At 64.9% G+C, this 41,622-nt stretch carries 32 protein-coding genes and 1 pseudogene (1 of these 33 running past the window's edge); 20 read left to right on the forward strand and 13 right to left on the reverse strand.

Annotated features, from left to right (window positions below; translation table 11 throughout):
• From AC1DJB_RS17335 to AC1DJB_RS17370, 8 genes are all read right to left on the reverse strand, one after another.
• Window positions 1-704 carry the 5' portion of an inositol monophosphatase family protein gene (locus AC1DJB_RS17335; protein WP_307052598.1) on the reverse strand. It extends 124 nt beyond the left edge of the window, so only the first 704 of its 828 coding nucleotides appear in the window; its start codon is at window positions 702-704; the stop codon falls past the left edge of the window.
• Window positions 701-2,977: an NAD-dependent DNA ligase LigA gene (gene ligA, locus AC1DJB_RS17340; protein ID WP_441433487.1), complete on the reverse strand. Its 2,277-nt coding sequence runs from the start codon at window positions 2,975-2,977 to the stop codon at window positions 701-703. Before ligA ends, AC1DJB_RS17335 begins: the two co-directional genes overlap by 4 nt.
• A gap of 52 nt (window positions 2,978-3,029) precedes the next feature.
• Window positions 3,030-3,653: a hypothetical protein gene (locus AC1DJB_RS17345; protein WP_441433488.1), complete on the reverse strand. Its 624-nt coding sequence runs from the start codon at window positions 3,651-3,653 to the stop codon at window positions 3,030-3,032.
• A 107-nt stretch (window positions 3,654-3,760) separates the two neighbouring features.
• Complete coding sequence (locus AC1DJB_RS17350; protein ID WP_441433489.1) at window positions 3,761-4,555, reverse strand: PP2C family protein-serine/threonine phosphatase; 795 nt, start codon at window positions 4,553-4,555, stop codon at window positions 3,761-3,763.
• On the reverse strand, window positions 4,555-5,718 hold the full coding sequence (locus AC1DJB_RS17355; RefSeq protein WP_059387890.1) for an adenylate/guanylate cyclase domain-containing protein: 1,164 nt from the start codon (window positions 5,716-5,718) through the stop codon (window positions 4,555-4,557). The genes AC1DJB_RS17350 and AC1DJB_RS17355 overlap by 1 nt, the downstream gene beginning before the upstream one ends.
• Window positions 5,708-6,343: a PH domain-containing protein gene (locus AC1DJB_RS17360; RefSeq protein ID WP_441433490.1), complete on the reverse strand. Its 636-nt coding sequence runs from the start codon at window positions 6,341-6,343 to the stop codon at window positions 5,708-5,710. The genes AC1DJB_RS17355 and AC1DJB_RS17360 overlap by 11 nt, the downstream gene beginning before the upstream one ends.
• Window positions 6,336-7,244, reverse strand: coding sequence for a biotin--[acetyl-CoA-carboxylase] ligase (locus tag AC1DJB_RS17365; protein ID WP_059387892.1), 909 nt, complete (start codon window positions 7,242-7,244; stop codon window positions 6,336-6,338). Before AC1DJB_RS17365 ends, AC1DJB_RS17360 begins: the two co-directional genes overlap by 8 nt.
• Before the next feature lie 47 nt (window positions 7,245-7,291).
• On the reverse strand, window positions 7,292-8,191 hold the full coding sequence (locus AC1DJB_RS17370; protein ID WP_284989781.1) for an SDR family oxidoreductase: 900 nt from the start codon (window positions 8,189-8,191) through the stop codon (window positions 7,292-7,294).
• Between the two features lie 211 nt (window positions 8,192-8,402).
• Between AC1DJB_RS17370 and AC1DJB_RS17375 the strand changes: the two genes are divergently transcribed.
• The 9 genes from AC1DJB_RS17375 to AC1DJB_RS17415 all read left to right on the forward strand — a co-directional run bounded on the left by AC1DJB_RS17375 (window position 8,403) and on the right by AC1DJB_RS17415 (window position 20,446).
• Window positions 8,403-9,986 (forward strand): acyl-CoA carboxylase subunit beta, encoded by a 1,584-nt coding sequence (locus AC1DJB_RS17375; protein WP_307052603.1) that lies wholly within the window; start codon window positions 8,403-8,405, stop codon window positions 9,984-9,986.
• Complete coding sequence (locus AC1DJB_RS17380; protein WP_059387894.1) at window positions 9,983-10,234, forward strand: acyl-CoA carboxylase subunit epsilon; 252 nt, start codon at window positions 9,983-9,985, stop codon at window positions 10,232-10,234. The genes AC1DJB_RS17375 and AC1DJB_RS17380 overlap by 4 nt, the downstream gene beginning before the upstream one ends.
• A 255-nt stretch (window positions 10,235-10,489) precedes the next feature.
• Window positions 10,490-12,175 carry a DUF885 domain-containing protein gene (locus AC1DJB_RS17385; protein ID WP_441433492.1) on the forward strand — a complete coding sequence of 562 codons (1,686 nt, stop codon included), beginning with the start codon at window positions 10,490-10,492 and terminating at the stop codon, window positions 12,173-12,175.
• A 230-nt stretch (window positions 12,176-12,405) separates the two neighbouring features.
• Window positions 12,406-13,818: a dicarboxylate/amino acid:cation symporter gene (locus AC1DJB_RS17390; protein ID WP_441433493.1), complete on the forward strand. Its 1,413-nt coding sequence runs from the start codon at window positions 12,406-12,408 to the stop codon at window positions 13,816-13,818.
• Between the two features lie 99 nt (window positions 13,819-13,917).
• Window positions 13,918-14,370: a YbjQ family protein gene (locus tag AC1DJB_RS17395; protein WP_441433494.1), complete on the forward strand. Its 453-nt coding sequence runs from the start codon at window positions 13,918-13,920 to the stop codon at window positions 14,368-14,370.
• 37 nt (window positions 14,371-14,407) lie between these two features.
• The gene (locus tag AC1DJB_RS17400) at window positions 14,408-15,094 is read left to right on the forward strand and encodes a TetR/AcrR family transcriptional regulator (protein WP_476910598.1); all 687 of its coding nucleotides are present in this window, start codon (window positions 14,408-14,410) and stop codon (window positions 15,092-15,094) included.
• 26 nt (window positions 15,095-15,120) lie between these two features.
• Window positions 15,121-17,643, forward strand: a complete 2,523-nt coding sequence (locus AC1DJB_RS17405) for an MMPL family transporter (protein WP_441437992.1) — start codon at window positions 15,121-15,123, stop codon at window positions 17,641-17,643.
• A gap of 170 nt (window positions 17,644-17,813) precedes the next feature.
• Window positions 17,814-18,488: a Maf family protein gene (locus AC1DJB_RS17410; RefSeq protein WP_059387898.1), complete on the forward strand. Its 675-nt coding sequence runs from the start codon at window positions 17,814-17,816 to the stop codon at window positions 18,486-18,488.
• A 149-nt stretch (window positions 18,489-18,637) separates the two neighbouring features.
• Window positions 18,638-20,446 (forward strand): acetyl/propionyl/methylcrotonyl-CoA carboxylase subunit alpha, encoded by a 1,809-nt coding sequence (locus AC1DJB_RS17415; protein WP_284989788.1) that lies wholly within the window; start codon window positions 18,638-18,640, stop codon window positions 20,444-20,446.
• Between the two features lie 131 nt (window positions 20,447-20,577).
• Here the strand turns inward: AC1DJB_RS17415 and AC1DJB_RS17420 are convergent, their stop codons facing one another.
• Complete coding sequence (locus AC1DJB_RS17420) at window positions 20,578-21,987, reverse strand: MFS transporter (protein ID WP_441433497.1); 1,410 nt, start codon at window positions 21,985-21,987, stop codon at window positions 20,578-20,580.
• A gap of 290 nt (window positions 21,988-22,277) precedes the next feature.
• On the opposite strand from AC1DJB_RS17420, the gene AC1DJB_RS17425 reads away from it, so the two are divergent.
• From AC1DJB_RS17425 to AC1DJB_RS17435, 3 genes are read left to right on the forward strand one after another with little or no spacing between them, the layout of a single operon-like run.
• A complete protein-coding gene (locus AC1DJB_RS17425; protein WP_370872196.1) occupies window positions 22,278-23,684 on the forward strand; it encodes an MFS transporter in 1,407 nt (468 codons plus the stop codon).
• 1 nt (window position 23,685) lies between these two features.
• Window positions 23,686-25,914: a molybdopterin oxidoreductase family protein gene (locus tag AC1DJB_RS17430; protein ID WP_441433498.1), complete on the forward strand. Its 2,229-nt coding sequence runs from the start codon at window positions 23,686-23,688 to the stop codon at window positions 25,912-25,914.
• Window positions 25,911-27,473: an FAD-dependent oxidoreductase gene (locus AC1DJB_RS17435; RefSeq protein WP_332601487.1), complete on the forward strand. Its 1,563-nt coding sequence runs from the start codon at window positions 25,911-25,913 to the stop codon at window positions 27,471-27,473. Before AC1DJB_RS17430 ends, AC1DJB_RS17435 begins: the two co-directional genes overlap by 4 nt.
• On the opposite strand, the pseudogene AC1DJB_RS17440 reads toward AC1DJB_RS17435, so the two are convergent.
• A pseudogene (locus AC1DJB_RS17440) lies at window positions 27,439-27,756 on the reverse strand (tyrosine-protein phosphatase); the annotation flags it as partial. The gene AC1DJB_RS17435 and the pseudogene AC1DJB_RS17440 overlap by 35 nt on opposite strands.
• A gap of 194 nt (window positions 27,757-27,950) precedes the next feature.
• Window positions 27,951-29,774, reverse strand: a complete 1,824-nt coding sequence (locus tag AC1DJB_RS17445) for an HNH endonuclease signature motif containing protein (RefSeq protein WP_441433499.1) — start codon at window positions 29,772-29,774, stop codon at window positions 27,951-27,953.
• Between the two features lie 58 nt (window positions 29,775-29,832).
• Here AC1DJB_RS17445 and AC1DJB_RS17450 point away from each other — a divergent pair, with 58 nt between their 5' ends.
• Complete coding sequence (locus AC1DJB_RS17450) at window positions 29,833-30,081, forward strand: type II toxin-antitoxin system RelE family toxin (RefSeq protein ID WP_370872622.1); 249 nt, start codon at window positions 29,833-29,835, stop codon at window positions 30,079-30,081.
• 100 nt (window positions 30,082-30,181) lie between these two features.
• On the opposite strand, the gene AC1DJB_RS17455 is transcribed toward AC1DJB_RS17450, so the two are convergent.
• Complete coding sequence (locus AC1DJB_RS17455) at window positions 30,182-31,597, reverse strand: NAD(P)H-quinone dehydrogenase (RefSeq protein ID WP_059387905.1); 1,416 nt, start codon at window positions 31,595-31,597, stop codon at window positions 30,182-30,184.
• A 145-nt stretch (window positions 31,598-31,742) separates the two neighbouring features.
• Between AC1DJB_RS17455 and AC1DJB_RS17460 the strand changes: the two genes are divergently transcribed.
• From AC1DJB_RS17460 to AC1DJB_RS17485, 6 genes are all read left to right on the forward strand, one after another.
• The gene (locus AC1DJB_RS17460; RefSeq protein WP_306961275.1) at window positions 31,743-32,543 is read left to right on the forward strand and encodes a purine-nucleoside phosphorylase; all 801 of its coding nucleotides are present in this window, start codon (window positions 31,743-31,745) and stop codon (window positions 32,541-32,543) included.
• 105 nt (window positions 32,544-32,648) lie between these two features.
• On the forward strand, window positions 32,649-33,251 hold the full coding sequence (locus tag AC1DJB_RS17465; protein WP_441433500.1) for a hypothetical protein: 603 nt from the start codon (window positions 32,649-32,651) through the stop codon (window positions 33,249-33,251).
• A gap of 117 nt (window positions 33,252-33,368) precedes the next feature.
• Window positions 33,369-34,103, forward strand: a complete 735-nt coding sequence (locus AC1DJB_RS17470; protein WP_441433501.1) for a YcnI family copper-binding membrane protein — start codon at window positions 33,369-33,371, stop codon at window positions 34,101-34,103.
• A gap of 505 nt (window positions 34,104-34,608) precedes the next feature.
• On the forward strand, window positions 34,609-36,213 hold the full coding sequence (locus tag AC1DJB_RS17475; protein ID WP_441433502.1) for a glycoside hydrolase family 68 protein: 1,605 nt from the start codon (window positions 34,609-34,611) through the stop codon (window positions 36,211-36,213).
• 105 nt (window positions 36,214-36,318) lie between these two features.
• Window positions 36,319-37,986: a glycoside hydrolase family 32 protein gene (locus tag AC1DJB_RS17480; protein WP_441433503.1), complete on the forward strand. Its 1,668-nt coding sequence runs from the start codon at window positions 36,319-36,321 to the stop codon at window positions 37,984-37,986.
• A 153-nt stretch (window positions 37,987-38,139) separates the two neighbouring features.
• Window positions 38,140-39,888: a phospho-sugar mutase gene (locus tag AC1DJB_RS17485; protein WP_441433504.1), complete on the forward strand. Its 1,749-nt coding sequence runs from the start codon at window positions 38,140-38,142 to the stop codon at window positions 39,886-39,888.
• A 51-nt stretch (window positions 39,889-39,939) separates the two neighbouring features.
• Here AC1DJB_RS17485 and nirD read toward each other — a convergent pair whose 3' ends face one another.
• A complete protein-coding gene (gene nirD, locus AC1DJB_RS17490; RefSeq protein ID WP_284989798.1) occupies window positions 39,940-40,311 on the reverse strand; it encodes a nitrite reductase small subunit NirD in 372 nt (123 codons plus the stop codon).
• Window positions 40,312-40,590: 279 nt separating this feature from the next.
• Here nirD and AC1DJB_RS17495 point away from each other — a divergent pair.
• Window positions 40,591-41,622, forward strand: a 1,032-nt coding sequence (locus AC1DJB_RS17495) for an NAD(P)/FAD-dependent oxidoreductase (RefSeq protein ID WP_441433505.1), incomplete at its 3' end; no start/stop codon positions are given.

Here is a 41,622-nt window from a genome sequence, read left to right on the forward strand (position 1 = left end):
GCCTCCTCAGCGATCAACGCACCAGCCGCGTAGTCGTGTTCGTTGAGCCCGCGTTCTCCGAAGGCGTCGTGCGTTCCATCCGCCACGAGGCAGAGATCCAATGCGGCGGAGCCGAGCCGCCGGAGATCGGCGAAGCCTTCCATGAGGTTCCCGAGACCGGCGAACTGCTCAGCCCTCGTGGCGGGATCGTAGCTGAACCCGGAGGCCACAATCAGTCCCGTCCGGCCCAGGAGCGGTCCGCTCAGCTGGGTGCGCTGCCCGTTCTCTTCAAGCCAGGCCCCATGGCCGCGTGCCGCCGAGTAGATGCGTCCCAGCGCGGGGGCGTTGACGACGCCGGCCAGCCAGACGCCGTCGGCATCCGCAACGGCCACGGACGTGGCGTAGTAGACGATGTTCCGGATGAAGTTGGTGGTGCCGTCCAAAGGATCGATGGACCATCGGTAGCCGCTGGGCTGCTCCGGCCGGGTGGTGCCATGTTCCTCGCCCGTGATGGTGTCGTGCGGGCGTGCTGCCGTAATTGCGTCCCGCACAGCGTTCTCCGCCGCGACGTCGAAGGCCGTCACCCAGTCGCCGGCGTCGCCCTTGTTCACGACGCCGAGGTTCCGCGCCGAGCCGGGGCCGGCTGGCCGGGCGGCGAGCACCTCCGCTCCTGCCGCCGCCGCCACGCGGGCAACAGCGAGAAGCTCCAAGACATCGGCCGTCATTCGGCAGCGTCCACTTCCGCCGCCGCAGCGCCCGCCAGGGCAACGGCTGCGTCTTCATCATCCGGAGCCGTGCCGCCGGCGGGTTCCAGGACGCCGTCGAGCAATGCCTTGAAGCCGTCCTCGTCCAGTACCCGGATGCCGAGTTGCTCAGCCTTGTCCAGCTTGGAGCCTGCGTTCTCGCCGGCCACGACGTAACTGGTGTTCTTGGAAACCGAGCCCGCCGCTTTGCCGCCCCTGATGATGATGGCTTCCTTGGCTTCGTCCCGGCTTAGGGTGGGCAAGGAGCCTGTCACCACGATGGTGAGGCCTTCCAGGTTCCGCTGGATGCCGGCGTCGCGCTCGTCAACCATGCGCACCCCGGCAGCTGCCCAGCTATCCACGATTTCCTGGTGCCAGTCAACGGCGAACCATTCCTTGAGTGCCGCGGCGATGGTCGGTCCCACCCCGTCAACGTTGGCCAGTTCCTCCTCGGAGGCGGCCCGGATGGCGTCCATGCTCCCGAGGGCCGTGGCCAGGGCACGGGACGCAGTGGGGCCGACGTGCCGGATGGAAAGGGCAACCAGGACGCGCCAGAGAGGTTGCGTCTTGGCTTTCTCAAGTTCCTTGAACAGTTTCTCGGTGGTGGCGGTGGGTTTGGAAGGGGTCTTGGCGGTGGCCTTGGAATAGAAGTAGGGCACCAATTCGAACGTTCCCGTGCCCACGCCTTTGGAGCGCTTCTCGCGGTGGATGCGGACGTCGGCGAGGTCCTCCGGCGTGAGGCTGAACAAGGCCGCCTCGCTGCGCAGGGGCGGAGTTTCCGGTTCCGCAGGCTGGGTGAGTGCGATGGCTGCCTCCCACCCGAGAGCCTCGATGTCGAAGGCTCCCCTGCTCGCGACGTGGAAGACACGCTCGCGCAGCTGGGAGGGGCACGACTTCGCGTTGGGGCAGCGGATATCGACGTCGCCCTCCTTCGCCGGAGCAAGGGGCGTGTGACAGGAGGGGCATTCCGTGGGCATCACGAACTCGCGCACAGGAGGATCCTGCTGATCGCGCAGCGCCAATACCGGCCCGACGATCTCAGGAATGACGTCTCCGGCCTTCCGGAGAATCACGATGTCGCCGATCATGACGCCCTTGGCCTTGACCACGTCCTGGTTGTGCAGGGTGGCCATCTCCACAGTGGATCCGGCCACTTTGACCGGTTCCATTACCCCGTAGGGAGTGACGCGGCCGGTGCGGCCGACGTTGACTTGGATGTCCAGCAGCTTGGTGTGGACTTCCTCCGGCGGGTATTTGTAGGCAACGGCCCATCGCGGCACGCGCGAGGTGTAACCGAGGGCACGCTGCGTGGCGAAGTCGTCGATTTTGACCACGATGCCGTCGATCTCGTGCAGGAGGTCGTGCCGGTGTTCGCCGAAGTGCTTGATGAAGTCGAGGACCTCCTCGAAGGAGTCCAGGACCTTCAGGTAGGGGCTGACCGGCAAGCCCCATTCCTCCAGCAGCTTGTACGTTTCCGACTGGCTCGTGGAGTCGAGGCCTTCGCGTGCCCCGATGCCGTGGACGAACATCCGCAACGGACGCTTGGCGGTTTCCGCGGGGTCTTTCTGGCGCAGGGAGCCGGCCGCGGCGTTGCGGGGGTTGGCCAACGGCGCCTTGCCGGACTCGATCAGCGCTTCGTTGAATTCGGCGAATGCCTTGGACGGAATGAAGACTTCGCCCCGGATTTCCACCTCGGACGGATATCCGCTGCCGCTGAGCTGGCGCGGGATCTCCTTGATGGTGAGCACGTTGTGGGTGATGTCCTCGCCCGTGGTGCCGTCTCCGCGCGTGGCGGCACGGACCAGCTTGCCGTCGCGGTACAGCAGGTTCACTGCCAGGCCGTCGATCTTCAGCTCCGTCAGCCACGCAATGCGGGAAGCCGCCGTGCCCAGCTTTTCGACCGAAGCCTCGGCCTTGCGGACCCACGCTTCCAACTCGTCGAGCGAGAAGACGTCCTCCAGGCTGTACATCCTCTGGAGGTGCTCGACGGCGGCGAAAGCAGCCGACACCTCGCCGCCTACTTCCTGTGTGGGCGAATCGTTGGACACGAGCTCGGGATGCAGGGCCTCGAGCTCCTCGAGGCGGCGGTACAGGGAGTCGAACTCGGCATCCGAAACCGTCGGCGCATCTTCCTGGTAGTACGCGTAGCGGTACTTGCGGACGAGGTCTGCGAGGTTTTCGTACTCTTCCCGTACGGCTTCCGTTGGAACTGCGGTTTCGCTCTCTGCTGTGCTCACGTACCTATCTTGCCGCAAAGCCGCGACAAAATACGGCCCCCGGACGGGAAGCAGGAATCACAAGCGGGTATCAGTGCGTAAAGCGGTGGCGGCTCCACAAGGCGAAGGCAATGCCTCCGGCCGCCACCAAAAGCACGCCGCCCATGATCGCGATCACGGCGAACATGTCCGAGCCCGGTCCTTTGGTGCCGCTCACCGAGGCAGCTTGCGTGGCCTTGAGCCCGTCCTGGATGGGGGTATTCCAATTGGACGATGCCGACGGCGAGGCGCTCGCCGTCGGGCTGTTCGACGGGGTCGCCGGGCTGGAGGCGACAGAAGCCTCCGACGGCGCCACGCTGGGTTCCGGTTCCACGGTCACCTGAGTCATGGGGGCCGGTTCGGGCGCGGCGGGCGCGGGCGCCACCGGGGCTGGTGCCGGGGCCACCGGCACGACGACGGGTGGCTTGGAGGGCGCCGGGTCCACGATTATCGGCTGGGTTGGCGTGGGCTCGGTTGGTGCCGGGTCCGGGGCCGGGGTCGGGGCAGTGGTCGATTGGCTATTCTGAGGAGCCAGAGTGGTCTCGGCATGGGCCGAAAGCAACGGGAAGGCGCACATCACCACGGCCATGGCAATGCCCGCGAAGGCAACGGAGAACGGGCGTCGCACGGCGGCACGGGTCGCGCCGCCAGAGCGCGCTGAGGAGCGTTGGGTCATGTTTACCTCTGCAGGACGGCACGGGCCGCCCGGAGTTGGGGTGGTATTGACCGGAATCTTCCTACATAGTCCGGGCATGTCGCAAATCCCGTTCCCTGCAAAGGCCATCAGGAAGAGCCGGTGCCGGTCCTTGCGGCGTCGTTCAACTCGATCCTGGCATCAACCACAATCGCGGTCACATTGTCCCGCCCGCCACTCAGCAACGCCTCGTGGATGAGGGCATCCACCGCGTCCTGGGGCTTCTCAACCGTGCTCAAGATCCGGAACATGTGCTCGTCGCCCAGCTCCCCGGTGAGTCCGTCCGAGCAGATCAGCATCCGATCCCCGTCCTGGATGGGCAGCAACCAGAAGTCCGCTTCGTTTTCGCCCCCTGTGCCGAGGGCGCGGGTCACCACATTGCGGCGCGGATGCACCGTGGCTTCTTCCCGCGTGATGCTTCCGGCCTCCACGAGTTCCTGGACTTCCGAATGGTCCACGCTGATCTGCCTGAATTCGCCCCCGTTCACCCGATACGTCCGTGAATCGCCGATGTTCATGACCAGCCAATACGGGACGCCCATATGCTCGGCGACGACGACGCCGGTGAGCGTTGTTCCAGCGCGGCCACCCGTGGCATTCCGGATCTGGGAGTCGGCAGCCAGGATGCACCTTTGCAGGGCAACGGCAGTTGCCGAGCGGACTCCCGGCGCCAATTGCGGCATGCTGCCGAGGGTACGCACGCACAACGCGCTGGCAATCTCGCCTGCCTCATGCCCGCCCATGCCGTCAGCCACCGCGAAGACCGGATCCTTTGCGATGAGCGAGTCTTCGTTGAGTTCCCGGCTGAGTCCACGGTCCGTCCCGAAGCCATAGCTCAACGTGAATCCCGGCTCAGGGGCGGTTGCTGCGGACGGTGAATTCATCAGTCGAGGACCAGTCCCTTGCCAAGTCCGCGGGCAAGCCGGACGGGAAGGATTTCCCCGAAACCACGAACGTTTTCGGCCGTCTGCGGAACCAGGATGAAACGTTCGTCCTGGCCCAGCGCTGCCGCCGTCATCTCGTCCACGAGGACCGTGCCAGGTTCAGCCAAGGCCGTGAGGCGGGCCGCCAGGTTGACGGTGGGGCCGTAAATATCGCCGAGACGGGAAAGGATCCGTCCCCAGACCATGGCCACGCGGGCTTCCGGGAGGATTTCGTCTTCGGTGAAGGCCTGGGCAAGCGCCAAGGAGATCTCGGCACCAGCGGCCGGCGTCTCGGCGATGTAGAGGACTTCGTCGCCGACGGTCTTGACCAGGCGCCCCCCGCCGATGGAGATGATCTCCGCGCACTTGTTCTCGAAGCGCTGGACCAACTGGGCCAGGGTTTTCTCGTTCATGCGGCGTGACAGGCTCGTGTAGGAGACGAGGTCGGCAAAACCTACGGCGCGCGCCAAAGGCAAAGGAGCGTCGTCTTCATCTCCTTCGCGGCCTGCTTCGCTCGCCTGCAAACCTGCCTCTGCACGGACGGCCAGGCGCTGCACACCGGCGTTCATCTGGCGTCGCCATGAGTACAGCAGGATCTCTTCCATGGCGTCCACAAGGTTGGGCAGTTCATTGACCAGCTGCTTGCGGGCAACGGCATCGGGGATGCCTTGCTGCACCACCATGTCTTCAATCAGCGCCTCGACTTGCCACACCACCATACGGTCGGTCATCTGACCGATGGCGCGCGTCACGGAGATGGCAGCTTCCTCGGTGAGCTTTCCGGCGCGGACCAGGTCGAGGATGGTGGAAAGCGCCGCGAGGTCGCGCTCGGTGAACGCTACATCCTGGTCACCGAAATTCGGGAATCCCAGCGCCCGCCACAGCTTGCGGGCTGACAACAGCGAGACGCCTGCTCCGGCCGCGACTTCGCGCCGCCGGAGTTTGCGTTCGCCGCCCAAGAGCCGCGTTTCCAGCGCTTTAATGGCAAGCCGTTCTGCTGACAATGCGCCGGTGGGCGGGGACACCACGGGGAGGACCCCCGTAGGTGCTTGGTCCACGGAAGGTTCGGGCACGGCGTCGGGCTCGTGGTCCATGTACTCAGGCTCCTGCTCGTCAACGCTCATCTCTTCCACCTTCTCTCACATCCCAGGGCAACGCGGCACCAGAGTAGTCAACTGGTCCAACAAAACCGTCAAAGTCGCCATGCTCCGGTACGGCGCCCGGGCCGAACCCGAGATTTGTCGGAAGCTCGGCCATGGCATCCAGGATGAAACTTCGAAACTTGCCGACCTCCGGAACATCCGCGAGAACGGCCTCGCCGGGGTGCCCGGTATCCAAGGATATATTCCCGGAGCGCAATATCCGTTGGAGCAGCGATTGTTTGATCCCCACGCTGCGCACCGCGGCCAGCGGGACCTGCCAGTCTCCCCGGCGAAGCATTCCGAAACGGGCAACTATCCGGCCGCTTGTCAGGATGTACCGTACGCCGCGCCAGCGGATGAATCGCGGAAGGCTGTAGCCAAGCAGCACGATCGCCACGATGGCCAGGCATGCGGCCACCAACCACTGGGTCCAATCACTCGTGATGACCGGAAGCAACTTACCGGGTCCGCCCTTGACTATCCATGCACAGGCGAAGGCCGCCGCGGCGGGGACCAAGATGAACGCCAGGACGGGACCGAAAAGCGCCCTGGGCTGCTGCCGCGTAATCACGATGACTTGCTCCCCGCGCAGGAGCTCTTTACGCATAACCGCTTTCGGTAGCCCTCAGATGGACGACGTCGCCGGCGGTCACAACGTGCTCGCGGCCACCATGGTCCACCACCAAAAGGGAACCATATTCATCCAGCCTGGACGCATGCCCCACCAATTCGTGGTCGCCGGGCAAATGCGCCTTCACTTCGCGTCCCAAGGTGACCATGACAGCTTCCACCCGTTTGTGCAGGGAAGATCCGCCGGCCAATCCCGCCGTGGGGTCGCCGTCGGCATTGCAGAAACTGCGGTAGAGCGCCGCGAAGCGTGACAGGTAGTTCCGCAGAAGCACGGTGCGGTCCGTGGTCGTGGCACCCTCGAGCACAAGGGACGTCGCTGTCGGGACAGGCAACTCATCTTCGCTGAGCGTCACGTTGAGGCCGGTGCCCAGGATCACGGCCGGAACGGATCCATCCCCCATCGGTCCCATCTGGGCCAGGATCCCGGCGATCTTCTTGCCTCGGACCAGGACATCGTTGGGCCACTTGATCTCGGCGGGCAGGCCGGCGGTTTCGAGGAGGGTCTCGCGCAAGGCCAGCGCGCCCAGGAGGGACAGCCAGGAATAGCTCTGGGTGGGAACGGGGAGGCCTTGGGAATTCACGGGACGCAGGACGATCGAAACGGAAATCGCCGAACGTTCGGGAGACTCCCAGTGACGGTCGAGCCGGCCCCGGGCCGCCGTCTGGTGCTCGGCGGTAAGGACCGCGAGGTCTGCCCATTCCTTAGGCTCAATGGTCACGGCGCGCAGCAGATCGGCGTTCGTGGAGCCTGTGGTCTCCACGATCTTCAATTGCGAAATACCGGCGGCCGCGAGGAAGTCGGGGTGAAGCAGGGCATCGCGGTCCAGGCCCAAGCGCGGGGCACGTGGTTCGCTGCTGGCAGGCTGTTCGACGTCCATAGACAGAATCCTATCCAGCCAGGCCGGTCCGGGAAGAAGTTGTCCGCTTAGAGGAAGATATCCGGTACCAGCTTCTCCTCCGGGGCACCCAGACTGTAGGGCCTGAAGTCGGATACTCCGGTAGCCCTCAACACCTGTTCGTCCGTATAGAAGTTGCCTGTATTGCTTGCTGAAGCGCCTGAGTCTGCGGACAGGTTCGCCCCGGTCAGGACAGCGTGGGCCGCATCGGCCATGATTTCCGGGCCCCTGGCCGCTTGGACGATCTGTGCCCCGCCGGGCATATTCCGAATGGCGGCAGTGTCGATCAGCGTGCAGGGCCACAGCGAGTTGACCGACACGCCGTCGTTCTTGAGTTCTTCGGCCAGGCCCAGCGTGGTGAGGCTCATACCGTACTTGGCCATGGTGTAGGCCAGATGCATGCCTGCCCACTTCGGGTCAAGGTTCAGCGGCGGCGAGAGCGTCAGGATGTGGGCGTTGTTCGATGTCCGCAGGGCCGGAAGCGCGAGCTTGGACAGCAGGAAGGTGCCTCGGACGTTGATGTCCTGCATGAGGTCATAGCGTTTCATGTCAATTGCGTCAGTGCGGGAGAGGTCTATCGCCGAGGCGTTGTTGACCACGACGTCGATTCCGCCAAAGTGTTCGACGGCGGCGGCAACCGCCGCGGCAACGTCGCCGTCGTTGCGGACATCACCCACCAGCGGCAGCGCTTGGCCGCCCGCCGCTTCCAGTTGTTCGGCGGCCGTGAAGACCGTTCCTTCAAGCTTGGGGTGTGGCTCCCCGGTCTTGGCCATGATGACGATGTTGGCGCCGTCACGTGCCGCGCGGGTAGCGATTGCCAGGCCGATGCCGCGGCTGCCGCCGGACATCAGAATGGTGCGGCCCTTCAGTGATCCACGTGCCTGGTAGGGAAGGGCAGGGCTTGCAGAAGCATCGTTGCTTGAGGTCATGAGGACACTGTAGCCCAACTATGTTACTGGCGAGTAACATCACTCGATGCTCGACTTGAAGTCGGAAAATTGTAGGGTTTCTACAGCGGTCTGTGGCTTTTGCGTCATTAGACTAGCCAACAGGGCCCGCACTTTGTACGGATGCTACTTAAGAGCGCATGCCTAACAAAGCAGTGCCAGCGTAAATCAGCTACAGAGCCGGAGACATTTGATGAGCCACGATCTGACAACGACAGCGGGAAAGATTGCCGACTTCCGCGACCGCCAGGCCCGTGCAGAACAACCGTCCGGCCCCGAAGCCATCGAAAAGCAACATGCCCGCGGCAAGAACACCGCCCGCGAACGCATCGACATGCTCCTCGATGAAGACTCCTTCGTAGAGTTCGACGCTTTGGCCGTCCACCGCTCCACCGCGTTCGGCATGGAGAAGAAGAAGCCCCTCGGCGACGGCGTCGTCTCGGGCTACGGCACCGTCGACGGCCGCCTCGTAGCCATCTACAGCCAGGAATTCAGCGTCTACGGTGGCTCCCTGAGCCAAGTCAACGGCGAGAAGATCGTCAAGGTCCAGGAATTCGCCCTCCGCAACGGTTGCCCGATGGTGGGCATCAACGACGGCGGCGGCGCGCGTATCCAGGAAGGCGTCGCCTCGCTGGCGATGTTCGCTGACATCTTCCGCAACAACGTCCATTCTTCCGGCGTCGTCCCGCAGATTTCCCTCATCATGGGCCCGTGCGCCGGCGGGGCGGCCTACTCCCCCGCCCTCACCGACTACATCGTGATGGTGGACAAGACCTCCCACATGTTCATCACCGGCCCCGACGTCATCAAGACCGTCACCGGCGAAGACGTGGACATGGAAACCCTTGGCGGCGCACGCCAGCACAACGCCACCACCGGTACTGCAACATACCTCGCCAATGACGAAGCCGACGCGATCGAGTTCGTCCGCGAACTCCTGGACTTCCTGCCGTCCAACAACCTGTCCGAGGCGCCCGTCCTGGAGCACGAGCAGGAACTGGAGCTCGACGACGACGACCTCGCCCTCGACACGCTCATCCCGGACTCGGCCAACCAGCCGTACGACATGCGCAAGGTCATCGAGCAGATCGTGGATGACGCCCATTTCCTCGAAATGCAGTCGCTCTACGCCCCCAACGTGATCATCGGCTACGGCCGGGTTGAAGGCCACACGGTCGGGATCGTGGCCAACCAGCCCATGCAGTTCGCGGGCACGCTGGACATCTCGGCTTCGGAAAAGGCCGCCCGCTTTGTCCGCCACTGCGACGCCTTCAACGTCCCCATCATCACCTTGGTGGACGTCCCCGGCTTCCTGCCCGGCAAGGACCAGGAATTCCAAGGCATCATCCGCCGCGGAGCCAAGCTGCTTTACGCCTACGCCGAAGCCACCGTGCCCAAGCTGACGGTCATCACGCGCAAGGCCTACGGCGGAGCGTACATCGTCATGGGTTCCAAGAAGCTCGGCGCGGACCTCAACCTGGCCTGGCCCACGGCGCAAATCGGCGTCATGGGCGCCCAAGGTGCCGTCAACATCCTGTACCGCCGCGATCTTGCCGCGGTCGCCGAGGCCGGTGGCGACGTCGAAGCCAAGCGCGCCGAGATCATCCGCCAGTACGAGGAAGAACTCCTCAACCCCTACCAGGCGGCCGAGCTCGGCTACGTCGACGCCGTCATCGCGCCGTCGGAGACCCGCCTGCAGATCATCAAGGGCCTCCGCGCCCTCCGCGACAAGCGGGCCAGCCTGCCCACCAAGAAGCACGGAAACATCCCCCTGTGAGCGTCGAACAGAACCCAGGCTCCGGGCCCGGTTCCACGGACGCGGTGCCCGCCGAGCCCTTGCTTTCGGTGGTCAAGGGAGACCCGACGCCGGAAGAGCTCGCGGCGCTTGCCGCCGTCGTCGCCTCCCTTGGAGCGTCCGAGGAAGCCGAAGCTCCAAAACCGAGCACGCGGCACTGGCTGCGCCGGCAGCAACTGCGCATGGATCCCACACCGGGTCCAGGCGCCTGGAAGCGCAGCCGGGGCTGAGTTTTGTGGTCACCCAACTGTCCCCACCGCCACCCTCGCCTCGCAAGTCCCCACCGGCTCCCAGCCTTCGCAAGCTCAGGCCGGGGCCCTCGCCGGTGTGGCCCCACGGCCAGGGAACCCTGGCGGCGTGGGCCCACGCATTTAATGCCGTTTTGAAGGCCCAGAACGACATTAAATGCGAGCAAGTTGGGTTGGCGGCTGGATCTTCTGCAACAACCCTTTCATAAGGCGCCTGGACGCGGTTAGGCTCTTGGGGTGACTACTCCTAACACCGCTCCGGCACGCCTCCAGACTGCCATCGACGCGGTCGCCGATGCCTACACGGACACCCTTCTTGCCCTCAACCCGAGCCTCGCCACCACCCTCGGCCTGCCCGGACACGAAACCGAATACCAGGATTTCTCGCCCTCAGGCGCCGCGGCCTTCGCCAAGGCAGCACGGGACACCCTCGACGAGCTCGCCACCCTCGAACCCACGGACGCCTCCGACGTCGTCACGCTGGACGCGATGCGGGAACGGCTCGGCCTGGCGATTGAGATCCACGAGTCCGGCTGGGACGCCGCGGACCTGAACAATATCGAGTCCCCGGCCCAAACCATCCGCGCGATCTTCGACCTCATGCCCACCGACACGGCCGAACACTGGGAGCACATCGCCGGCCGCGCGGCCAACGTCGCAGACGCGATAGACGGGTACATCGTTTCCCTTCGCTCGGCGAAGGACGCAGGGAAAGTCTCCGCGGTCCGCCAAGTCAAGATCGTCATCGAACAGACCAGCAAATACGCGGCCGAAGACGGCTTCTTCGCCAAGCTCGCCGCCGAAGCCACCATCGACGGCCAGCCGCTGCCGGCGGAACTGCAGGAAAAGCTCGACGCCGGTGCCGCCGTCGCGCGCTCCGCTTACTTGCGTCTTGCCGCCTTCCTCGAAGCGGAACTTCTGCCCTTTGCTCCCGAAAAGGACGCCGTGGGCCGCGAACGCTACGCACTGGCCTCACGCTTGTTCCTTGGCGCAACCGTGGACCTCGAGGAAACATACGCCTGGGGCGTGCAGGAACTCGAGCGGCTCATTGCCGAACAGGAACAGGTGGCCGAGCAAATCAAGCCCAGCGCGTCCATCGAGGAAGCCAAAGCCATCCTCGACAACGATCCCGCACGGCAAATCAAGGGCACCGACGCCCTCAAAGCCTGGATGCAGGAACTCTCAGACCGGGCAGTGTCCGAATTGGCCGACGTCCACTTCGACATCCCGGACATCATGAAGACGCTCGAATGCCGCATCGCCCCCACGGACGAAGGCGGCATCTACTACACGGGCCCTTCGGACGACTTCTCCCGGCCAGGCCGCATGTGGTGGTCCGTCCCCGCCGGCGAAGACACCTTCACCACCTGGGCCGAAACCACCACAGTGTTCCACGAAGGCGTCCCCGGCCACCACCTCCAGGTGGCCACCGCCGTCTACCGCCGCGAGCTCCTCAACAACTGGCGGCGGAACGTCTGCTGGGTGTCCGGGCACGGCGAAGGCTGGGCACTCTATGCAGAAAAGCTCATGCTCGAGCTCGGCTACCTCAAGGACCCGGGCGACCACATGGGCATGCTGGACATGCAGCGCATGCGCGCGGCCCGCGTGGTGTTCGATATCGGCGTCCACCTCGAGCTGGAAGTTCCGGAACGCTGGGGCAGCGGCACCTGGACCTCGGAGAAGGGCTTCGAATTCCTCAAGGCCAACCTCCCCATCAGCGCGGGCCAGCTCCAGTTCGAATTCACCCGCTACCTCGGATGGCCGGGGCAGGCTCCGTCGTACAAGGTGGGGCAACGGCTGTGGGAAGAAATCCGGGCTGAACTCGAACGCCGCGCCGGATTCGACTTGAAGTCCTTCCACACGGATGCCCTGAACATCGGCTCTGTCGGCCTGGATACGCTTCGCCGGGCGCTGCTGGGGTGACCCAACTGACTCGCATTTGTTGTCGTTTTGGAGGCTCATAACGACAACAAATGCGAGTCAGATGGGCTGAGACGTACGAGACATTCCCCACATTCCGTTCGGGAATAACTTCATAATTGGGTGGATTGGCGGCGAATTCTTGGGCCTTTTTGGTAGAGGGTCGAATGTGAGACCGTAACATTTCTCAACGTCGGGTCGCGGTGGTATTTTCCGGGGCCTAGTTTGTTTCGGTGAGCAATTCATCCAACACTTTGACTTCCGCCGGAAAGACTTCGTCCCGGCTTCCCCAGTGGGCAACGTCCTTCGGCGTCCAGATCATCGCGGCCCTCGTGATCGGCCTGGCCCTTGGCCTCCTGGCCAAAGCCACCGGCAGCACCACGAAAGCTCCCAACGGGCTTGGCGCCACGCTGCAGACCATCGGCTCGAGCTACGTCTCGCTGCTGCAGACCGCCGTCGTGCCCTTGATCTTCACAGCCGTGGTGAGCTCCATCGCGAACCTGCGCCAAGTGTCCAATGCCGCGAAATTGGCGTGGAACACCCTGCTCTGGTTCGCCATCACGTCACTCATCGCCGTGACGATCGGCATCGGACTTGGAGTGCTCTTGCAGCCAGGCTCCGGCACCGGCATCACCAAGAAGGCCGAGTACGCCGGAAAGACCGGCGACTGGTGGGCGTTCCTGACAGGTCTTTTCCCCAAGAACTTCCTGGGCCTGGGAGCGAGCACCACCGTCACGGACGGCGTCGCCAGCACGTCGATCACCTTCAACGTGCTGCAGATCCTGGTGATCGCCATCGCCGTCGGCGTCGCAGCCCTCAAGGTGGGCAAGCAGGCCGAACCGTTCCTGAACCTCAACGCTTCCGCCCTGGCCGTCATCCAGAAGGTCCTCTGGTGGATCATCCGCATTGCCCCGCTGGGCACCATCGGCCTGATCGGCAACGCAGTGGCCGTCTACGGGTGGGACACCATCGGTGCGCTCGGCAAGTTCACGGTGGCCATCTACGCGGGCCTCGCCCTGGTGCTGTTCGTCGTCTACCCCATCCTGGTCAAGACCCATGGACTGTCCGTCAAGCAGTACTTCTCGGGCGTGTGGCCCGCCGTGCAGTTGGCATTCGTCTCGCGTTCCTCGATCGGCACGCTGCCGCTCACGCAGCGCGTCACCGAACGCAACCTGGGCGTCCCCCAGGGTTACGCGTCCTTCGCCGTGCCACTCGGCGCCACCACCAAGATGGACGGTTGCGCCGCCATCTACCCGGCCGTCGCCGCGATCTTCGTTGCCCAGTTCTTCGGCATCAACCTGGACTTCAGCCAGTACTTGCTGATCGTGGTGGTTTCCGTCCTTGGTTCCGCGGCAACGGCAGGCACCACGGGCGCCGTCGTCATGCTCACGCTGACACTTTCCACGCTGGGACTGCCGCTCGCCGGCGTCGGACTCCTCCTGGCGATCGACCCCATCCTGGACATGGGCCGCACGGCCGTCAACGTGGCAGGACAGGCGCTGGTTCCGGCCATCGTCGCCAAGCGGCAGGGAATCCTGGACGAATCGCTCTACAACGCGCCCCGCAAGGGAACGGCATTCGCGGCCGAGGGTGAGTTCCCGGAGGCATCCGAGGAGACCCGCGAGCTCGCTGGCGCCAAGGCCTAGCGACGGCACACCGTCGCGCGGACAAATCCCCGGGAACCAGTTCAAAATGCCCCGGGGATTTGTCCTTTTAACGGGGTTGATTCTGGATAGGCTCTGTCCATGCTCATAGTCACCTCAAACAAGATTCCGGGCCACAAGATCGACGCCGTCTTCGGCGAAGTCATGGGCCTCACCGTCCGCTCACGGGATATCGGCGCCCAGGTAATGGCCGGCTTCCGTTCCCTCGGCGGCGGCGAGCTGCCCGAAATGACCAAGGCGCTCTATGAGAGCCGCCAGGAAGTCATGGCCCGCATGGTCAACGAGGCACAGCAGCGCGGTGCCAACGCAATCGTCGCCATGCGCTTCGACACGTCCGAGATGGGCGGCAACTGGACCGAAGTGTGCGCCTACGGGACTGCCGTTTTCGCCATTCCCCTGGCCGAAGGCGAGCCAGGCGCCACAGGCCAGTCGATCTACCTCACCAGCGCGGCAGCCCAACAGCCCACCCAGCAATCCACGCAGACCGCGACGTCGGCCGCGCCCCAGGAACACGAGATCCCACCGGAGACTTAACTTGCCCTGAGTGCAAAGTTGCACTTAGTGTAACTATGTGACGCCTTCCGATACTATCGCCCTCCCGTCGCGCCGCGAACAGAACAAACTGGCCACCCGCCAAGCGATCGCCGACGCGGCCCTCGCCGTGTTGCGCAGCAAGGGGGCCGGCAATTTCACCGTGGAAGACATCGCGGAAGAAGCCGGCGTATCCCGGCGCACCTTCTTCAACTACTTCCCCAGCCTCGAAGCAGCCTTGGCGTCCGTGACCAAAGGCTTCCTGGACCATGCCTTGGAACAGTTCCGATTGCGCCCTTCGGACGAACCCATCCTCGATTCCGCCCGGGCCGCCCTCACGGCGCTGGCTGACCCTATGACGGTTTCCCCCATGGCCGAACTCTTCAGCCTCACCCACGACAACCGTGCCTTGGTGCGTTCCGAACTGGAAGCCTGGGACCACTGCACCACTCAGATCATCGACGCTGCCCGTCGTCGCGTCGGCCCGGATGTCAACGAGCTATATCTGCGGGCTCTGGCCGGGTCCATCATTTCCTGCGGCAAGGCAGCCATGAGCGTCTGGTTCGAACAACACGGCCCGGATCTATCCGCTGAATCCCTCGCGAGCTTGCGGCAGCACTTGATCGACGCTATTTGCCTGCTCGGTTCAGGCTTCAAGGCACCCGCCCCTCAAACCCCGTCGGCGCACAGCCCTCAGCCCGCGGCAGACTCCCAACACTCGGCATAACCACACACCGACAGATCGGTTCCGATATGGCACTCCTGCTCTACCGCCTTGGCAAGTTCTCCTACCGTCACCGCTGGCTGGTGATCTCCCTCTGGCTGGCTGTGCTCGTGGCCGTCGGCGGCTCTGCCGCTGCCTTCCACGGCACCATGTCCAACAATTTCCAGATCCCCGGCACTGAGACCCAGCAGATGCTGGACAAACTCAAGAAGGACCTTCCTGCCTCCTCGGGCGGTTCCGCGGGGATCGTCTTCGAAGCCGGCGACGCCGGCTTCAACCAAGCCGGCAAGGACGCCATTGCGTCGGCCCTCGCCCGGCTGGAAAAGCTGCCGGATGTGCAGTCCACGGTCAACCCGTTCACGACCCAAGCCACCTTGGACAAGGCACCGTCCGATCTTGCTGCCGGGGAACAGAAAGCTGCCGCCGGGCAGGCTGAGCTGGACAAGGCGCGGGCCACGCTCGACGCAGGCGATGCCCAACTCAAGGCCGCCGAGCAGCAAATGACCGCCGTCGGTATGCCCGCGGCGCAGGTCCAGGCCCAACTTGCCCCTCAAAAGGCCGAACTCCTGGCCGGACGCCAGAAGCTCGATGCCGGCCAGAAGCAAGCCGCCGACGGCGCCGCTACCCTCGCCCTGGCCAAACGCCAAGTGACCGCTTCCCAAGGGATGCGCTTTGTCTCCACGGACGGTAAAGCGGCGATCGCACAGGTCCAGTTCAAGACCTCGATCAATGGCCTGACCCCCGCCGTCCGGCAGCAAGTCCAGGACATTGTCCATGGGGTCTCCTCGGCAGGCGTCACAGCCTTGGCCAGCAAGGAAATCACCGAGGACGTCTCCCAATTGTTCGGTGTCTCCGAAATCATCGGTATCGCCGTCGCGGCCATTGCCCTGATTGTGATGCTGGGAACGCTCGTCGCCGCCGGCCTTCCCCTGCTGATGGCGATCATCGGCGTGGCGGTGGGCGTCGGCGGTACCTTTGCCCTCACCGGCGTCATTGACATGAGTTCCATCTCCCCGATGCTCGCGCTCATGCTGGGACTCGCCGTCGGGATCGACTACTCGCTCTTCATCGTCAACCGCCACCGCGGGCAATTGCTTTCGGGGATGGACGCCGAGGAATCAGTGGCCCTCGCGACCGGCACTTCAGGCAACGCCGTCCTTTTCGCCGGCCTCACTGTCGTCATCGCGCTTGCGGCACTGGTGGTTCCCGGGCTGCCATTCCTTGCGGTCATGGGTCTGTCGGCCGCCGCGACGGTGGCAGTCGCCGTCGTCGTCTCCCTCACTCTGACTCCGGCAGTCCTCTCGCTGGTGGGCCGCAAACTGATCTCTAAGCGGGCCTGGGCCAAGGCAGAGCGGCACAACGCCGAGCCTGACCACGCCTCGGCGGACCGCGCGGCGGACCAGCAGCGAAGCAGCCGTGGTTGGGGCGGGCTTGTGACCCGGCATCCGGTGGTCTCGCTGCTTGCCGGCGTCGTGCTGCTCGGGGTGCTGGCCCTCCCGGCCTCCCAGCTGCGCCTCGCTTTGCCCGACGGCGGTTCGGAGCCGGTCGATTCGCAAGCGTTCAAGGCGTACGACCTCACCCGGACCAGCTTCGGCGAGGGAATGACCGGTCCCATCGTGGTTGTCGGCACCTTCCCGGACGGGCTCAGCGACGATCAGGCCAAGACGAAGCAGTTCGACGTCGCGGACAAGCTGCGCAGTGTCGACAACGTCGTGGCGGCCGTTCCGGTAGCCCTCAGCCAGGATCACCGCACGGCCGTTTTCCAGGTCATCCCCAAGGACGGGCCCGCGAGCGCCAGCACCGTCCAGGTGGTCTCGGAACTGCGGGGCAAGGGTTCCGAAATCCAGCAGGCCACAGGCGCCACCATCGGATTGACGGGGCAGACGGCCGGCAACATCGACGTCTCCGCGAAGCTCGGTGCCGCCTTGCCGCCGTACTTGGCGATCGTCGTCGGGCTCTCGCTGGTCCTCCTGCTCCTGGTGTTCCGCTCGATCGTCGTCCCGCTGCTCGCCACCGGCGGTTTCCTGCTCTCGCTCGCGGCAGCGTTCGGCGCCGTGGTGGCCGTGTACCAGTGGGGCTGGCTGGGCACCGTGTTCGACGTGCCCAACCCCGGAGCCGTGCTGAGCTTCCTGCCGATCATCCTCATTGGTGTGCTGTTCGGCCTGGCCATGGACTACCAGGTGTTCATCACATCGGGCATGCGCGAATCGTTCATGCATGGCGAGAATGCGAAGCAAGCAGTCCGAAGCGGCTTCAGCCATGCCGCAGCTGTGGTCACGGCCGCCGCCATCATCATGGTCAGCGTGTTCGCCGGCTTCATCTTCAGCCACCTGACCATGGTCCGGCCGCTCGGTTTCGCGATGGCGTTCGGCGTGCTCGTCGATGCGTTCGTGGTGCGGATGACCATTGTTCCGGCCGTGATGTACCTGTTGGGCGAGAAAGCCTGGTGGCTGCCGCGGTGGCTGTCCCGGGTCCTGCCCGACGTCGACGTCGAGGGTGCAAACCTCCAGCGCACGACGGCGGCGGGCGGGGCCAAGGAGCTGGTCCACTAAGCGCCTGGTTGCCTATCAGCGGGCGTCGGTTCTGTGTCCAGAACCGACGCCCGCTCACCTTTAAGGCCCTTTCCCCAAACGCCCGCTCACCCAAGTGAGCGAGCGTCGGGCCAAACACCCGTATAGGTGAGCGAGCGTCCGAGGAAGGCGTCGCGTACTACGCTTGAGCCGTGACCCGATTGATCCTGGCTTCCCAGTCCCCCGCCCGCACCAAGCTCCTCACGGAGGCCGGCATCCACCACGAGGTACTCGTCTCGGACGTGGACGAGGACGCCGTGCAAGCCCGGTACGGCGTCACCGATGCGCATGACACCGCTCTCCTCCTCGCCCGCGCCAAGGCCGAGGCTGTCGCTTCCCTGCCCGACGCCGAGGGGGCCCTGGTGATCGGCTGCGATTCCGTGTTCGAGTTCGACGGCGAATCGCACGGTAAGCCGTACACAGTAGACATTGCCAAGGAACGAATGCTGCGCATGAGCGGCTCCAAGGGCGTCCTCCACACCGGGCACTGGCTCGTGGACTGCCGCGAAACCGCAGCGGACATGAACGACGGCGAGACGGCCGTCGGCACCGGAGCAACGGTCGGTGCGGTGTCCAGCGCAGAGGTCCACTTTGCGGAGATGAGCGAGAAGGACATCGACGCCTACATCGCAACCGGCGAGCCCCTGCACTGCGCCGGTTCCTTCACGATCGACGGCTTGGGCGGGGCCTTCATCCGCAAGGTCGACGGCGACCCGCACGCCGTCGTCGGGCTCTCCATCTCGACCCTCCGCGATCTGCTCGGGCAAGCGAACGTCGGGATCACCGAACTCTGGACCCACAACGGCTCCGAAGCGGGCAGCGAATAGCGGCGGTCCAGGTCGCCAGCGCGACGGCCAATTTCCAGCCTTTGTAGCAACCCTACAAAGACAGGCCGTCTCACACACGGAATCCCCCATCAATATGGGCGGAACCCTCAAAATCACGCTAGGCTCCCTGAAGGACAGAAGGAGTCAACTTGTCAGCTAATCCGGCGCAGCCCATTTCCAGCCCTCTCACCAAGGTCTTGATCGCCAACCGAGGCGAAATCGCGGTCCGCATTATCCGCGCAGCCCGGGACGAAGGCATCGCATCCGTGGCCGTCTACGCAGACCCCGATCGCGACGCCCTGCACGTCAGGCTGGCAGATGAGGCCTACGCACTGGGCGGCAACACCGCTGCCGAGTCGTACCTCGTGATGGACAAGTTGATCGACGTCGCCAAGCAGTCGGGTGCGGACGCCATCCACCCGGGCTATGGCTTCCTCGCAGAGAACGCCGAGTTTGCCGCCAAGGTCATCGACGCCGGCATCACCTGGATCGGCCCGTCCCCGGACGCCATCTCCGCATTGGGCGACAAGGTGCAGGCCCGCCACATCGCCGAAAAGGTCGGCGCTCCGCTGGTTCCCGGTACGGCCGACCCGGTCGAGTCCGCTGACGAGATCCTGGCCTTCGCCAAGGAGTTCGGGCTCCCGATCGCCATCAAAGCCGCCTACGGCGGCGGCGGACGCGGCATCAAGGTGGCCCGCACCATCGAGGAAATCCCCGAGCTTTTCGAGTCCGCAGTACGTGAAGCCATTGCCGCCTTCGGCCGCGGCGAGTGCTTCATCGAGCGCTTCCTGGATTCCCCCCGCCACGTCGAGACCCAGTGCCTCGCTGACGCCTACGGAAACGTCGTTGTGGTGTCCACTCGCGACTGCTCCCTCCAGCGCCGCAACCAGAAGCTTGTGGAAGAGGCCCCCGCGCCGTTCCTGAGCCCCGAGCAGAACGAGCGCCTCTACGAGTCCTCCAAGGCCATCCTGAAAGAGGCAGGCTACCTCGGCGCTGGAACGTGCGAATTCCTGGTGGGCCAGGACGGCATCATCTCATTCCTCGAAGTCAACACGCGTCTTCAGGTGGAGCACTGCGTTTCGGAGGAAGTCACAGGCCTCGACCTGGTCCGCGAGCAGTTCCGCATCGCCCGTGGCGAGAAACTCGGCTATGGCGATCCCGAGGTCCGCGGCCACTCCTTCGAATTCCGCATCACCGGCGAAGACCCGGGCCGCAACTTCATGCCCGCACCGGGAACCATCAGCACCCTGAAGAACCCGACAGGTCCGGGCATCCGCATCGATTCCGGCGTGGAGCAGGGCGACGTCATCAGCGGGAACTTCGACTCCATGCTGTCGAAGCTGATTGTCACCGGCGCTACCCGCGAACAGGCCCTCCAGCGTTCCCGCCGCGCCCTTGAGGAAATGGTGGTTGAAGGCATCCCCACCGTCATTCCTTTCGACCTCGCAGTGGTGACCGATCCCGCGTTCGCTCCGGCCGAAGGCCCGTTCAAGGTGCACACCCGCTGGATCGAGACCGAGTTCGTCAACAACGTCCCCGCGTGGACGCCTACCGGAACCGGAACAGAAGCCGCCGACGCCGGTGAGCGCCAGCGCGTCGTCGTCGAGGTTGGCGGCAAGCGGCTGGAAGTTGTCCTTCCGGCGACCCTCGGCTCGGTTTCCTCTGTCGCCAACGCGGGCACCAAGGGCGCCAAGGTCAAGAAGCGTTCCCGCTCTGCGGGCGCCACAGCCGCAGTCGCGGGCGGCAACGCCCTCACCTCGCCGATGCAGGGCACCATCGTCAAGGTGGCAGTAGCCGCCGGCGACGTGGTTGCAGAAGGCGATCTGATCGTGGTCCTCGAAGCCATGAAGATGGAACAGCCCCTCACCGCCCACAAAGCCGGCACCATTCATGGCTTGGTGGCAAAGGCAGGCGAGACCGTCTCCGCGGGCGCCGTCATCGCGACGATCGAAGACTAGTCCCCACTGCCCCCCTAGCCTCGCTTCGCTCGGCCAGGGAACCCGGGCAGCGTGGGCCCAATTAAAGAGCTCCGGCCCCGCACCATGGGTGCGGGGCCGGAGTCATTTAACCCGAGCCTGTTAATTCAAGCTCAAGCTACGTTGTTTTCGTAATCCGTGTCCCTGGTTTCCTTGGACAGGAACAGGGCCACGAGCGTCAGTACCGCCATGGCGCTGAGGTAGACACCCACCAGGACCGTGCTGCCCTTGGCCGACTCCCAGAGCCAGACCGCGATGAACGGAGCCACAGCCGCGCCGAGGATGCTGGACATGTTGTAACTGACGGCGGATCCGGTGTATCGGACGTTGGTCGGGAACAGTTCCGGAAGCAGCGCACCCATGGGGCCGAAGGTAAGGCCCATCAGCGAGAAGCCGATGATCAGCAACGCCATGGTGCCAACAAAGCCGCCACTGAACAACGGCACGAAGAGCAAGCCGAATACCAGGATTCCCGCGGTCACGGCCAGGAGCATCTTGCGGCGGCCATACTTTTCGGCCAGCGGACCGGCCACCAGGGTGAAAATGCCGAAGAAGACGACGCCGGCAATCAGCATCCAGAGGAAGTCGTTCCGGCTGAAACCCAGGCCTGGTACGAACGCCGCGGCAGCCGCGTCGGTCATGGGCTTTCCGGCCTTCACCGCAGCGGCTTGGGCGCCCACCAGGGTTGGTTTGGTGCCGTAGGTCAGGGTGAACGTGGTCATGAGGTAGAACAGCACGTACGTCGCAAGCATGATGAAGGTACCGAGGATCAGCGGGCGCCAACTCTTCTTGAACACGCGTCCGATGGGCAGCTTGGCCACTTCGTTGGACTCCAGCACCTTGGTGAATGCGGGAGTTTCAATGAGCTTGAGGCGCACGTAGAGGCCAAGGATCACCATGACGGCGCTGAGCAGGAACGGCACGCGCCAGCCCCAGGCGGCGAAGGCCTCGGGAGTCAAGGTGTAGCTGAAGACCAGGAAGATGATGTTGGCCAGGATGAAGCCGATCGGCGCACCCATCTGCGGGAATGTTCCATAGATGGCGCGTTTATTGGCCGGCGCGTTCTCTGTTGCGAGCAGCGCGGCGCCGCTCCACTCTCCCCCGAGGGCCAGGCCTTGGGCGAACCGCAGCACAACCAGCAATGTGGGAGCCAGGAAGGTCCAGCCCGGAACCTGTGCCGTGGGGAGGCAACCGATCAGGAACGTGGCAATACCCATGGTCAGGAGGGACGCAACCAGGGTTCCCTTGCGACCGAATTTGTCACCGAAGTGGCCGAAAACTATAGAGCCGAGCGGTCGGGCGACGAAGGCGACACCGAACACCGCGAAGGAGCTCAACAGCTGGGTGGTCTCGTCCGCCGTCGGGAAGAAGAGTTTAGGGAAGACGAGCACAGCTGCCGTGGCGTAAACGTAGAAATCGTAGAACTCGATGGACGTTCCGATGAGGCTGGCGAAGATCACCCGGCCCCGCGAGTTGACCGGCTTGACTGACTCGCTTTCCTTGGATTCAGCGATGGAAGACATGTAGTGGATGCTTTCGTTCACGCCGGCCCGGCGTCGCTGAGCCTGCCGGCAGATTATTGAGAGTTCAATAATAGTTCCCGGTATCCACCAAATGGACAATCAAGTCCAAGATGCGGACGCCCGGAAAAGTCTCACTCTGTGGTCCGCGCCACAACAACCTCACCATCGCCTCACGCAGTGGTGACCCCCTCCGATAGGTGAATGTCACAGCACGTTTACAAACCGCGACGGTCCGCGAAACGCGCCGTACCTAACGTGTAAGGACAACGTCCCCACAAAGGAGGCACTCCGTGACAGTTGACCGAAGCACCGAAATCCTCACCAACGAGCAGGCGCCCACCGCCCTCGTCCCCGAGCTTGAACACCGCCCTGGCCGCTGGATTGCCAACTGGGATGCAGAGAACAAGGAGCAGTGGGACGCCGTTGGCCGTTCCATCGCCAAGCGCAACCTGTACTGGTCCATCTTCGCCGAGTTCCTCGGCTTCGTCGTCTGGCAGCTCTGGTCGATCGTCGTCGTCCAGCTCCCGGCAGCAGGCTTCAAGTTCGACACCAACCAGATCTTCTGGCTCATCTCGATCCCCAGCCTGGTCGGTGCCACACTGCGCATCCCATACACCTTCATGGTCCCGAGGTTCGGCGGCCGCAACTGGACCATCGTCTCGGCCCTCCTGCTGCTGATCCCGACGGCGGGCCTCGCCCTCTGTGTCTCAAACCCCGGCACCCCCTTCGGCGTCATGCTGCTGGTTGCGGGCCTTGCAGGCTTCGGCGGCGGCAACTTCGCCAGCTCGATGGCAAACATCACCTTCTTCTACCCTGCCCGCGAAAAGGGCTGGGCGCTGGGCCTGAACGCTGCCGGCGGAAACCTTGGTGCCGCCGTCGCGCAGCTCATCGTTCCGATCGCCGTCACGCTCCTTGCCGCCGGTACGGTCAACCTCCCCATGGCCGGCCTCATCTGGATTCCGCTCATCCTCGTCGCCGCGTTCGGCGCCTGGAAGTACATGAACAACCTCACCAGCGCCAAGGGTGACGTCGCAGGCTCCATCGCCGCGCTCAAGGAACCGCACCTGTGGATCATGGCCTTCCTGTACATCGGTACCTTCGGCTCGTTCATCGGCTTCTCCGGAGTCTTCCCCAAGCTCATCAAGGACTACTTCCCGGCCTTCTCCTCCATGCACCTCGGCGCGGTTGTCCTCTCGCTCGCCTTCCTTGGCCCGCTGGTCGGTTCCCTCGCCCGCCCCTACGGTGGACGCATGGCTGACCGCATGGGCGGAGCCCGCATGACCGTCACGGCGTTCGCAGCGATGGCCGTCATCACCTTGACCATGATCTGGACCCTTCCGCTCAAGAACTTCTGGCTCTTCCTGGTCCTGTTCCTGTTCCTCTTCACGGCGAGCGGCTTCGGAAACGGCGCGACGTACCGCATGATTCCGGTCATCTTCGCCACCTCCAGCCGCGCAGCTCGCTCCGGTGCGAGCGCCGCCAGCACGGCACGCCTTGCGTCTTCCTCGCTCGGCCTGATCTCGGCGATCGGCGCCTACGGCGGATTCGTCATCCCCCAGGTACTCAATGCATCCAGCGCTTCCGGCTCCTACACCCCCGCGTTCTATGGCTTCGTCGGCGCCTACGTGCTGATGCTCATCGTTTGCTGGGTCTGCTACCTCCGGAAGGCCAACCGTACCGCGATGGGACACATCTAATATGCCCAATGGCGCCAACACCCACTGCCCGTATTGTGCGCTGCAGTGCGCCATGACCCTGACCCCGGCGGCGCCCTCGGCGCAGCCGGGGTCAGACCCCGCTCCCGCGGCAAAGGCACTTCCGCTCCTGGACGTGTCCGGCCGCGACTTCCCCACCAACCGGGGCGGGCTGTGCCGCAAGGGCTGGACATCGGCGTCGTTGTTGAACCACACCGGACGCGTCACGGAACCCATGCTCAAAGGGTCCGACGGCGTCCACCGGCCAGTCACGTGGGACCAGGCACTCATGCTGGTCACCGGCGCCGTCAAGCAGACCCGCGAGCAGTACGGGCCAGACGCCGTCGGCGTGTTCGGCGGCGGCGGACTCACCAATGAGAAGGCCTACCAGTTGGGCAAGTTCGCCCGCTTGGCGTTGGGAACCTCGCGCATCGACTACAACGGACGTTTCTGCATGTCCTCCGCCGCGGCGGCCGGAAACCGCGCGTTCGGTGTGGACCGCGGCCTCCCGTTCCCCGTGGAAGACCTCGATTCGGCAAACGTCATTTTCCTTCTCGGCTCCAACGTCGCCGAGACCATGCCACCATTCGTCCAGCACCTGCAGGGCGTGCGCGATTCCGGCGGGTTGATCGTGGCCGATCCCCGCCGTTCCGCGACGGCCGCATTCACCGGCGACGGCGGCGGCATCCACTTGCAGCCGACCCCCGGAACAGACCTGGCCCTGCTGTTGGGTATCTCCCACGTGGTGGTCCACGAAGGCCTCGCCGACGCCGAATACCTCGAGGATCGCACCACCGGGTACCCGGCGATAGTTCGTAGCCTCTCCGCTTTCTGGCCGGAGCGCGTCCAGTCAATCACCGGCGTGCCCGCCACACTCATCCGGGAAACCGCCCGCCGCCTCGCCGACGGCGCCCGGCGCGGCGGCAGCTACATCCTCACCGGCCGCGGCGTCGAACAGCACGTCGACGGTACGGACACCGCCACCGCCGCGATCAACCTCAGCCTCCTCCTCGGCCTGCCGGGATCCTCCCGCAGCGGCTACGGCACACTGACCGGCCAGGGAAACGGCCAGGGCGGCCGCGAGCACGGCCAAAAGGCCGACCAGCTCCCCGGCTACCGCAAGATCACCGATCCCGCCGCCCGCGCCCACGTCGCAAAGGTGTGGGGCGTCGACGAATCACTCATCCCCGGCCCCGGTCTTCCCGCCGTGGAGCTGTTGAAGTCTTTGGGACAGCCCGACGGCGTCCGTTGCCTCTTCGTGCACGGCGCCAATGTTGCGGTGTCAGCCCCCGACGCCGGCGCGGTGATCGAGGGCCTGCGGAGCCTGGACTTCCTGGTTGTCTGCGACTTCTTCATGTCCGAGACGGCGCTGGAAGCCGACCTGGTCCTCCCGGTCACCCAGTGGGCCGAGGAAGAAGGTACCCTGACCAACCTCGAGGGCCGCGTGCTCCGCCGTCGTAAGGCGCTCACCCCTCCCCCCGGCGTCCGCAGCGAATTGTGGCTCATGGCCCGGCTCGCCGAATCGCTCGACGCTCCGTCCACGTTCAGCGACGATCCCGAGACCGTGTTCGAGGAGCTCCGGCTCGCCTCGGCGGGCGGCCTGGCCGACTACTCCGGAATCGACTACGCCATGCTGGATCGAGGAGAGGCTGCCTACTGGCCTTATCCCACCGGTAGTTCGGGAACGCCGCGACTCTTCCTCGACGGTTTCGCGCACGCCAGCGGGCGCGCGGTGATGGTCCCGGTGGCACCGCGGACGCGGTCCCGGCGATCCGCCGTCGTCGGCTCTGATCCTGACCCGCTGACGCTTGTCACCGGGCGGTTGCTGGAACATTACCAATCGGGCGCCCAGACCCGCCGCGTGGCCGAACTCGCCGCCGCGCAGCCGGAGGCGCTCTTGCAGATCCACCCCGCGACGGCGGCCGTCAGGGACATCACCGACGGCGACTTTGTCCGGGTCTCCAACGAACGCGGAGAGGTCCTGTGCAGGGTGGAGCTCAGCAACAGCATCCGGACGGACACCGTCTTCCTCCCCTTCCATTTCCCTGGACTGGGCAGCGCCAACCTGCTCACTGAAGCGGTTACGGATCCCATCTCGGGCATGCCGGAGTTCAAGACCAGCACGGTCTGGGTCCGGAAGGCAGCACTACCAAATATCGAATCGGCGTTGGCTGGCCAGTTGGCTGTTCCAGCGGGCGCCGGCTTGTCAACGCAGGTCAAGGAGGCATCGTGAGCGAGCGAATTGTGGTGGTCGGGTTCGGACCGGTCGCAGCCCGGCTGGTGGACGAACTGTTGCCCGCCGTGCGCGGCGGCCTTGTCCAGCTGCTCGTCGTCGGGCAGGAAAGCGAAGCGGCCTACAACCGTGTCATGGTGGCGGAACTCGGCGTGGGTCGTACTACCGCGGCAGCCCTCGCGATGGCGGACGCTGCCGATTTGGCGGCGGACGGCGTCGAAGTCCGGCTGGGTGTCACCGTCAAACGCATCGACCGCGCACGCCAGCAGCTTGTCCTTTCGGACGGGACCACGCCTGGCTACGACCGTTTGGTGTTCGCCACGGGTTCGCGACCCGTCATTCCGAACCTCACGGGTATCAACCCCGATCCTTCACACCCTGTCCTCCCTCCAGGGGTGACCGCCCTCCGGGACCTCCGCGACGCCGCTCAATTGCGCGACGCCGTGACTGCCGGCAAGCGCGTGATCGTGCTCGGTGGCGGTGTACTCGGCCTTGAAACGGCGTTGGCCGCAGCCGAAGAAGGTGCCCTGGCCACGGTGGTGCACAACGGTTCCTTCCCGCTGGGCCGCAACATCGACCGCGGCGGTGGAGCCGTTCTCGCGGCGAGCTTGCGCAACAGCGGGATCACCATGGTGGGCAACGCCCGTTCCACGGCGGTGGAGCACAATGGCCCCGACGGCATGTTTTCGGCCCTCGTGCTCAACGACGGGTCGCGGATCGAAGGCGACCTTCTTGTCCTTTCCTGCGGCGTGCGCCCCCGGATCGAACTGGCCGAAGGCTGCGGGCTGCCCGCGGCCACCGGCATCCTTGTGGATCACCACTTGCGGACCTATCACGAGCCGCACATGTTCGCCATCGGGGACTGCGCCGAAGTCCGCTGCGCCGATGCCGAGTGCGCCGAATGCCGCACAGCACTTGGCCCCTCCGGGCTGGTGGGACCGGGTTGGCGGCAGGCCGAGTGGCTTGCCGAGTACCTGATCCTTCTTGCCGAAGGCGGCCAGGACGCTGCCGACACCTTGGCACCGCTGCCGCAGGAGAAGCCCGGCGTCGTGGTGTTGAAGGCGCGAGGCATCAACCTGGCGGTCGCTGGCGACAACAGCGCTGAGCCGTGGGATGACGAGCTGTTGTCCGTGGGTGTCTCGGAGGGAACGCCCCGGCGCCAGGTCGCCCAGTGGGCCGATCCCGAACACGGCCGCTACGTCAAAATGACGACGCGGGGCGGCGCGCTCGAAGGACTCGTCACCGTAGGCATGCCGCGCACGGCCGCGGAGCTCGTGATGCTGTTCGAACGCGGCTCCGAGTTGCCAGCAGACCGTTCACTCCTCCTACGCCTGGACGGGCCGGACCAGCTCGGCTCTTCCGCTTCGAATGATGATCCGCAGCGCACAGTGTGCCGCTGCGCAGGCGTCAGCGGCGCGAGCATCGAGGAAGCCGTGTTGGATGGCTGCTCGTCCGTGCCGGAAGTTTCCAAGGCGACCCGCGCGGGGACGGGGTGCGGAGGGTGCCATGGGGACATCAAGGGGATTATCGAGAAGCATTTCCAGGGCGTTGCGGCGTAGGGGTTGCCGCGCCGCGCCACGTGAACAGGCCCTCCCGGTCCCGGTCGGTGAGCTTCGCGGCGTCGAGGAAGGTGTGGAGATCGAATTTTTCCAAGGCATCCCGGAAGGCGCCTTCAGTTGTTGTGCCGTGTTGCCGGCATAGTTCCTCAAGCCTAGGTTCGACGTTGTTTCGCTCGCCTCTGGCCGCCCGCGCATCGCCAAGCCTGACGGTTTCCAGATAGTCATCGACGATGCATTCGGGGTCTGTGCCGATTGCGTGAAGCAGAGCCATGGCGAGCAGGCCAGTCCGGTCCCTGCTTTGTTTTCTGTCGGATCCCCCATGTGCCCTAGTAAACCAGAGCGTGCAAGTCGCCCTTCTGGATAATCACCCAAGCGCGCATCCTTGCAGCTAGGTCACCTCGCGGGCGCGTGGTCGCCATCTGGTCGATCGGACCCGGCACATCACACTCTCAAGGCAGGTAACACCGACACGCGCGATCACACATGGAAGTAGCGGTTCTTGCGTGGTTGTTGGCGTGGGTCGATGTGGGGTGGCGGGATGAACCAGGGCACGCCTGTTTGGACTTGGATGTGCCACTCTTCCTTGTGGATCAGATGGTGGTGGTGGCTGCACAGCAAGACACCATTGTCGACACTGCTTGGTCCACCCCGCGACCAGTACTCGATGTGGTGGGCTTCGCACCACGGGGCCGGCATGGTGCACGAAGGGAACGCGCAGCCTTTGTCCCGGGCGGTAATGGCCTTACGGATGTGCGCCGGGAAGATCCTGGAGGACCGGCCGATGTCCAGCACCTGGCCGTCGCCGCCGAGGACGACGGGAATGATGTCGGCGTCGCAGGCGATCTTCCGCAGCGTGGCCGCCGGGACCGGGCCGGTGAACGTAAAGCTCCCCGTGCCGCGTTGCGACCCGCCGGAGCGCCCGGCTTGTCCAGATTGCCCGAGGAACGTGAGCTGCTCCGCGTCTTTCAGCGCTGCCAGGAGCTCCCGGTGATCGATGGTGGCCATGATCTGGGGGCGTTGGCCTCCGGCCGCAGGCAGTGCACCGGTGGCGAGGGCAATCTTGCAGGCGCCCAGCAACCCGTCCAGGAGTTTTTGCGCCCTCGTGCGGCGGTCCAGGGACGCGGCATCATCACCTGAACCACCCGGCAGAGCATCCGCCCGGCCGTCCGTCGGAGCGTTTGCCGGCCCGCTCCCGCCGTCTCCGCCGCCCGCGTCCACCGCATGGTCCCCGGGTCCGGGCTCCCCGGACGTGCGGCTCCGGGGATTGGTGGCCGTGTTCATGACGGTGAGCAGGTGCTCGTACTGGTCCTGGGTGGCGAAGATCTCCACATGCTGCAGCCCGTGTTTGGGTTTCCGCAGGAAAGCGCCCTGGAGGTGGCGCAAGGCTTCTTCGCTGGGCTCGGCCCCGTCCTGGTCGATCGCGTCGGTCCAGCGGCGGGCGATCCTGGCCAGGAAATCGGCGTCGTTCTCGGCCGCCGTCATGGTCAGCGCGTGTTCCATGTCCGCGGCTGTCTCCGCGCTGCACCGTGGCCGGACCCGGTCCAGGGCCATCGTAATGGTGGTCGCCGGCCGGGCCGCGATGCTCCCGCAGGCCAGGGCCGCGGCCACTTCCCCATATCGCGGCTGGATCCTTTGACCTGTAAGTGAGCGGCCCGGCAGCAGATCCTCCGCCAGGGCAAGGCGGCGACGGGCCTCCGCCGAGCCGATCCGCAGCAGCGAGCGCAGGTGCTCGCCCGTGTTCCGGAACTCCCTGACCGCGGCCCGGGCGTCACCGGCAGCGAGCCCGCCGCCGTCGACGTCGACCCTGGCCCCGGCTGCTCGAGCTTCAGGTTCGGCGCTGCGGGGACCATCGCTGGAGCCGCCCTCCCCGGCGTCGGCTCCCCAGCCCGTCGTCCAGCCGGTCCCCCAGGCCGGCTCCTGCTGCCGGACCCGGTGCAACTGCCCCGCGGCGACGAGCTGCAAGTAGTCCAGGGTGCGGGAGAGTTCCTCCACGCCTGAGGCAAACGCGGCGGAGTCCTGCAACCCCAGCGTCCCGACGTCGTCCACAGCCGTCCGTGCCAGCGAGCGCAACGCCGCGAGTGCGCCCTCAAGAACACCCTGCGGACCACCGCGACCGCCGTCGTGACGGCTGTCGCGATCCTCGGGCGGATCCAGCAGAGCGAGCCGACGCGGCCCCGGCATTTGACCCGCCGCTTGAGCAGCCGCCGTCACCATCCGCGGCTCGCGCACCTTATGGAACACGACGAACCCGCCGCCGGGCGCAGCGGCCTGGCGGGTAGTGAGGTGTCCGATCGCTTCCATACCCAAAGCATCTCAGGAGGCTCTGACAAAATAGCCGACCCACTGATCTGGAACGCACATGCGATCTGGGCCTGACGTGAGCTACAACATCACGGTCCTGCCAGCGGCCCTTCGGCAACTGCGCAAGCTCCCTCCCGAGGGCCGCCGCCGGGTCCAAGCAGCCATCGAGTTGCTGGCCGAGACTCCGCGCCCACCCGGCGCCAAGAAGCTGGCAGGGCGGGTCGAGTGGCGCGTCCGAACGGGAGATTATCGGGTGCTCTACCGGATCGACGACGGCCGACTCGTCATCGTCGTCCAAAGTGCTTGATCTGGTTTCACGCGACGGAAAATGCCCCACGACACGCGAATTCGCGCGTCGTGGGGCATTTTCTGTGTCGCAGGATCGAATGCGAGTCGAGAGCCAAGCCCTACATATGCACGTGCAGCCGCCGCGCCGCTTCCGAGATGGAACCGGTCAGCGATGGGTACACCGTGAAGGTGCTTGCGAGGTCGTCGACGTGCAGTTTCTGCTTCACGGCAACGGCGATCGGATAGATGAGCTCGGAGGCATTCGGACCGATGACGACGCCACCGATCACGGTGCCCGAGCCCTTGCGCGCAATGATCTTCACGAAGCCGTCCTTGGTGTTGCGCATCTTGGCGCGGGCATTGCTCAGCAGGGACAGCATGACCACATCACCCTGGTACTTGCCCGATTCGAGGTCGGCCTCGGAGACGCCCACAGAGGCGATTTCGGGTGAAGTGAAGATGTTGGAAGCCACTTGGTGGAGCTTGATCGGCATGACGGCGTCGCCCAGGAAGTGCGCAACAGCGATGCGGCCCTGCATGGCAGCGACCGAGGCGAGGGCCAGGATTCCGGTGCAATCACCGGCGGCATAGATGTTCGGCGCCGTGGTGCGGGAGACGCCGTCGACCTTGATGTGGCCGGACTCAGTGACAGCCACGCCCGCCTCTTCGAGTCCGATTCCGGCCGTGTTGGGGATGGAGCCAACACAGACGAGGCAGTGGCTGCCCGAGACGGTGGTGCCGTCGCCAAGCGTCACCTTAACACCGCCGTCGGTCCTTTCAACGGCCTCCGCGCGTGAGCGGGACAAGACGCGCACGCCGCGGCGCTTGAAGACACCTTCAAGGACCTGGGCCGCGTCCGTGTCCGAGCCGGGCAGGACCTGGTCGCGGCTCGAAATCAGGGTGACGTTCGAACCAAGGCCGTTGTAGGCCGAAGCGAATTCGGCGCCGGTGACGCCGGAACCGACGACAATCAGGTCTTCCGGAAGTTCCTCGAGGTTGTAGATCTGTGCCCAGTTCAGGATGCGCTCACCGTCGGGCTTTGCCGTGGGCAGTTCGCGGGGGTGGGCGCCGACGGCGAGAAGAATGGCATCGGCGGTAATTGTCTTGACACCCTCCGAGGTAATGACCTCGATGGTGTGGTTGTCCAGGAGTTTTCCGGAGCCCATCAGGATCTCCACGCCAAGGTGCTCAAGGCCCACCCGGATGTCGTCCGACTGCTCCCGCGCGAGGTGCAGGACACGGTCGTTGATGTGGCCCAGGTCCGCGCGCATGCCCGGCGCCACATCGCTGCCGTCGACGGCGAACTTGACTCCCAGCTCCCCCGCCTCGCCGACGCGGGTCATGAGATCCGCCGTCGCGATCAGGGTTTTGGAGGGTACGACGTCGGTGAGGACGGCTGAGCCGCCGAGTCCGGCGCGCTCGATGAGGGTTACCCTCGCTCCCAAGTGCGCCGCGACCATGGCCGCTTCATATCCGCCTGGACCTCCGCCCAGGATCGCGATTCGTGGTGAGCTGAAGTCAGGATGCATGGTCACAATGTTCCATTCTCACTTAATGCGGGCGGACCTGCCACTAAGCCCCACCTGAGAACGCCTTTAGAGGCCGCTTACCTGCCCAACTGCGCCCTGTTCAACAACGCGCGCAGCACTGTAGTTTGTACCAGTGAGTAACACAGAGCTGATGAATACAGACCCATTCGAGGCCGCCAAAGCTGCGGCCGACTACATCGCGGCGGAGACCGGCGTCGAAACCCACGACGTCGCACTCGTGCTCGGCTCAGGCTGGGGCGCCGCTGCGGATCTCATAGGCGAAACGACGGCGACCCTCACGGCGTCGGAAGTTCCCGGCTTCCACGCTCCTGCCGTTGAGGGGCATGTGGGCACCATCCGCTCGGTCCTGACCAAGGAAGGCAAGCGGGCCCTCGTTCTCGGCGCGCGTACCCACTACTACGAAGGCAAAGGCGTCCGCGCTGTAGTCCACGGCGTACGCACAGCCGCGGCGGCCGGATGCCAGACCCTGGTGGTGACCAACGGCTGCGGTGGCCTGAACGAAGCCTGGACCCCCGGCACACCCGTGCTGATCAGCGACCACATCAACCTGACGGCGGCTTCTCCCCTTGAAGGCGCCACGTTCGTGGACCTCACGGACCTGTACTCCTCGCGCATCCGCGGACTGGCCCGCGAAGTGGATCCGACGCTCGACGAAGGCGTCTACGCCCAGTTCACCGGCCCGCACTACGAAACTCCGGCCGAGGTCCAATACGCCAAGCGAATCGGCGCGGACTTGGTGGGCATGTCCACCGCTCTGGAAGCCATCGCCGCCCGGCACGCAGGTATGGAGGTCTTCGGCATCTCCCTCGTGACCAACCTGGCCGCCGGCATCAGCCCGGTACCGCTGAGCCACCAGGAAGTCATCGAGGCAGGACAGACGGCGGGCGCACGCATTTCGCGCCTCCTGGCGGACATCATCGCCAAGCTTTGATCGAATAGCCGGGAGCCCAGGCTCCCGGCTATTCCGGAGTTCGTAGCGCAGTAGAATTTGAGTGATTCTCCGCCCCAAGCGCTCGAACCGGAAGGACCGCCGATCATGACATCCGCGCCTTTCCGGTTCTTGCGGACCAGCCTGGTCGGCTCGATCATTCTTGGATTGGCCGCGGGTGGGCACCTTGCCGGCGGCGGAAACCTTCCGGCACCGGCGATTTTGGCGGCGCTCTCTGCCCTGACAATCCTCCCTGTCGCCATCCTGACGCGCGCCCGGCTTTCGCTTCCCGTCGTCGCAGGGCTGCTGGGAGCCGGACAGCTCTGCCTTCACTGGGCATTCTGCGCCCTGTCCGGAACGTCCACCGCGGCATCGTTGCAGTCCGGGCATGCAGGACATGTTCCCTTGGCGTCAACCCCGGAAACCGTAAGCGCCATCGCCTCAGCCCACGCTGCCGCCAGCGACTGGCACATGCTCGGGGCGCACTCAGTCGCAACCCTGGGCACGGCCCTGGTCCTCGCGCGCGGCGAACAAGCACTGTGGGCACTGGCAGCGTGGCTGCGGCCGCTGGTCCAACTGCCTGCTCCAACAGCGATTCAGCCACTCCGAACCTCTGCTCCGTGCCCGACCCCGGTTGTGCATCCACGCAGCCTTCCCGGCCTTCGGCTTCCTTCCCTGCGCGGCCCGCCAGCCCTGATGCCCGCCGTCTGAGACTCTCCCTTTCACATATAGCCAGGGACAGGCGGCACCTCGCTGCCTTCACCGGTCCGGACCTCCGTCCGCCCCGGTCCCCAAACCGCATTTCCTTTGTGAAAGGGCATCATTGCCATGAAGACCTCCTACCGCCGTACCCTCAAAACCGCCTGCGCCGCGACGATGGCCGCCGGGCTGCTCGCCTTCGGCATCTCCGCAGCGTCCGCACACGTCAACGTCAATCCCGACGACCCCGCAGCAGGCGGCTACACCCACCTGACCTTCAACGTTCCCAACGAGTCCCCGACGGCCAAGACCAACAAGCTCGAAGTATCACTCCCCACGGATACGCCCTTCAACTCTGTGTCCGTGAAGCCGGTCGAGGGCTGGACGGCCGAGCTCGTCACCACCACCCTGCCAAAACCCGTCACGGTTGGAGGGGCAACGGTGACCAAGGCGGTCAGTTCGGTCGTCTGGACCGCGGACGCCGCACACCAGATCGGGCAGAACGAATACCAGGCGTTCTCGATCTCGGTGGGTGTACTCCCCGACGCCGGCACCACCGTGACGCTGCCAGCCACGCAGAGCTACACCGACGGCACGGTGGTGAAGTGGGACGAGAAGACCGTTGAGGGGCAGCCTGAACCGGAGCACCCGGCTCCCTCGTTCGTCACCACCGCGAGCGACGCAGCCGCATCGGCGGCTCCCGCGTCCTCCCCGTCCGTGACCCCGGCGCCGTCGGCCGCGGCATCGACGACATCCAGCGACGCAGGATCCACGGCTGGCTGGTTCGGACTCGCGGTCGGCCTCATCGGCCTGGCCGCGGGCGTCACCGCCTTGGTGCGAACCCGCTCCACGAAGGCCAAATAGCCCCCCTCGAACGAGCGAACTGCCCGCGCCGGACCCCGGCGCGGGCAGTTTTGTATCCCGCTCCAGCCGGACCACGAATCCCACCAACGACAGCCGTCCCCACGGCAATTTTCCGACTCCTGTCAAGTCAATTCGCCCCCGCGTTAATGGCATGTGAACTTTTCAAATAAATCAGATTTATTCAGAAACATTTGACCCGCCGCGCTTTCCATGGCACGCGCGCGGTGTAAAAATGTAAACGCTTGCGCACATATGTCTGACATGTGCTCCAGAGCCCGGAACGGCACTCGAAACACGGCTTGCAACCGCATCATGCGCACGTCAAGCTTTGAACGGTCCCGGCAAGTCGACGTGCCGGACCGAAGGATGGGGGCTTCCTAAGAATCCCCCGTCCACCCGACACGATGGCGTTCCCGACGACGCCATTGGTGTTACGGGAACGCCGGAGTGCGGACCAGGCCTTGCGCCAATTCCACGTAGTCCAACCTCCGCGAGAAGAGCAAGCATGAAATCTCACTCAACCCCCAACAGGCCACGCCGACGCCTGCGGTCTGTAGCCGCTTTTGCGGCCGCTGCCAGTGTGGCCGCGACGGTGCTCATGGCATCCCCGGCAGCCCAGGCAAACCTGCCTGCCGACAAGCCGGCCACCACGATGCCGGCTCCCACGCCGGGATTCCCGCTTCCGACGGTCCACACGCAACAAGCCTTAGATCCCGCCGCAAACTTCACGTCCAAGTGGACGCGGGCGGATGCCAAGCAGATCATGGCCCAGAGCAACCCGAACGTGACCGCCGGCCAGAACTCCATGAGCCCCAACGTCACCATGCCGGAGATCCCGAAGGACTTCCCGGCCATGAACGACGACGTGTGGGTCTGGGACACGTGGTCCCTGACCGACCAGAACGCCAACCAGATCAGCTACAAGGGCTGGGATGTCATCTTCTCCCTCGTCGCCGATCGCCACGCGGGTTACGGCTTCGACCAGCGCCACTGGAACGCCCGCATCGGCTACTTCTTCCGCAAGACCAACGCAGACCCCGCGAAGGACAAGTGGAACTACGGCGGACACCTGTTCCTGGACAACACCTCCATCGGCAACACCGAATGGTCCGGTTCCACGCGCCTCATGCAGGGTGACCACGTCAACGTGTTCTACACGGCCACCACGTTCTACGACCGTGCAGAGCGCAACGCGGGCGGAGGCGGGATCGCTCCGGACGCAGTCATTGCCAAGGCCCTCGGCAACATCCACGCCGACCAGAACGGCGTGACCTTCGACGGCTTCCAGCACACCAAGCTGCTCGAACCGGACGGAAAGCTATACCAGACCAAGGCCCAGAACGCCGGCTTCGCCTTCCGTGACCCGTACACGTTCGAAGACCCGGCCCACCCAGGCCAGACCTTCATGGTCTTTGAGGGCAACACCGCCGGAAACCGCGGCTCCTACAAGTGCACCGATGCTGATCTCGGTTACCAGGCAGGCGATCCCCACGCCGAAAACACCAACACGGTCAACACCACCACCGGTTCCTGGTTCCAGACCGCGAGCGTGGGCCTGGCCGTCGCAGACAACAAGGACCTGACCCAGTGGCACTTCCTGCCGCCGATCCTGTCCGCCAACTGCGTCAACGACCAGACCGAGCGCCCGCAGATCTTCATCCAGAATGAAAACGGCAAGAACAAGTACTACCTGTTCACGATCAGCCACCAGTTCACCTACGCCGATGGCATGCGTGGTCCCGACGGCGTCTACGGCTTTGTTGGCAACGGTGTCCGTTCGGACTTCCAGCCGGTGAACAACTCGGGCCTCGCGCTCGGCTCGCCGACCGACTTGAACCTGCCGGCGAACAACCCGAGCGGCACCCAGTCGGCACAGCAGAACGGCCGTCAGTTCCAGGCCTACTCGCACTATGTGCAGCCGGGCGGCCTGGTGCAGTCCTTCATCGACAACGTTGACGGAGTCCGTGGAGGGTCCCTCTCCCCTACGGTAAAGATCAACTTCGCCGGTGGCGTCACGCAGGTTGACCGCAGCTTCGGCAAGAACGGCCTCGGCCCGTTCGGCTACCTCCCCACCAACGTCCGCGTCGGCGGGGAAGGCCTCTACAAGTAGGCCACAGGCAAAAACAGCCGGGCAGGCAGGGGATTCGCTGCCTGCCCGGCAACATGGGGCGCCCGGTTCACCCCGGGCGCCCTGCTCCACAACCCAGGAAGTCCCATGCTCCACTCCCCCCAACGCCCGTTCCGGCCCGCTCGCAAGGCGGCACTCGCCGTCGTCGCCGTCCTCATCGCAATGTTCGCGAGTTCCTGCACCCCGACGCCGGACGCGTCGCCATCCGCCGGCGGCACCACCGGCGGCACCGCCGTCGGGATGGCTGCCCCCGCACCATCCGAATCGGACCCATGGCGGCCCGCCGCTCACCTCACGGCGTCGCAAAACTGGATCAACGATCCCAACGGGCTTGTCTACGAAAACGGCACCTATCACGCGTTCTACCAGCACAATCCGCACGGCAACTTCTGGGGAGACATGTCGTGGGGTCATTCCACCAGCACGGATCTGGTGCACTGGACCCAGAAACCGGTAGCCATGGAGGGCACCGCCAGTGAGGAAATCTTTTCCGGCGCCATCGTTCCGGACACCAAGAACGCCTCCGGCCTGGGCACCGCTGGAAACCCGCCGCTGGTAGCCCTCTACACCAGCTCGTACGGCGACGGAGGGGCGCTGCCCAAGGGCAGCCAGGCCCAGTCCGTGGCCTACAGCCTGGACCATGGAACGTCCTGGACCAAGTACAAGGGCAATCCGGTGCTCAGCCTGAATCCGGCGTCGAACAACTTCCGGGATCCGAAGATTACCTGGTACGAGCCCGGCAAATACTGGGTCATGACCACGGTGGTAGCTGACGCCCAGGTGGTGAAACTCTTCAAATCCACCGACCTGCTGCACTGGGACTTCCTCAGCGACTTCTCGGGAGTGGGCGCCCAGGGCGGGCTCTGGGAAGTTCCCGAGCTGCTCCAGATGGACGTCGACGGCGGCAACGGCCTGAAGAAGTGGGTCATGATCCTGAGCATCAACCCGGGAGGCATCGCAGGAGGCTCCGGCATGCAGTACTTCGTGGGCAATTTCGACGGCACACGGTTCACGGCGGAAAACGCGGCAAAGCCGGGCGACGCGCTGACGGAATCGCAATGGCTTGACCATGGTGCGGACTTCTATGCGGCCAACACCATCACCGGGGCTCCTGGTGGAAAGCCGGTGCTTCTCGGCTGGATGGGGAACTGGGACTATGCGCAATCCGTCCCGAGCACGCCATGGCGCGGGTCAATGGCCATCCCCCGGCAGCTCACCCTCGCAGCCACAGGAAGCCGTTTCGAGCTCCATTCGAGCATCGCCCAGGCTGCCGCGGATGCGCTCACGGACACCAAGACCAGTGAAGTACATGGCAAAAACCTCACCGTCACCGATTCAACGGAACCCCTCGGCGGCGATTTCGGAACCCGAACCCAGCTGATCGACGCCGAGATGGACGTTGCGGGCGCCTCCGAGGCCGGATTGGTACTGCGGGCTTCGGCGGACGGGAAGGCAGGCCTCCGGATCTCGTACAACCGCGCAAGCCAGACCCTCAAAGTGGACCGCTCTGCAGCCGGGACCTCCAACTTCTCGCCGAAATTCAGCCCCTACCACCAAGCCTCCGTGCCCCTGAAGGACGGCAAGGTCCGTCTCCGCATCCTCTTGGATTCCTCGTCGGTGGAGGTCTTCACACAAGACGGCTCGGTAGTCATCTCGGACATCTTCTTCCCGCAATGGGGGAACACGGGTGCGGCAGCGTTCAGTGCAGGCGGCCCGGCGAGCTTCGTCCTCACCACCACGCGGCAGCGACCCTGACGCTGGGGAGCCCAACTGACTCGCATTAGTTGTCGTTTAGACGCCTCATAACGACAACTAATGCGAGTCAGTTGGGTGGCGTGGGCCGGACTGTGACGGCTGACATAGCCGGTGACCTCGGCATTCATTCCCTTTGACGATAGCTTTATCCCTATGACATCGAGCGATGCCGAATTTGAAAAGCTGATATCCGACGCCGGCGAGTGGGCTGCCCAGGACCCGGACCCGGTCACTGCGGCAGCGCTGTCCGAGCTGGCCGGACTCGCCTCCAATGGCGTCGCCGCGGCCCGTCAACAGCTTGAAGACAGCTTCAGCGGAACGCTGCAGTTCGGTACCGCTGGGCTCCGTGCCGCCCTCGGTCCTGGTCCCAACAGGATGAACCGCGTAGTGGTGCGCCGGGCAGCGGCAGGTTTGGCGGCCTTCCTCAAGGACGCCGTTGAGGCGGCTGCCCCGGGAACGCGGCCGCGCGCCGTCGTCGGCTATGACGCTAGGCACAACTCGGACGTCTTCGCACGGGAGTCCGCAGCCATCTTCACGGCCGCGGGAATCGAGACCTTCCTGATGCCTTCGGCGCTTCCCACCCCGTTGTTGGCTTACGCGGTCCGTTCGCTTGATTGCGACGGCGGTGTCATGGTCACAGCGAGCCATAACCCGCCGCAGGACAACGGTTACAAGGTGTACTTGGGCGGCCGGGCCGTGGAGGAAAGCGGCCGCGGGTCCCAGATCGTGGCACCCTACGATTCGCAGATCGCGGCAAGCATCGAAGCCGTGGGCCCTTTGGATTCCATCCAACTGGCCGAGTCCGGCTGGACTGAACTGCCCGCTTCCATCACCGGGGAGTATGAGGCCGCGATGGCCGGCCTCGCCGACGTCGAGAATTTCCCGGCCCGTCAACTGAAGATCGTTTTGACCCCCATGCATGGCGTGGGTGGTGAGACTGCGGTGTCTGTGCTGAATGCGGCAGGCTTCACCGACGTCTCAGTCGTGGAAGAGCAAGCAGAACCGGATCCGGACTTCCCCACCGTCAGTTTTCCGAACCCGGAAGAGCCCGGCGCACTGGACCTGGCTTTGGCGGCAGCGGCGCGTTTGGGTGCCGATATCGTGCTGGCGAACGACCCCGACGCCGACCGCGCGGCCGTAGCGGCACAGGACCCGGATACGGGTGCTTGGCGGATGTTGCGGGGCGACGAAGTGGGCGCCTTACTTGGGGCACATGTGGTGGCCCGGCACGCCGCGGATGTGCGGCAAGGCGATTCAACACGGGGCGTTTTCGCCAACTCAATCGTCTCGTCCCGGCTGCTTTCCCGCATCGCGGCGGCGGCCGGCTTCGCCCACGAGGAAACGCTCACGGGATTCAAGTGGATTTCCCGGGTGCCGGGACTTGTGTACGGCTACGAGGAAGCCCTGGGCTACTGCGTTGCACCCGAACTCGTCAGGGACAAGGACGGCATTTCCGCCTCCTTGCTCATCGCCGAACTAGCGGCGGCGGCCAAAGCCGAAGGAAAGACGATCTTCGACACCTTGGATGAGATCTACCTGGTGCATGGATTGCATGCGAGCGACCAGCTCAGCATCCGGGTGGCGGACCTTGGTTTGCTGGACGCCATGATGAACCGGCTCCGGGCCGATCCGCCGGAGTCCTTTGGCGGTTCCGCCATCGAGACCTTTGTGGATTTGGCCCAGGGAAGCGAGCAACTGCCGCCGACGGACGGCCTCCTCTACCTGACCAAGGACCTAAGCCGCGTCATCATCCGGCCCAGTGGCACCGAGCCAAAGCTCAAGTGCTACCTGGAGGTCATCAAGTCGGTCGGTTCGGCGGCGGAACTCGCCGAAACCCGGCACGCCGCGCGGACCACTTTGGACCACATTCTTGCCGATGTCCGCGAGGCGCTCGGGCTCTGAGCGCTTCGGCTCCACGACGGACGACGGCGGTGCGCGGCTGGGGGCTCCGGGCTACAGTTCGACTTCGATGAAGCCGTCAACCATGCGGGTCTTGAATGCCGGAAGCCGGAGCCCGGGGTTGGAATAGCACTCACCGGTCTGCAGGTCGTAGACCTCCTTGTGCAACGGCGAGGCGATAGTGGGGCGTGATCCCCGGGAGCCGGTGATCCCCCGGGCCATGACATTGGCCAGGGTTGCAGGGTCCTGCTGGGCGACTGCGTAGACATTGTCGGCATCGAGGCGGAAGAGCGCCACCTGCACGCCGTCGATCAACGCCGCCTCGCCCCAAGCCGGTTCCAGCTCGTCCAACGGGCATACACGGTGCCAGCCGGACTCGGTCGGCGCGCTCGTCAGTTGTTCTTCCCGTTCCAGAATGACGGTCATGCCAACCCCTCTCGCTATGCCTGCAGCCGGACAAATGCTGTCCTTTCCTTCAGGCGGTGGCCGCCGAGCGGCCATATCTTCAAGGTAGGCGGGGAGTGTTTCACTCGAATGCAGTCAATGTGTCGGGTGCGTAAAAGAGACCTCACGGGTCCCGACATCCAATCGTGACCCAGAAGTTAAGATCACGAAACAAAAGGGAAACTGAGGAGAAACTGCCCGTCCGTAGTCTGAAGTGACAAGTTGCGGAGCACGTTCTGCGGCGTATGCGAAAGGCCACCAGTGACCGGACACACTTCCACCCCAGAAAACCAGCGCCGTATTGTTGTCGCCGGCGGAGGCCCTGCGGCCCACCGTTTTGCCGATGCCATGCATACCCGCGGTCTCGAGGGCTGGCACGTCACGGTCCTGACCGAGGAAGCCCACGTTCCGTATGACCGGGTCACCCTGAGCAAGGCGCTGACCGATGTGGACTATGACCTCACCTTGGGCGACATGTCCATGTGGGAGCACGAATCCATCTCCCTGCGCACTGGCGAGCGGGTGGTCAAGATCAACCCCGAAGCCAAATCCGTGGAAACCGCGGCCGGCAACACTTACGACTACGACCACCTGGTGGTGGCCACCGGCTCGGACGCGGCACAGCTCCCCTTCCCTGGCGGTGAGCTCGCCCATGTCTACCGCACCCTCGACGACGTCTGGGCCATCAACAAGGCCATCGCCGAACTCACGGAGAAGCTTGGCCGGACCGTCAGGACCGTGACCATCGGCGGCGGCCTCCTCGGCTTGGAAGCAGCGGCGGGCACCATGGAGTTGGGCGCACAGGCCACCGTCATCAACGGTTCACGCTGGCTCATGAACGCCCAGCTGGACGAGGGCGCAGGCCAGGCACTGGGCCGTCTGGTCACCGCCAAGGGACTCGAAGTCCTGACGGGAACCTACCCCGCCGAAGTATTGTCCGACGACGACGGCCAGGTCACCGGCGTCCTCATGAAGGACGGCCGCGTCATCCCCGCCGACATGGTTATCGCGTCCATCGGCATCCGCCCCCGCGATGAACTGTTCCGCGGAACGGAAGGCGCCGCGGACGGCCCCACCGCTGAACAGCTGTTCGAACTCGGCAAGAAGGGCGGCGTGGTCATCAACGACCACTGCGCCACCCCGGTCCCCGGCATCTTCGCCATTGGTGAAGTCGCCAACTTCGATGGCATGTGCCTGGGGCTCGTGGCTCCGGCGAACACCATGGCTGAGATCGTGGCCGACCGGCTGCACGGCGGCCAAGCGACGTTCCCCGGCTTCGACACCGCCACCAAG

It is taken from the genome of Arthrobacter sp. 01T428, assembly GCF_056398685.1.

Bases quoted from the DNA above. Each gene is read 5' to 3' on its own strand.
- AC1DJB_RS17465 (WP_441433500.1), top strand. From the start codon at position 32,649: ATGACATCCGCGCCTTTCCGGTTCTTGCGGACCAGCCTGGTCGGCTCG.
- AC1DJB_RS17460 (WP_306961275.1), top strand. From the start codon at position 31,743: ATGAATACAGACCCATTCGAGGCCGCCAAAGCTGCGGCCGACTACATC.
- AC1DJB_RS17475 (WP_441433502.1), top strand. From the start codon at position 34,609: ATGAAATCTCACTCAACCCCCAACAGGCCACGCCGACGCCTGCGGTCT.
- AC1DJB_RS17370 (WP_284989781.1), bottom strand. From the start codon at position 8,191: ATGACCTCAAGCAACGATGCTTCTGCAAGCCCTGCCCTTCCCTACCAG.
- AC1DJB_RS17485 (WP_441433504.1), top strand. From the start codon at position 38,140: ATGACATCGAGCGATGCCGAATTTGAAAAGCTGATATCCGACGCCGGC.
- AC1DJB_RS17365 (WP_059387892.1), bottom strand. From the start codon at position 7,244: ATGGACGTCGAACAGCCTGCCAGCAGCGAACCACGTGCCCCGCGCTTG.
- AC1DJB_RS17345 (WP_441433488.1), bottom strand. From the start codon at position 3,653: ATGACCCAACGCTCCTCAGCGCGCTCTGGCGGCGCGACCCGTGCCGCC.
- nirD (WP_284989798.1), bottom strand. From the start codon at position 40,311: ATGACCGTCATTCTGGAACGGGAAGAACAACTGACGAGCGCGCCGACC.
- AC1DJB_RS17395 (WP_441433494.1), top strand. From the start codon at position 13,918: ATGCTCATAGTCACCTCAAACAAGATTCCGGGCCACAAGATCGACGCC.
- AC1DJB_RS17450 (WP_370872622.1), top strand. From the start codon at position 29,833: ATGCGATCTGGGCCTGACGTGAGCTACAACATCACGGTCCTGCCAGCG.
- AC1DJB_RS17480 (WP_441433503.1), top strand. From the start codon at position 36,319: ATGCTCCACTCCCCCCAACGCCCGTTCCGGCCCGCTCGCAAGGCGGCA.
- AC1DJB_RS17360 (WP_441433490.1), bottom strand. From the start codon at position 6,343: ATGCGTAAAGAGCTCCTGCGCGGGGAGCAAGTCATCGTGATTACGCGG.
- AC1DJB_RS17430 (WP_441433498.1), top strand. From the start codon at position 23,686: ATGCCCAATGGCGCCAACACCCACTGCCCGTATTGTGCGCTGCAGTGC.
- AC1DJB_RS17405 (WP_441437992.1), top strand. From the start codon at position 15,121: ATGGCACTCCTGCTCTACCGCCTTGGCAAGTTCTCCTACCGTCACCGC.
- AC1DJB_RS17350 (WP_441433489.1), bottom strand. From the start codon at position 4,555: ATGAATTCACCGTCCGCAGCAACCGCCCCTGAGCCGGGATTCACGTTG.
- AC1DJB_RS17375 (WP_307052603.1), top strand. From the start codon at position 8,403: ATGAGCCACGATCTGACAACGACAGCGGGAAAGATTGCCGACTTCCGC.
- AC1DJB_RS17355 (WP_059387890.1), bottom strand. From the start codon at position 5,718: ATGAGCGTTGACGAGCAGGAGCCTGAGTACATGGACCACGAGCCCGAC.
- AC1DJB_RS17445 (WP_441433499.1), bottom strand. From the start codon at position 29,774: ATGGAAGCGATCGGACACCTCACTACCCGCCAGGCCGCTGCGCCCGGC.
- AC1DJB_RS17470 (WP_441433501.1), top strand. From the start codon at position 33,369: ATGAAGACCTCCTACCGCCGTACCCTCAAAACCGCCTGCGCCGCGACG.
- AC1DJB_RS17420 (WP_441433497.1), bottom strand. From the start codon at position 21,987: ATGTCTTCCATCGCTGAATCCAAGGAAAGCGAGTCAGTCAAGCCGGTC.